The sequence below is a fragment of the Mycolicibacterium sp. XJ2546 genome (assembly GCF_053483195.1).
The window spans coordinates 1-57671 of the sequence record NZ_JBEFRW010000020.1 but is presented as its reverse complement, the minus strand read 5'-3'; the positions used below and the strand labels follow the sequence as shown (position 1 = coordinate 57671).

Annotated in this window: 50 protein-coding genes, 2 tRNA genes and 1 pseudogene (1 of these 53 running past the window's edge); 16 read left to right on the top strand and 37 right to left on the bottom strand. The window is 66.6% G+C overall.

The window, feature by feature from the left end:
• The 8 genes from ABQE44_RS23205 to ABQE44_RS23170 form a co-directional block, all read right to left on the bottom strand.
• A protein-coding gene (locus tag ABQE44_RS23205) for a dihydrolipoamide acetyltransferase family protein (RefSeq protein ID WP_448432102.1) crosses the window boundary here: on the bottom strand, positions 1-652 show its 5' portion. Its footprint begins 431 nt before the window's first position; only the first 652 of its 1083 coding nucleotides appear in the window; the start codon lies at positions 650-652; the stop codon falls past the left edge of the window.
• Positions 649-1707, bottom strand: coding sequence for an alpha-ketoacid dehydrogenase subunit beta (locus ABQE44_RS23200; RefSeq protein ID WP_448432100.1), 1059 nt, complete (start codon positions 1705-1707; stop codon positions 649-651). Before ABQE44_RS23200 ends, ABQE44_RS23205 begins: the two co-directional genes overlap by 4 nt.
• A 1-nt stretch (position 1708) precedes the next feature.
• Positions 1709-2776 (bottom strand): pyruvate dehydrogenase (acetyl-transferring) E1 component subunit alpha, encoded by a 1068-nt coding sequence (pdhA, locus tag ABQE44_RS23195; RefSeq protein ID WP_448432098.1) that lies wholly within the window; start codon positions 2774-2776, stop codon positions 1709-1711.
• A gap of 101 nt (positions 2777-2877) precedes the next feature.
• On the bottom strand, positions 2878-3696 hold the full coding sequence (locus ABQE44_RS23190; protein ID WP_448432096.1) for an HpcH/HpaI aldolase/citrate lyase family protein: 819 nt from the start codon (positions 3694-3696) through the stop codon (positions 2878-2880).
• Positions 3696-4184 (bottom strand): MaoC family dehydratase, encoded by a 489-nt coding sequence (locus tag ABQE44_RS23185; protein WP_448394530.1) that lies wholly within the window; start codon positions 4182-4184, stop codon positions 3696-3698. The genes ABQE44_RS23190 and ABQE44_RS23185 overlap by 1 nt, the downstream gene beginning before the upstream one ends.
• Positions 4181-5341 carry an acyl-CoA dehydrogenase family protein gene (locus ABQE44_RS23180; protein ID WP_448432094.1) on the bottom strand — a complete coding sequence of 387 codons (1161 nt, stop codon included), beginning with the start codon at positions 5339-5341 and terminating at the stop codon, positions 4181-4183. The genes ABQE44_RS23185 and ABQE44_RS23180 overlap by 4 nt, the downstream gene beginning before the upstream one ends.
• The gene (locus ABQE44_RS23175) at positions 5338-7332 is read right to left on the bottom strand and encodes an acetyl/propionyl/methylcrotonyl-CoA carboxylase subunit alpha (RefSeq protein WP_448432092.1); all 1995 of its coding nucleotides are present in this window, start codon (positions 7330-7332) and stop codon (positions 5338-5340) included. The genes ABQE44_RS23180 and ABQE44_RS23175 overlap by 4 nt, the downstream gene beginning before the upstream one ends.
• Positions 7333-7337: 5 nt before the next feature.
• Positions 7338-8888, bottom strand: coding sequence for a carboxyl transferase domain-containing protein (locus tag ABQE44_RS23170; RefSeq protein ID WP_448432090.1), 1551 nt, complete (start codon positions 8886-8888; stop codon positions 7338-7340).
• Positions 8889-8957: 69 nt separating this feature from the next.
• Between ABQE44_RS23170 and ABQE44_RS23165 the strand changes: the two genes are divergently transcribed.
• Positions 8958-9557, top strand: coding sequence for an SACE_7040 family transcriptional regulator (locus ABQE44_RS23165; protein WP_448394526.1), 600 nt, complete (start codon positions 8958-8960; stop codon positions 9555-9557).
• Positions 9558-9623: 66 nt separating this feature from the next.
• Here ABQE44_RS23165 and ABQE44_RS23160 read toward each other — a convergent pair whose 3' ends face one another.
• From ABQE44_RS23160 to ABQE44_RS23150, 3 genes are all read right to left on the bottom strand, one after another.
• Positions 9624-9776: a DUF6131 family protein gene (locus ABQE44_RS23160; RefSeq protein WP_448394525.1), complete on the bottom strand. Its 153-nt coding sequence runs from the start codon at positions 9774-9776 to the stop codon at positions 9624-9626.
• Between the two features lie 31 nt (positions 9777-9807).
• On the bottom strand, positions 9808-10035 hold the full coding sequence (locus tag ABQE44_RS23155) for a hypothetical protein (protein WP_163903270.1): 228 nt from the start codon (positions 10033-10035) through the stop codon (positions 9808-9810).
• A gap of 92 nt (positions 10036-10127) precedes the next feature.
• Positions 10128-11969, bottom strand: a complete 1842-nt coding sequence (locus ABQE44_RS23150) for an alpha/beta hydrolase family protein (protein WP_448394524.1) — start codon at positions 11967-11969, stop codon at positions 10128-10130.
• A gap of 189 nt (positions 11970-12158) precedes the next feature.
• Between ABQE44_RS23150 and ABQE44_RS23145 the strand changes: the two genes are divergently transcribed.
• A complete protein-coding gene (locus ABQE44_RS23145) occupies positions 12159-12920 on the top strand; it encodes an MmpS family transport accessory protein (protein WP_448432088.1) in 762 nt (253 codons plus the stop codon).
• On the opposite strand, the gene ABQE44_RS23140 is transcribed toward ABQE44_RS23145, so the two are convergent.
• Positions 12917-14242 carry an MFS transporter gene (locus tag ABQE44_RS23140; protein ID WP_448432086.1) on the bottom strand — a complete coding sequence of 442 codons (1326 nt, stop codon included), beginning with the start codon at positions 14240-14242 and terminating at the stop codon, positions 12917-12919. The two genes, ABQE44_RS23145 and ABQE44_RS23140, sit on opposite strands and share 4 nt — an antisense overlap.
• Before the next feature lie 25 nt (positions 14243-14267).
• Between ABQE44_RS23140 and cmrA the strand changes: the two genes are divergently transcribed.
• Complete coding sequence (gene cmrA, locus ABQE44_RS23135; RefSeq protein ID WP_448394521.1) at positions 14268-15074, top strand: mycolate reductase; 807 nt, start codon at positions 14268-14270, stop codon at positions 15072-15074.
• Here cmrA and ABQE44_RS23130 read toward each other — a convergent pair.
• A pseudogene (locus ABQE44_RS23130) lies at positions 15071-16644 on the bottom strand (helicase HerA-like domain-containing protein). The gene cmrA and the pseudogene ABQE44_RS23130 sit on opposite strands and share 4 nt — an antisense overlap.
• A 25-nt stretch (positions 16645-16669) precedes the next feature.
• On the opposite strand from ABQE44_RS23130, the gene orn reads away from it, so the two are divergent.
• Both orn and ABQE44_RS23120 read left to right on the top strand, forming a co-directional pair.
• Complete coding sequence (gene orn / locus ABQE44_RS23125) at positions 16670-17317, top strand: oligoribonuclease (RefSeq protein ID WP_448394519.1); 648 nt, start codon at positions 16670-16672, stop codon at positions 17315-17317.
• Between the two features lie 34 nt (positions 17318-17351).
• Positions 17352-17424: transfer RNA gene (locus tag ABQE44_RS23120), tRNA-His, on the top strand.
• 46 nt (positions 17425-17470) lie between these two features.
• Here ABQE44_RS23120 and ABQE44_RS23115 read toward each other — a convergent pair.
• Positions 17471-18691: a L,D-transpeptidase gene (locus tag ABQE44_RS23115; protein ID WP_448432084.1), complete on the bottom strand. Its 1221-nt coding sequence runs from the start codon at positions 18689-18691 to the stop codon at positions 17471-17473.
• Between the two features lie 158 nt (positions 18692-18849).
• On the opposite strand from ABQE44_RS23115, the gene ABQE44_RS23110 reads away from it, so the two are divergent.
• A tRNA-Lys gene (locus ABQE44_RS23110) sits at positions 18850-18922 on the top strand.
• A gap of 560 nt (positions 18923-19482) precedes the next feature.
• Here the strand turns inward: ABQE44_RS23110 and ABQE44_RS23105 are convergent.
• A complete protein-coding gene (locus tag ABQE44_RS23105; protein WP_448432082.1) occupies positions 19483-19710 on the bottom strand; it encodes a DUF3618 domain-containing protein in 228 nt (75 codons plus the stop codon).
• Positions 19711-19824: 114 nt separating this feature from the next.
• Between ABQE44_RS23105 and bcp the strand changes: the two genes are divergently transcribed.
• Entirely contained in the window at positions 19825-20298 is a 474-nt protein-coding gene (gene bcp, locus ABQE44_RS23100) for a thioredoxin-dependent thiol peroxidase (protein WP_448432080.1), read from the top strand.
• On the opposite strand, the gene ABQE44_RS23095 is transcribed toward bcp, so the two are convergent.
• The 4 genes from ABQE44_RS23095 to ABQE44_RS23080 all read right to left on the bottom strand — a co-directional run bounded on the left by ABQE44_RS23095 (position 20287) and on the right by ABQE44_RS23080 (position 32662).
• A complete protein-coding gene (locus ABQE44_RS23095; RefSeq protein WP_448432078.1) occupies positions 20287-21621 on the bottom strand; it encodes a dipeptidase in 1335 nt (444 codons plus the stop codon). The genes bcp and ABQE44_RS23095 overlap by 12 nt on opposite strands.
• 88 nt (positions 21622-21709) lie before the next feature.
• Positions 21710-22102, bottom strand: a complete 393-nt coding sequence (gene acpS, locus ABQE44_RS23090; RefSeq protein ID WP_448395499.1) for a holo-ACP synthase AcpS — start codon at positions 22100-22102, stop codon at positions 21710-21712.
• Positions 22103-22117: 15 nt separating this feature from the next.
• On the bottom strand, positions 22118-31357 hold the full coding sequence (locus tag ABQE44_RS23085; RefSeq protein WP_448432076.1) for a fatty acid synthase subunit beta domain-containing protein: 9240 nt from the start codon (positions 31355-31357) through the stop codon (positions 22118-22120).
• Positions 31358-31975: 618 nt separating this feature from the next.
• On the bottom strand, positions 31976-32662 hold the full coding sequence (locus ABQE44_RS23080) for a MerR family transcriptional regulator (protein ID WP_448432074.1): 687 nt from the start codon (positions 32660-32662) through the stop codon (positions 31976-31978).
• Positions 32663-32992: 330 nt separating this feature from the next.
• On the opposite strand from ABQE44_RS23080, the gene ABQE44_RS23075 reads away from it, so the two are divergent.
• Positions 32993-34288 (top strand): MFS transporter, encoded by a 1296-nt coding sequence (locus ABQE44_RS23075; RefSeq protein ID WP_448395502.1) that lies wholly within the window; start codon positions 32993-32995, stop codon positions 34286-34288.
• Here the strand turns inward: ABQE44_RS23075 and ABQE44_RS23070 are convergent.
• Positions 34285-34704, bottom strand: coding sequence for a ChaB family protein (locus tag ABQE44_RS23070; protein WP_448395503.1), 420 nt, complete (start codon positions 34702-34704; stop codon positions 34285-34287). The genes ABQE44_RS23075 and ABQE44_RS23070 overlap by 4 nt on opposite strands.
• A gap of 176 nt (positions 34705-34880) precedes the next feature.
• On the opposite strand from ABQE44_RS23070, the gene ABQE44_RS23065 reads away from it, so the two are divergent.
• A complete protein-coding gene (locus tag ABQE44_RS23065) occupies positions 34881-35225 on the top strand; it encodes an AfsR/SARP family transcriptional regulator (RefSeq protein ID WP_448395504.1) in 345 nt (114 codons plus the stop codon).
• A 138-nt stretch (positions 35226-35363) separates the two neighbouring features.
• On the top strand, positions 35364-36104 hold the full coding sequence (locus ABQE44_RS23060; RefSeq protein WP_448432072.1) for an IspD/TarI family cytidylyltransferase: 741 nt from the start codon (positions 35364-35366) through the stop codon (positions 36102-36104).
• On the opposite strand, the gene ABQE44_RS23055 is transcribed toward ABQE44_RS23060, so the two are convergent.
• The 6 genes from ABQE44_RS23055 to ABQE44_RS23030 all read right to left on the bottom strand — a co-directional run bounded on the left by ABQE44_RS23055 (position 36073) and on the right by ABQE44_RS23030 (position 42757).
• The gene (locus ABQE44_RS23055; RefSeq protein WP_448432070.1) at positions 36073-36765 is read right to left on the bottom strand and encodes an IspD/TarI family cytidylyltransferase; all 693 of its coding nucleotides are present in this window, start codon (positions 36763-36765) and stop codon (positions 36073-36075) included. The genes ABQE44_RS23060 and ABQE44_RS23055 overlap by 32 nt on opposite strands.
• 13 nt (positions 36766-36778) lie before the next feature.
• On the bottom strand, positions 36779-37396 hold the full coding sequence (locus tag ABQE44_RS23050; RefSeq protein ID WP_448432068.1) for an Rv1363c family protein: 618 nt from the start codon (positions 37394-37396) through the stop codon (positions 36779-36781).
• Entirely contained in the window at positions 37393-38247 is an 855-nt protein-coding gene (locus ABQE44_RS23045; RefSeq protein WP_448395508.1) for an Rv1363c family protein, read from the bottom strand. The genes ABQE44_RS23050 and ABQE44_RS23045 overlap by 4 nt, the downstream gene beginning before the upstream one ends.
• A gap of 142 nt (positions 38248-38389) precedes the next feature.
• Positions 38390-39865: a FadD3 family acyl-CoA ligase gene (locus ABQE44_RS23040; RefSeq protein ID WP_448432066.1), complete on the bottom strand. Its 1476-nt coding sequence runs from the start codon at positions 39863-39865 to the stop codon at positions 38390-38392.
• Positions 39862-41052 (bottom strand): amidohydrolase family protein, encoded by a 1191-nt coding sequence (locus ABQE44_RS23035; protein WP_448395510.1) that lies wholly within the window; start codon positions 41050-41052, stop codon positions 39862-39864. Before ABQE44_RS23035 ends, ABQE44_RS23040 begins: the two co-directional genes overlap by 4 nt.
• A gap of 127 nt (positions 41053-41179) precedes the next feature.
• Positions 41180-42757: an AMP-binding protein gene (locus ABQE44_RS23030; RefSeq protein ID WP_448395511.1), complete on the bottom strand. Its 1578-nt coding sequence runs from the start codon at positions 42755-42757 to the stop codon at positions 41180-41182.
• Positions 42758-42857: 100 nt separating this feature from the next.
• On the opposite strand from ABQE44_RS23030, the gene ABQE44_RS23025 reads away from it, so the two are divergent.
• Positions 42858-43568: an enoyl-CoA hydratase/isomerase family protein gene (locus ABQE44_RS23025; RefSeq protein ID WP_448432064.1), complete on the top strand. Its 711-nt coding sequence runs from the start codon at positions 42858-42860 to the stop codon at positions 43566-43568.
• Positions 43569-43608: 40 nt separating this feature from the next.
• Here the strand turns inward: ABQE44_RS23025 and ABQE44_RS23020 are convergent, their stop codons facing one another.
• The 3 genes from ABQE44_RS23020 to ABQE44_RS23010 are packed head-to-tail and all read right to left on the bottom strand — an operon-like array spanning position 43609 to position 44727.
• Entirely contained in the window at positions 43609-44130 is a 522-nt protein-coding gene (locus tag ABQE44_RS23020; protein WP_448432062.1) for a VOC family protein, read from the bottom strand.
• A 1-nt stretch (position 44131) separates the two neighbouring features.
• Complete coding sequence (locus ABQE44_RS23015; RefSeq protein WP_448400309.1) at positions 44132-44311, bottom strand: hypothetical protein; 180 nt, start codon at positions 44309-44311, stop codon at positions 44132-44134.
• Positions 44308-44727, bottom strand: a complete 420-nt coding sequence (locus ABQE44_RS23010) for a nuclear transport factor 2 family protein (protein WP_448395515.1) — start codon at positions 44725-44727, stop codon at positions 44308-44310. The genes ABQE44_RS23015 and ABQE44_RS23010 overlap by 4 nt, the downstream gene beginning before the upstream one ends.
• 50 nt (positions 44728-44777) lie before the next feature.
• Between ABQE44_RS23010 and ABQE44_RS23005 the strand changes: the two genes are divergently transcribed.
• The 3 genes from ABQE44_RS23005 to ABQE44_RS22995 are packed head-to-tail and all read left to right on the top strand — an operon-like array spanning position 44778 to position 46892.
• Positions 44778-45209, top strand: coding sequence for a Zn-ribbon domain-containing OB-fold protein (locus tag ABQE44_RS23005; RefSeq protein ID WP_448395516.1), 432 nt, complete (start codon positions 44778-44780; stop codon positions 45207-45209).
• Positions 45210-45223: 14 nt separating this feature from the next.
• Positions 45224-46378: a thiolase family protein gene (locus ABQE44_RS23000; protein ID WP_448432060.1), complete on the top strand. Its 1155-nt coding sequence runs from the start codon at positions 45224-45226 to the stop codon at positions 46376-46378.
• Positions 46379-46430: 52 nt separating this feature from the next.
• Positions 46431-46892, top strand: a complete 462-nt coding sequence (locus ABQE44_RS22995; protein WP_448432058.1) for an Rv2576c family protein — start codon at positions 46431-46433, stop codon at positions 46890-46892.
• Here ABQE44_RS22995 and ABQE44_RS22990 read toward each other — a convergent pair.
• Positions 46808-47494, bottom strand: a complete 687-nt coding sequence (locus tag ABQE44_RS22990) for a TetR/AcrR family transcriptional regulator (protein ID WP_448432120.1) — start codon at positions 47492-47494, stop codon at positions 46808-46810. The two genes, ABQE44_RS22995 and ABQE44_RS22990, sit on opposite strands and share 85 nt — an antisense overlap.
• A 170-nt stretch (positions 47495-47664) precedes the next feature.
• On the opposite strand from ABQE44_RS22990, the gene ABQE44_RS22985 reads away from it, so the two are divergent.
• Positions 47665-48945 (top strand): cytochrome P450, encoded by a 1281-nt coding sequence (locus ABQE44_RS22985; RefSeq protein WP_448395519.1) that lies wholly within the window; start codon positions 47665-47667, stop codon positions 48943-48945.
• A 95-nt stretch (positions 48946-49040) separates the two neighbouring features.
• Here ABQE44_RS22985 and ABQE44_RS22980 read toward each other — a convergent pair whose 3' ends face one another.
• Entirely contained in the window at positions 49041-49424 is a 384-nt protein-coding gene (locus ABQE44_RS22980; RefSeq protein WP_448395520.1) for a hypothetical protein, read from the bottom strand.
• 97 nt (positions 49425-49521) lie between these two features.
• Between ABQE44_RS22980 and ABQE44_RS22975 the strand changes: the two genes are divergently transcribed.
• The gene (locus ABQE44_RS22975; RefSeq protein WP_448432056.1) at positions 49522-50049 is read left to right on the top strand and encodes an Rv2253/PknI dimerization domain-containing protein; all 528 of its coding nucleotides are present in this window, start codon (positions 49522-49524) and stop codon (positions 50047-50049) included.
• On the opposite strand, the gene ABQE44_RS22970 is transcribed toward ABQE44_RS22975, so the two are convergent.
• The 6 genes from ABQE44_RS22970 to ABQE44_RS22945 all read right to left on the bottom strand — a co-directional run.
• Positions 50050-51696: an MCE family protein gene (locus tag ABQE44_RS22970; protein WP_448395522.1), complete on the bottom strand. Its 1647-nt coding sequence runs from the start codon at positions 51694-51696 to the stop codon at positions 50050-50052.
• Between the two features lie 2 nt (positions 51697-51698).
• On the bottom strand, positions 51699-53018 hold the full coding sequence (locus ABQE44_RS22965) for an MCE family protein (RefSeq protein WP_448432054.1): 1320 nt from the start codon (positions 53016-53018) through the stop codon (positions 51699-51701).
• Entirely contained in the window at positions 53015-54520 is a 1506-nt protein-coding gene (locus tag ABQE44_RS22960; protein ID WP_448432052.1) for an MCE family protein, read from the bottom strand. The genes ABQE44_RS22965 and ABQE44_RS22960 overlap by 4 nt, the downstream gene beginning before the upstream one ends.
• The gene (locus ABQE44_RS22955) at positions 54504-55613 is read right to left on the bottom strand and encodes an MCE family protein (protein WP_448395525.1); all 1110 of its coding nucleotides are present in this window, start codon (positions 55611-55613) and stop codon (positions 54504-54506) included. Before ABQE44_RS22955 ends, ABQE44_RS22960 begins: the two co-directional genes overlap by 17 nt.
• Positions 55614-56639: an MCE family protein gene (locus tag ABQE44_RS22950; RefSeq protein ID WP_448432050.1), complete on the bottom strand. Its 1026-nt coding sequence runs from the start codon at positions 56637-56639 to the stop codon at positions 55614-55616. It abuts the gene before it with no gap.
• A partial coding sequence (locus ABQE44_RS22945) for an MCE family protein (protein WP_448395527.1) occupies positions 56636-57671 on the bottom strand: 1036 nt, incomplete at its 5' end. The genes ABQE44_RS22945 and ABQE44_RS22950, both read right to left, overlap by 4 nt.

The window sequence follows — 57671 nt, the reverse complement described above, 5'->3', positions numbered from 1 at the left end:
GGTGCACCCGCGGGCCGTCGGCCGTGTCGAGCCAGGTGGCGTTGAGGTTGCGGTGGTGACGCAACGCGATCGTCAACAGTCGCAGCGTCAGCACGAACGGCGAAACGGGGAGCCCGGTCAGCCGGGTGCCGTCGACCTCCACACCGGCGTGCGCATCCGGTATCTCTCGGCGCGACACCGTCATTCGCTGTGCCATCGCAGCGTGTACGCCGTGCACCGCCACCGTGTCCGCAGCGGCCAGCACGTCGTCGCGGGTGATGATCCCGTCGGCGCCGCTGGGGGTCAAGGCGGTCAGGTCGACGCCTGATTGCGCGGCCAGCTTGCGCACCGACGGCTTGGCGCGGGGCCGGCGTCTGCTGCCGTCCAGGTCATCGTCGGCGCCGTAGCCGACCAGCACCGGTCTGCGCTTCGCCTCGGTTTCGATACGCACCAACACCGCGCCGACGTCGAGCGTATCGCCTTCGGCGCCACCGAGTTCGACGATGCGGCCCGCGTACGGGCTCGGGATCTCGACCTCGGCCTTGTTGGTCTCCACGCTGCACAGCGTTTGGTTCAGTTCGACGTCGTCGCCGACGGCGACGGCCCATCCGGTGATCGTCGCGTCTTCGAGGCCCTCGCCGAGGTCGGGAACCAGGAACTCCTGCACGGTCATGGCTGCTCCAGTGTGCGTTCGATGCAGTCGAGTAACCGGTCGACGCCGGGCAGCCACAGCTTCTCGAGCCGGGCAGGCGGATACGGTGTGTCAAAGCCGGTGGCGCGCAACACCGGTGCCTCCAAATCGTAGAACAACTCCTCTTGCAGGCGGGCGGAAAGCTCTGCGCCGAACCCCAGCGTGCGGGGACCTTCATGCATCACCACCGCGCGGCCGGTGCGCCGCACCGAATCCGCCACCGTGCCGAAATCCAGCGGGTTCAGCGACCGCAAATCGATCACCTCGATGCGCCAACCTCGTTGTTCGGCAGCGAGTTCGGCCGCGCTCATCGCGGTGGCGACCAGTGGGCCGTAGGTGATGACGGTGGCGTCGTCGCCGCTGCGCCGCACCGAAGCGCTGCCGATCGGCAGGCCGGGCACGGCGGTGTCGACGGGTTCGCGCGCCCAATACCGCCGTTTGGGTTCGAGGTATACGACCGGGTCGGAGCTCTCGATCGCCTGGCGCAGCAGCCAATATGCGTCAGACGGCGTCGACGGCACCACCACTTTGAGCCCGGCGGTGTGCAGCCAGTAGGTCTCGGTCGACTCGGAATGGTGTTCGACAGCGCCGATCCCGCCGAACGACGGGATGCGGATGGTCACCGGCATGGCGACGTCGCCGCGGGTACGCATTCGGTACTTCGCCAAGTGGCTGACGATCTGGTCGAACGCGGGGGCGGCGAACCCGTCGAACTGGATCTCCGGCACCGGCACCAGGCCGCGGATCGCCATGCCGATCGCGATGCCGACGATCGCCGATTCCGCCAGTGGGGTATCGAAACACCGCTGCGCCCCGAACGTTTCGGCCAGCCCTTCGGTGACACGGAACACCCCGCCGAGCGTCGCGACGTCCTCACCGAACACCGTTACCCGCTCATCGGCGGCCATCGCGTCGTGCAGCGCTCGGTTGATCGCCTGCACCATCGTCAGCGTCGGCGCCATCGGCGCCGGGGTCAGCATCGTTCGGCGGGGTTCGTCCTCGCCGTGCGCGGCGGGACGTTCGATGATCTGCGTCATGTCACGCCTCCCTGGCCAGTTCCGCCAATAGAGTTCGCCGCTGGTTGTGCAGGTCCGGGGTGATGTCGGAATAGACGGTGTCGAAGATGTCGCCGACGTCGAAATCGTCGGCGTCGACGACGGAATCGCGCAGTTCGGCTCGCAACCGGTTCGCCTTGGTCGCGACGCGCTCTTCGAGCCGGTCGGTCCACACTCCCGCGTCGCGCAAGTACGTGCGGTAGCGCTGGATCGGATCCTTTGTGGCCCAGCGCGCCACCTCGTCGGGATCTCGGTACCGGGCGGGGTCGTCGGAGGTGGTGTGCGGGCCCATCCGGTAGGTCACCGCCTCGATCAGCGTCGGACCCGCGCCGTCGCGGGCCCGTGCGGCGGCCTCGGCCACCACGGCGAAACATGCCAGCACGTCGTTGCCGTCGACGCGGATGCCCGGCATGCCATAGCCGATGGCGCGGTGCGCGATCGACGGCGCGGCGGTCTGGCGTTCGACCGGTACCGAGATCGCCCACTGGTTGTTCTGCACGACGAACACGCACGGCGCCTGATACACCGCAGCGAAGTTCAGCGCCTCGTGCGTATCGCCGGTGCTGGTCGCGCCGTCACCGAGAAACGTCAACGTGACCGAATCCTCGCCCAGCCGTTGCGCGGCCATCGCGGCGCCGACGGCGTGCAGTGGCTGCGTGCCGATCGGGATGGAGATGGGGGCGACGCACTTCTCGGTGAAACCGAGTCCGCCGTGCCACTTGCCGCGCCACACGGCGGCCATCTGGGCTGGCGTGATGCCGCGCAGGAGGAACGCGCCGATCTCGCGGTATTGCGGGAACAGCCAGTCGGTTTTACGCAGGCACGCGGTCGCACCGATCTGTGCGGCCTCCTGGCCGCGGCACGACGCGAACAGCGCCAGCTCCCCCTGGCGCTGCAGGTTGACGAACTCGACGTCGAGCTCACGGGTGACGACCATCGACTCATAAAGCCAAGACAGCGTCTCGGGCGGCAGATCTCGGCGGTATCGGGTTTCGGTGGTCGGCGTGCCGTCCGGCGCCACGAGTTGGACCAATTCCGACAAACCAGCCATACCGCCTCCTAAGGTCACTGACGGCGGATCGCGCCGTCAGGCGACTGAGGTGCTCAGCACGGCGGCGGTCAGAGCAAAACCCCTGATTAGAGGCCTGTCCGTCAGCTGCCGGGGTGTGGCGCCAACGCGACGATACGCTCTGCTCGCCGCAGCACTGGGGCATCTACCATTATGCCCTCGAACTGGAAGACGCCCCGTTGGTCGCGGGCCGTGTCGAGCACGCGGCGGGCCCAGTCGACCTGTTCGTCGGTCGGTGCGTAGGCGGACCGCACCACCGCCACCTGGGTGGGGTGGATGGCCACCTTGGCGTCGAACCCGACCGCGACCGCGTCGTCGGCTTCGGCGCGCAACCCGTCGAGGTCCTTGATGTCCAGATACACCGAGTCCAGCGCCAGCCGACCGTAGGCCTTGGCCGCCAGCAGGCTCTGCGCGCGCACGTGTTTGGCGACATCGCGGTAGCTGCCGTCAGGCCAGCGGTTGGCGGTGCCGCCGGTGACCGCGAACAGGTCCTCGGCACCCCACATCACCGCGAACGCATTGTCGACACGGGCCGATTCGGTAACGGTGAGGGCGCCCAGCGGGGTTTCGACGAGCACCACCACGTCCAGCGGTGCCAGCGAGGCCACCTGCTCGGCGGTCTCGGTCTTGGCCAGCATCACGGTCGTGTACTGCGTTGCTGCCAAAGCCTTTACGTCCAGCGCGTGATCGGCCGTGGTGACCGGATTGACCCGGACGACGGTGCGGCTGGGGTCCAGCGGTGTGTCGATCAGCGCCTGGCGGGCCGCCTCGCGATCTTTGGCCGAAACGCCGTCTTCGAGGTCGAGGATGACGACATCGGCTGCCGCGGCGGCCTTTTCGAATCGTTCGGGCCGGTCGGCCGGGCAGAACAGCCAGCCTGGTCCGGGCTGCTCGAGCGCCATCAGGCGCCGTCCTGCGGCCGCATCCGCACCATCGTCTTGCGCGAGGCCAGCGCGACGACATCACCGTGCTGGTTGCGTCCGGTGTGGGCGAAGGTGACGATGCCCTCGCCGGGGCGGCTCTTGGACTCGCGCTTCTCGGTGACCTCGGTTTCGGCGTACAGCGTGTCGCCGTGAAACAGCGGCTTGGGGAACGCGACCTCGCCGAAGCCGAGGTTGCCGACGATCGTGCCCTGGGTCAGTTGGGCCACCGATAGGCCGACCAGCGTCGACAGCGTGAACATCGAGTTGATCAGCCGCTGGTTGAACGGCGGCAGCGCATCGGAGAACGCCGCATCGAGGTGCAACGCCTGAGTGTTCATCGTCAGCGTGGTGAACAACACGTTGTCGGCTTCGGTGAGGGTGCGGCCGGGCCGGTGCTGATAGAGCACACCGGTCTCGAACTCCTCGTACCACAGCCCACGCTGGACCACTATGCGTTTCTCGCTCACAGCCCGAGTTCCCTTCCGATCAGCATCAGCTGCACTTCCGTTGTGCCCTCGCCGATTTCGAGGATCTTACTGTCGCGGTAGTGGCGGGCCACCGGGTACTCGTTCATAAAACCGTAGCCGCCGAAGATCTGGGTGGCGTCGCGGGCGTTGTCCATCGCGGCCTCGCTGGCCACCATCTTGGCGATGGCCGCGGCCTTCTTGAACGGCTTGCCCGACAGCATCATCGCCGCCGCGTCGTAGTAGGCCGTGCGTGCGGTGTGCGCCCTGGCTTCCATCCGCGCGATCTTGAACGCGATCGCCTGGTTGGCACCGATCGGGCGACCGAACGCTTCACGCTCCTTGGCGTACTTGACGCTCTCGTCCACACAGCCCTGCGCGGCGCCCACCGAGAGCGCCGCGATGGCGATGCGGCCCTCGTCGAGGATGCGCAAGAAGTTCGCATAACCGCGGCCCCGCTCGCCGAGCAGGTTCTCCTCGGGCACCCGCACATCGTCGAAGCTCAACGGATGGGTGTCCGAGGCGTTCCACCCCACTTTGTTATAGGCCGGTTCGACGGTGAAACCCGTTGTCGGAACGGGTACCAGGATCGAGCTGATCTCCTTCTTGCCGTCAGCTTCCCCGGTGACCGCGGTGACCGTCACCAGCTTGGTGATGTCGGTGCCCGAGTTGGTGATGAACTGCTTGCTGCCGTTGATCACCCAGTGCCCGTCGTCCAACTTGGCGGTGGTCTTGGTCGCGCCGGCGTCACTGCCGCCGCCGGGTTCGGTCAGACCGAACGCGCCGAGGGCTTTGCCGCTGGCCAGCAGTGGTAGCCACTCCTGCTTCTGGGCGTCGTTGCCGAACCGGTAGACGGGCATCGCGCCCAGCGACACCCCGGCTTCGAGCGTGATCGCCACGCTCTGGTCGACCTTGCCGAGTTCCTCGAGCGCCAGGCACAGCGCGAAGTAGTCGCCGCCCATGCCGCCGTACTCCTCGGGGAACGGAAGGCCGAACAATCCCATGTCGGCCATGCCCGCGACGACTTCGTAGGGAAACGAGTGCTCCTCATCGTGTTTCGCCGAGACCGGCGCCACCACCGACTGCGCGAAGTCGCGCACGGTCTTGGCCAGTTGGGCGTAGTGGTCGGGCAGGGTGCCCGTAGCCAGAAAGTCGGTCATGATTGCGGCTCCTTGCCTGCCGTTATTCGGGCCAGAACTTGGCCCACCTTCACCTGATCACCCGCGGCGACGATTAGTTCCACCACACCGTCGACCGGCGCGGCCAGCGCGTGTTCCATTTTCATCGCCTCGACGGTGACGACGACGGTGCCTGCTTCGACCGGGTGTCCGTCCGAGACACCCACGGCGACAACGGAGCCCGGCATCGGGCTGGTCAGCTCGGCGTCACCGGACAGTTGGTCGTCGGCGCGCACCGGTGCTTCGCGTAGCTCTTCGACCATCGCGGTGCGGCCGGCGCCGGACAGCCAGATCTGACCATCGGTGGCGGCGACGAGGTAGTCGGTGCGCAGCCCGTCGAGCGTGATCGCCAGCCGGTCACCGGCCAACGAGGCTGTCAGCGAATGGGATTCGCCGTGTTCGACGGCGGCGCGGGCGGCCGAGGGGGTGCCGGTGAGATACACGTGGTCGGTGCGCGCGCCGGAGCTCAGCCGAAACGTCGTCGGCGCCGGTTCTCCGATCCGCCAGCCCGACGGCATCGCCCACAGGTCGGGCGTCGCGCTGCGCCAGCCGCGCAGCCACTTGTAGGCCGCGGCCGCGATCAACGCGTCGTCGCCGGGCGCGGCGGGCTGGAAGTCCGGCGCGCGGCGGTCGAGCAACCCGGTGTCCAGACGCCCCGCGGCGACGTCGGCGTCGGCCAGCAGAAACCGCAAGAACTCGATGTTGGTGATCACCCCGAGCACCGCGGTATCGGCCAGCGCCGCGTCGAGCGCGCGGATGGCGTCGGACCGGTCGGTGCCGTGGGCGATCACCTTGGCCAGCATGGGGTCGTAGTCACTGCCGATGACCGTGCCGCGGGTCAGCCCGGAGTCCACCCGGATGCCGGGCCGGCGCGGTTCGGCGAGGTCGAGTACGTCGCCGCCGGTCGGCAGGAAGCCGCGGCCCGGGTCTTCTGCGTACACCCGTGCCTCGATGGCGTGGCCGGTGAGGGTGATGTCGTCCTGGGCGATCGGCAGCTTCTCGCCGGCGGCGATGCGCACCTGTTGTTCGACGAGGTCGATGCCGGTGACCAGCTCGGTCACCGGATGTTCGACCTGCAGGCGAGTGTTCATCTCCATGAAAAAGAATTCGTCGGGCCGGTCGGCGGACACGATGAACTCCACGGTGCCGGCACCGGTGTAGTCCACACTGCGTGCGGTGTCGCAGGCGGCCGCGCCGATGCGTGCCCGGGTCGCCTCGTCGAGCAGCGGGGACGGCGCCTCTTCGATGACCTTCTGGTGCCGCCGTTGCAGGCTGCATTCGCGTTCCCCGAGGTGCACCACGTTGCCGTAGCCGTCGGCGAGCACCTGCACCTCGATGTGGCGCGGGTTGAGCACATACCGTTCGAGGAACAGGGTGTCGTCGCCGAATGCGGCGCCGGCCTCACGCCGTGCGCTGGTCAGCGCGGCGGGTAGTTCGGACGCCTCCTGCACGACGCGCATGCCCTTGCCGCCGCCTCCGGCCGACGGTTTGACCAGAACCGGATATCCGACGTCGTCGGCGTCGGCGATCAGGTCGGCGTCGGTGAGACCGGCTCGCGATATTCCCGGCACGACGGGGACACCGAACGCCGATACCGCGGCCTTGGCCGCGATCTTGTCGCCCATGGTCTGGATCGCCGCGACGGGCGGCCCGATGAACACGATGCCGGCGTCGTGCAGTGCGGCCGCGAATTGTGCGTTCTCCGAGAGGAATCCGTAACCGGGGTGTACGGCCTGGGCGCCGGTGCGCGTGGCCGCGGCGACGACGGCGTCGATGTTGAGGTAGCTGTCGCGCGCGGCCGCGGGGCCGATGTGCACGGCGGTATCGGCTTCGGCGACGTGGCGTGCGCCGGCGTCGGCGTCGCTGAAGACCGCGACCGCCCTGATGCCCATCGCGTGAAGGGTGCGGATGACCCGCACCGCAATCTCGCCGCGGTTGGCGACCAGCACGGTGTGGAAGCTCGTGGCAGGCATCTGCATCACATCCGGAATACGCCGTAGGAGACCGGCTCGAGCGGCGCCTGCCCGACAATCGAAAGTGCCAGGCCCAGCACCGTTCTGGTGTCAGCAGGATCGATGACCCCATCGTCCCACAGCCGCGCCGTCGAATAGTACGGGTTGCCCTGGTCCTCGTACTGCTGGCGGATGGGGGCCTTGAAGTTCTCTTCTTCTTCGGGCGTCATCTCACCGCGTACTGTCGCCAGCACCGACGCCGCCTGCTCACCGCCCATCACCGAGATGCGGGCGTTGGGCCACATCCACAGAAACCGCGGCGAGTAGGCCCGACCGCACATCGAGTAGTTGCCTGCACCGTAGGAACCGCCGATGACGACCGTCAGCTTGGGCACGCGGGCGCACGCGACCGCAGTGACCATCTTGGCGCCGTGTTTGGCGATACCGCCTGCCTCGTAGTCGCGGCCCACCATGAAGCCGGAGATGTTCTGCAGAAACAACAGCGGGATCACGCGCTTATCGCACAGCTCGATGAAATGCGCGCCCTTCAATGCGGATTCGCTGAACAGCACACCGTTATTGGCGACGATCCCAACGGGATGTCCGTGGATGCGGGCGAAGCCGGTGACCAACGTGGCGCCGTACTCGGCCTTGAACTCGGAGAACTCTCCCCCGTCGACGATGCGGGTGATCACCTCGTGCACGTCGTAGGGAACGCGTGAGTCGACGGGAACGACGTCGTAGAGCTCGGTCTGATCGGCCGCCGGCTCGACCATCGGTGCGATGTCCCACGGCGGTTCGGCACGGGGACCCAACGTCGCCACGATGCGCCGCACGATGCGCAGCGCGTCGCGGTCGTCATGCGCCAAGTGATCGGTCACACCGGAGGTTTTGGAGTGCAGGTCACCGCCGCCGAGTTCTTCTGCGGTCACCACCTCGCCGGTTGCGGCCTTCACCAGCGGTGGGCCGCCCAGGAAAATCGTCCCCTGGTTGCGCACGATGACGGCCTCGTCGCTCATCGCGGGCACATAGGCGCCACCCGCGGTGCAGGAGCCGAGCACCGCGGCGATCTGCGCGATGCCTTGCGCGCTCAACGTGGCCTGGTTGTAGAAGATGCGGCCGAAGTGGTCGCGGTCGGGGAACACCTCGTCCTGGCGCGGCAGAAACGCGCCGCCGGAGTCGACGAGGTAGATGCACGGCAGCCGGTTCTGTGCGGCGATCTCCTGAGCGCGCAGGTGCTTCTTGACGGTAATCGGATAGTAGGTGCCGCCCTTCACGGTGGCGTCGTTGGCCACGATCATGCACTCGCGCCCGGAGATGCGCCCGACGCCGGCGATCATGCCCGCGCCCGGGCATTCGTCGTCGTACATGCCGTCGGCGGCCAGCGCCGCCACCTCGAGGAAGGGGCTGCCCGGGTCGAGCAGCCCGTCGACCCGGTCGCGCGGCAGCAGTTTGCCGCGGCTGACATGTCGTTCGCGGGCACGTTCGGAACCGCCGAGTGCCGCGGCGGCCAACTTGGCCCGCAGTTGCTCGACGAGCTCGACATGCTTCTCGCGATGTGAAACCCGCGTTGCCATCGAAAGAAAACCGTTTCAGTTGAGTTAATGACGACTAACCGAGGGGGATGTTAGTTATCATTAACCGAAATGTCTACCGTCGCGCGCGTTGAAACACCCCGCAGTCGACGCAAGTCCGACCGCCGCGGGAAGCTGCTGGCGGCCGCTGAGCGGCTGATCGCCGACCGCGGCTATCTCGCGGTGCGCCTCGAAGACATCGGGGCGGCCGCCGGCGTCAGCGGACCGGCGATCTACCGGCATTTCCCGAACAAGGAAGCGCTGCTGGTCGAACTGCTGGTGGGTATCAGCACGCGCCTGCTGGCGGGGGCGGAAGCGGTCGTCGAACAGGCGGGCGACCCAGAGGAGGCGCTGGACGGCCTGGTCGACTTCCACCTGGATTTTGCGCTCGGCGAACCGGACCTGATCCGCATCCAGGACCGCGATCTGGCGCATCTACCCGCGTCTGCGAAGCGTCAGGTGCGCAAGGCCCAGCGTCAGTACGTGGAGATCTGGGTGGATCAACTACTGCACCGCGGCGTCATGGAGAAGGAGGCCCGGCTGATGTCCCATGCGGCGTTCGGCTTGATGAACTCCACTCCGCATGCGTTGAAAGCTCACGGCGCCAACGGAATCGAGCCGTCACGCTCACGCGCTGTACTGCGAACGATGACCATGGCGGCGTTGTCTTGACCGGTCGTCGCGCAAACGACAACGGCGGCCACCCGAAACGGGTGACCGCCGCAGAAGTCGGTGGGGTCAATACCAGGCACGCCGGCCGCCCACCGGACGGCCCATGCTTCCCAGCAACCAGAACACCGCGCCGATGACGATCAACGCGATGCCGATGTACATCAACGGCGTCCACAGGAAATATCCCAACACCGCAAGGATGATTCCGAGCACAATCATCACGCCACTCCTTCGTTAGTAGCCGCTGCTGTCAGGCAACGGCTTTCGGGTAGAGCCCGGACGCGCTGGGCTCCGGGATATTGCAATCAACTTTGGGGTTCACGCCCGCATAGTTGAGCGGCCCGACGAGAACCGTCAACGCGACTCGAGCCGCTGTGGCGCAGTTCGCGTCGCCGGTCTGAAAATAACCGCGTTGATATGCGGCCAATACTCCGATCAGCAACCAAATGAGTACAACGACGCCGATAACTCCTCGCATACTGCGCCTCCGTCCTTGTGGACACCGCATTGACGTAGCAGTGAATTACCCTTGCGCCAATGGCGTTAAACCTATGAAGCGCAGCTAATGCATCAAAGTGGTGTGGCCGGTGAAAACGCGGCGAACAGCCACTCGCTTATGGCCTTGAGCAGAACGGCGCGGTTCTCCCGCCGGTCGATCTCGTGACCGTCGTCGTCGAACACCAGGTATTCCACGGTGCGGCCAAGCTTTCGCAATGCGTCGTACATCTGCTGAGATTCGCTGGGCGGCACATTGGTGTCGTTGGCGCCGTGTACCAGCAGCAGCGGAGCGGTCAGGTCCGTCACCCGCTGCAGGGGTGAAAGCTGGGCCAGCAGCTCCCGGTCGCCAACGGGGTGGCCGTACTTGGGATAAGCCGCCGCGGCAATCCACGGTTCGGTGCTGCGATACCACGTGTTCAGATCGCTCATCCCGCAGATGCTGATGCCGGCCGCGAACAGGTCCGGGTGGAACGTGAGCGCGGCCTGGGTGAGATAGCCGCCGTAGGACCATCCGCAGCAGGCGATGCGATCTGCCGGCGCGTAGTTGTTCTCGGCCAGAAAGTTCACGGAGTCGGCGACGTCGTCGATGGCCGCGAACCGGCGTTCCTTGTCGTCGGCATGCATGAAATTGCGCCCGAACCCGCCGGATCCGCGCACGTTGGGCAGGAACACCGCGATTCCGGCTTCCACCAACGCCGGAAAGAACTCGTTGTAGCCGGGCCGGCCTTGGCCCTCGGGCCCGCCGTGCAGGAAAAGCATCGCGCCGATCGTTTCGACATCCTCGGGCGGCCGGAACAACCAACCGCTGAACACCAGCCCGTCGCGGGCGGTGATGGTCTCCAACGTCGGGTCGGTGCTCACCGGCCCGAGGCTGGGCTCGCGGTCGACGAGTTCCCATTCGCCGGTGCGCGGGTCGACCAGCTCGACTGTGGGCGGCTGCGACGGTCCTTCGACCGTCAACGCCAGCATCGAACCGCCCGCGCTGATGCTGAGCTGACTGGCCACCATGCCGGGCAACGGAATCGGGTCGTACAGGGTGTTGTCGGTCAGCTCGAGAATCTGTAATTCGCTGGCGCCGTGGATGTTCCACAACATGGCTACGGTCGAGAGGTCGTCGCTGACGGTGAACTCGTCGAGTTCGAATCCGGGACGCTCGGCGACCACGTGATAGGACACCCCGTCCGGGGTCGCGGTGACACCGAGCAGCCGCGCGTACTCGGCGCCGTTCTCGCTGCGGATGAGGGCACGCACATAGCCCTCGGTGCTGTCGTCTTCCAAGTGTGTTGTGGGTTGGTACATCTCGGTGAACTCACCCTCCACGCCCGCGCGCAACCGGCGCGGGAGGTGGTCGTCGAGGATGAGACCGGTGTCGGTGGTGGATCCGGGATCGTATGGCAGCAGCACCATCTCGATGCCGCCGCGCAGCATGATCAGATCCCGGTAACCACGCGGGCCGACGCGCACCAGCGCCACGCCGGCCCAGGCGTCGACCAACCGGCCGCTCGAGCGGCGGTCCAGCACGGTGGTTTCGCCTGTGGCGGGGTCGATCAGGCAGGAACTTCCGACGCCGTCGTCACCGGTCAGGATGGCCGCCACCAGGGTGCCGTCCCAGTTGATCAGCTCGGCAGTGCCCTCCCCGCTGCCGTCAGGCCACGAGTCGATGCGCCGCGCGTCGCGGTCGTCGGGATCGGTTGTCACGACCCAGATCTGGGTGCGGGTACTGCCGTCCGGGGATACCTCACACGCCAGCCAGTGCCCGTCGGCCGAGTGCATCACCCGGGTGACGGGCCCCTCGACAGGCAGTTCGACGTCACGGGAGGATGTCGCCCGCCAACCGCGCAGGAAGCGCTGCACCGCGCGGGGAAAGCCGCCGTCGTCGACAAGGTGCGCGAACGCGGTCGCGTCCGGCGACATTGACGCGCCGTAGACCCGGCGTACCTGTTGCCCCACCCCTCGTATTCTCCATAGCCGCGGGCGCTCGGCGACCCAGCCCGGGGAAGTTCCAGGTCACGGCCGCGGCTTTGGGGCTGATCAGGGGCTTGTGCGGCGCGACGAGCGCGGTTTGGGCGGCCGCACAGGTACCCTCGCAGCCATGAGGTGGGCATGACCGACTCACGCCGCGACGGGCCGGACCCGTCCCAACCGCAGGCTAGCGGCTACCCGGGCTATGCCGATCCGGCGTACGCGAGCCAGGCGGGTTACGGCCCCACCTACCAGGCCCCCACCGGGCCTGCGCCCACGGAGCAGCTGACGGGGTATTCGCCCTACGGCTACGACCGCTATGCGGCCGGCCAGTACGGCCAGCAATATCCGCCCGGTCCGCCGCCCGACGAACCGCCGCCGGAGGAGCCGAGCACGCCGCGCTGGCTGTGGGTGTTGTCCGGGGTGGCGGTGGTGACCGTCGTCGGCCTGGTCGTCGCCCTGGTCATCGTGAACGTGAACCGGTCCCGGCAGGAGACCGTCGTCGCCCCGCCGTCGATGCAGGAGCCGAGGTTCACCGCGCCGTCGCCGACGACAACGCGGCGGCCCACGGTCCCGGTGGTTCCGCCGCCGACGGTGCCCAGCACGCCGCCGAGGACCACGACCACCAACCCGGGGGTGACCGAAACGGTGGTCTACGACGTCACCGGCACCGGCCGGGCGATCAACATCACCTACGTGGACTCCGGCGGGCTGTTGCAGACGGAGTTCAACGTGCTGCTGCCGTGGAGCAAACAGGTTGAGTTGTCGAGGCCCGCAGAGGGTTCGGCCAGTATCAGCATCATCAACGTCGGCCCCGAGGTGTCCTGCTCGATCAGCGTCAACGGTGCGATGGTGCAGCAGCGCACCGGCGCGGGGCTGACCATCTGCACCGCGCTCGGCTAGTCCCTCGTCACATGGCGGGGTACGCGTACGGCCAGCATCCCCAGCAGACCGGCGAGTAGCACCACGAGCAGCCCTGCCATCCCGGCGCGGTCGGCGCCGAACACGACAATGAAGGTGGAGAACAGAAACGGCGCCAGATACGACACCGCCCGTCCGGTCGTGGTGTAGAGGCCGAACGCGACGCCCTCTTTACCCTCGGCTGAGATCCGTAGCAGCAGCGTGCGCGCGGCCGACAGCGTCGGCCCGATGAACAGGCACAGCAACAACCCACAGATCCAGAACGCCAACGGCCCGGACAGTGCCATCAGCGTGGCGCCGACGGCGATCATCGCCGTCAGCGAGGTGACGATCACGGCCTTGGCGCCGAACTTGTCGTCGAGCAGGCCGCCTGCGACCGCGCCCACGGCCGCCACCACGCTGGCGCTCACCCCGAACAGCAGCACATCGGCGGCCGAGACACCGTAGACGTTGACGCCGAGCACCGCGCCGAACGCGAAGATCCCGGTGAGCCCGTCGCGAAAGACCGCGCTGGCCAGCAGGTAGTAGACCACGTTGCGGTCGCGGCGCCACTCGCTGACGATCTCCTTCCACAGGGTGCGATAGCCGCTGAAGAAACCCGCTCCGGCAATGGGCTCTTGAGGCCGCGGCACGGGGCTGCGCACCGCCATGACGACCGGCAAGGCGAACAGCCCGAACCAGATGGCGGTCAACAGCATTGCGGCGCGGATGTTTTGGCCGTCGTCGATGGGCAAGCTCAATAAGCCGCGGGTGTCGCCGTCGCCGGAGACGAAGCCGAAGTACACGATCAGCAGCAGCACCACACTGCCGAAGTAACCAAGACCCAGACCCAGCCCGGAGATCTGCCCGGACGTCGTCGGTGTGGAAAGCTGGCGCAGCATCGCGTTGTAGGGCACCGTCGCCAACTCGTTGCAGGCCGACGCGCCTGCCAACAGCAGCAGGCCGGGCAGCAGGTGGTGGTAGTCGTCGCCGATCAAACTCATCGCCGCGGTGAGTAGCAATGCGAAGCCGCTGAGCACCCCCAGCACGCGTCGGCGCCGCCACGGCGCGTCGACCCACACGCCGGTGACCGGCGCGAGCAGGGCGACCACCAGACCCGCGAAGCCCAGCGCCCAGCCCAGCAGGCCCGCGGGGCTGGCGCTGCCGGGCAGGTCGTCGCCCACGACATTGGTCAAATAGACCGAGAACACGAACGTCACGACGATCGCGTTGAGCCCGGTCGCGCCGAAGTCCCACAGGGCCCATGCGAACACCTGCCGTTTGGCCGCACTCGGCAGCGCCGCCGCCGGGCGGGTGTCGCTCATGGGTGCCCAGGATATAGTCCGCCCCATGCCAGTACCCGCTCCCACCGCGGACGCCCGGGCCGTCGTCACCGGCGCATCGCAGAACATCGGTGAAGCGTTGGCCGTCGAGCTCGCCGCCCGCGGACACCACCTCATCGTCACCGCCCGCCGCGAGGACGTGCTCACGGCGTTGGCGGACCGGCTCACCGAGCGCTACGGCGTGACAGTTGAGGTGCGCCCCGTGGACCTGGCCGACCCGACCGCGCGCACCGAGTTCTGCGACGAGCTGGCCACCCGCAACGTCTCGATCCTGTGTGCGAACGCGGGCACGGCGACGTTCGGTCCGGTCGCCGGGTTGGATCCGGCCGGCGAGAAGGCGCAGGTGCAGCTGAATGTGCTTGGCGTGCACGACCTTGTGCTCGCGGTGCTGCCGGGGATGGCGCAGCGCCGGGCCGGCGGCATCCTGATTTCTGGTTCGGCGGCGGGTAATTCACCGATCCCCAACAACGCGACCTACGCGGCGAGCAAGGCGTTCGTCAACACGTTCAGCGAGTCGCTGCGCGGTGAGCTCAAACGCGTCGGTGTGCATGTCACGCTGCTGGCGCCGGGACCGGTGCGCGAGACACTTCCCTCCGAGGATGAGCAGTCGCTGGTGGAGAAGTTGATCCCCGACTTCCTGTGGATCTCCACCGAGTACACCGCGAAGCTATCGCTGGATGGCTTGGCAGCCAACAAGATGCGGGTAGTGCCCGGCGTAACGTCGAAGGCGATGTCGGTCGCCAGCGGCTACAGCCCGCGCGCGATCGTGACGCCGATCGTCGGCGCAGTGTACAAAAAGCTCGCCGGCGGTTAGCGCTTCCGGCGGCGGCGGCCGGTGCCGAAGATGCTGCGGGTGATCTCGCGGCCGATGACGGTGCCCGCCGAGCGCATCGCGCTCTTGAACGCGGGGCTGTCCATCACCTTCTCCATCAAGCCGGGTTCGTCGGGCGGCTGGGCCGATGCGGGCATCGGTGGTGGCGGCAGCGGCACCTCCGGGGGCGCGACCTCGGTGACGTCGGGCGGGGGCGCGAGCTTGGCGGCCAGCCGCTCGTAGGCCGAGTCGCGGTCCACGGTCTGGCCGTATTCGGCCTGCAGTGGGCTGTCCTGGGCGGCCGCAGCGATCGCGTCGTCGCCGATGGTGTCCATCAGCGAGCGCGGTGCGCGCATCCGCGTCCACGCCACCGGCGTCGGCGCGCCCTTCTCCGAGAGCACCGTGACGATCGCCTCGCCGATACCCAGCGATGTCAACGCCGACTCCAGGTCGTACACATCGGTTTTCGGATAGGTACGCACCGTCTTGGACAGCGCCTTCTGGTCATCGGGTGTGAACGCGCGCAACGCATGCTGGATGCGTGCACCGAGTTGGGACAGCACGTCGTTGGGGACGTCGGTGGGCAGCTGGGTGCAGAAGAACACCCCGACACCCTTGGACCGGATCAGCTTGACGGTCTGCTCGACCTGTTCGAGGAACGCCTTGGAGGCATCGGTGAACAGCAGGTGTGCTTCGTCGAAGAAGAACACGAGCTTGGGCTTGTCGAGGTCACCGACCTCGGGCAACGACGTGAACAGGTCTGCCAGCACCCACATCAGGAACGTGGAGAACATCACCGGCCGGGTGGCCTGGCTGCCCAGTTCCAGCAGCGTGATGACACCGCGGCCCTGATCGTCGAAGCGCAGCAGGTCTTGGGGCTCCAGTTCGGGTTCGCCGAAGAACGTGTCACCGCCCTCTGCCTCGAGGTTCACCAGGGCACGCAGGATCACCCCGGCCGTCGTCGTCGACACCGCGCCCAGCGACTTCAGCAGCGGCTTACCCTCGTCGCTGGTGAGGTATTGAATCACCGACCTCAGATCTTTGAGGTCCAAAAGCGGCAGGCCCTGCTGATCGGCCCAGTGGAAGATCAGCCCAAGCGTGGACTCCTGGGTTTTGTTGAGGCCCAGCACTTTCGACAGCAGGATCGGACCGAAACTGGATATCGTGGCGCGTACCGGCACACCGATGCCGTCGGTGCCCAGTGTCAGGAACTCGACCGGGTACGCCGTGGCGTCCAGCTGTCGCCGGTGTCGGCGGCGCGCTGGTCGATTTTGTCGCCAGCCTCCCCCGGCCGCGACAGCCCCGACAGATCGCCCTTCACATCGGCCATCAGGCACGGCACCCCGGCGGCGGACAGCTGTTCGGCGATCAGCTGCAGCGATTTGGTCTTGCCGGTGCCGGTTGCGCCTGCGACCAGCCCGTGCCGGTTGACCGTCGCCAGCGGAATGCGGACCTGCGCCGACCGGTCACATACCCCGTCCACGACGACGGCGCCGAGCTCCAGAGCCTGGCCTTCGACGCCGTAACCGGAGGCAATCTGCTGCGCGGGTGTGCCTGTCGGCTCAGTCGTCATGGTCGAAAACAGTACTGTGATCGCTGTGCGCGACGAACTGGTGTGGATCGACTGTGAGATGACGGGGCTGGACCTGGCGACCGACCGGCTGATCGAGATCGCGGTGCTGGTCACCGACGCCGACCTCAATATCCTGGGCGAGGGCCTCGACGTCGTCATTCACACCGACGACGAGGCGTTGTCGTCGATGATTCCCGTGGTCACCGAGATGCACACCAAATCGGGGCTGATCGAGGAGGTCCGGGCCTCGTCCGTGGACGTCGCCGCGGCGGAGGAGATGGTCCTCGAATACATCCGCACGCACGTCAAACAGGCCAAGACCGCGCCGCTGGCCGGCAACTCGATCGCCACTGACCGGGGCTTCATCGCCCGCGACATGCCCAAGCTCGACGAGTTCCTGCATTACCGGATGATCGACGTCAGCTCGATCAAGGAACTGTGCCGTCGTTGGTATCCCAGGATCTACTTCGGCCAGCCCGAAAAGGGCCTGGCCCACCGCGCGCTGGCCGATATCCACGAGTCGATACGTGAGTTGCGCTACTACCGCCGCACCGCGTTCGTCGCCCCGCCCGGGCCTTCGACCAGCGATATCGCGGCGATCGCCGCGGAGTTGGGAACGAATGGCGCCGACTCGGGCGTTACCGATTCGGCCGGACAGCGTTCGAGCGGATAGTATCGACGGCGCTGCAGCTTCGGCTGCGGCGATGGTGGCTGTAGTTCAGTTGGTAGAGCACCAGGTTGTGATCCTGGCTGTCGCGGGTTCGAGTCCCGTCAGCCACCCCGACGGGTCAGGGAGCGGATTTCCGCTCCCTGACCTTTTTTCGGCTCAGATGTTGGCGTTGCCGGCCTTCCACGTCTCCCACGGGATGTTCCAGTCCCCGAGGCCGTCGGTGCCCGGCAGCGTCGACCCAACCGTGTTGACGACCTCGACGACGTCGCCGCGCTTGGAGTTGTTGTAGTACCACTGCCCGTTGCTGGTGCTGACGTTGACGCAGCCGTGGCTGACGTTGCTGTGGCCCTGGCTGCCCACCGACCACGGCGCCGCGTGCACGTAGATGCCGCTGTAGGAGATCTGGGTGGCCCAGTCCACCTCGGTGCGGTATCCGTTGGGCGAATTGACCGGCACGCCGTAGGTCGACGAGTCCATCACCATGTGGGCGCGCTTCTCGCCGACGATGTAGGTGCCGTTGTTGGTGGGTGTGCTGTTCTTGCCCATCGACACCGGCATCGTCTTGATGACCTCGCCGTTGCGCTTGACCGTCATCGTCTTGGTGTTGTCGTCGATCGTGGAGATGACCTCGTCGCCGATCGTGAAGTGCGTGGAGACGTTCTCCTGCCCGAACAACCCATCACCCAGGTCCACCCCGTAGGTGTTGACCGAAACATCCACCGTCGTACCGGGCTTCCAGTAATGGGCTGGGCGCCAACGGACCTCGCGGTTGTTCAACCAGTAGAAGGCGCCGTCGACGTGCGGCGTGGTCTTGATCTCGATCGCCCGCTGGGCGGCCAGCCGGTTCGGGATGTTCTCGTCGAACCGGATCGCGACCGGCTGACCGACGCCCACGACCTCACCGTCGCTGGGCACCACGTAGGGCATCGTCAGGTTCTCCGGCGAGTGCGTTTCGAACGTCATCTGCCTGCTGGTCGCGCCGCCGAGGCCCATCGACTCCGCGGTCAGCGTGTAGCGCTTGTTGTAGCCCAGCGGCTCGGTGGTCGACCAGGTCAGTCCGTCGGGGCTCAGCTTGCCGTCCACGACGCGGCCGTTTTCGTTCACCATCGTGACCGAGCCGAGCACACCGGACTCCGCGCTGACCGTCACCGGGGCGTCGACGCTGACCCCCACTGCGCCGTCCTTGACCGAGGAAACCAACTTGGGGATGAGCAAATCCCCGAACGGGGTGCCCTTGTCGTCGATCACCTGGGGCTCCGGCGGCGCGGAGTTGCCGCTGCACGCAGACAGCCCCAACGCGACCACGGGGACAAGGGCAATGGCTGTCAGCCATGCACGACGTCGACGCGGACGGGTCACCGTCGGGACCTGCCACATTCTCTTTCCACCTCGCAAACAGGAACAACCGAGCAACGCTTCTTTTGCAACAGTGTATGGGCAAATTCGACTACGGGTCGCCTCGACGGGCTCGCCTGTGACCGTCTGCGCCCGGGATTTCACCCTGCGCCAGAGCGCCTGTTATTGTCGCACACGCAGCGCCGTTAGCTCAGTTGGTAGAGCAGCTGACTCTTAATCAGCGGGTCCGGGGTTCGAAACCCTGACGGCGCACCCATCACGGTCGATCTGTCGACTTTCATGGCGCGCCCCGCTGGGCGGGGCGACGCCTTCACTCCGGCCCTGCGCCAAACCCCCCTGGGCCCCTTCGGTCGCGTGACCTGGGCTGGCCAAGTCGTTGCGGATGACGCAGACGTAAATTACTTCACCCGATCGGCAGGTCAACCCAAGGCTGTGTGCTGGCGATGGCATAAGCAAAGTTATGGCAGGAATCACACGCCGCGCATATGAGTTGCGGAGCGAACGTGGTCGCCGCCCAAATTCCAGGTTTTAAGCTGCTAGAAGGTGGATGTGTCTGCTACAGTTTCGGTTAGCTGACCACAGGTTCGCGGACCGCAGGTGAGCAAGTTGCACAAAGGGACGGGGAATTAGCTGATGTCGCAGATGAGCGGATCGCTTACGGCTGGAGCCGGGGGTTCGCATGCTGGCGATGAGGTAGCTGCGGACGGCCCCATCGCGGTGTACAACTGCAGTCGCATTGGCCGGGTCGCCAATCCGCCGACCTTTTCCTTCGCCGACTGGTTCCGCTCCGCGCGTCGCCGGGGCTGACGGCGTCAGCCGTGCTTGATCCGCCGCACGGTCAGCACGAGCACCAGCGCCCCCACACCGGCAAGCGACATCGCGACGGCAGGCTTCTTGACGAACCGCACGGCACCGGCCTTGAGGTCCTCGGCCAGCCTGCTGGGGTTGGCTCGTTCGGCCAGAATGTCCACGGTCGACGCCAGCTGATCACGTGCCTGATCGATGTCCCGCTTGATGGTGTCGGGATCGCGGTCTGCCACTTGCGCCTCCAAGCCGCCTGAGAAGTCGCCACTCCGCTTCGGAGCCTGTCGATCTACCCTAGAGCAGCCCGCGCTCACCGCAGCGCACCGGTCAACAAGAAGGGATGCTCAGGCGTGGCACAGACACCGCGACTCGAGGTCGGCGACAAAGCCCCCGCGTTCAGCCTGCCCGATGCCGACGGCAACACCGTCAAGCTCAGCGACTACCAGGGCCGCAAGGTCATCGTCTACTTTTATCCGGCCGCCTCGACGCCCGGTTGCACCAAACAAGCCTGCGATTTCCGCGAGAATCTCAGCGAGCTCAACGACGCCGGCATCGAGGTCATCGGCATCTCACCGGATAAGCCGGAGAAGCTGGCGATGTTTCGCGACGCGCAAAAGCTGACCTTCCCGCTGCTGTCGGATCCCGACCGCAGGGTCCTCACGGCATGGGGTGCCTTCGGCGAGAAAACCATGTACGGCAAGACCGTTCAGGGCGTGATCCGCTCAACTTTCCTCGTCGACGAGAAGGGCAACATCGGCGCGGCGCAGTACAACGTGCGCGCTACCGGTCACGTCGCGAAGCTACGACGCGACCTATCGGTCTGAGCCCAGTTTCGCCAACAGCAGCGCCTCGGCGGTGGCCGCGCGTTCCAGCACCCCCAGGTGCAGGCTCTCGTTGACGCTGTGCGCTTGTGTCGCAGGGTCTTCCACGCCGGTGACGAGAATCCTCGCGTCCGGGAACGCCTCGGCGAACTCTGCGATGAACGGTATCGAGCCGCCCACTCCGGTGTCGACGGCTTCAGCGCCCCACGCCTCCCTAAACGCGGCGCGTGCGGCATCGTAGACTGGGCCGCTGGCGTCGATCGCGTACGGCTGGCCGAGGTCGCCGGGCGTGACGGTTACCTGCGCGCCCCACGGCGCGTTCTCTTCGAGGTGCCGCATCAAGGCCGCCAGATGTGCGCCGGCGTCGCCGCCGGGGGCGACCCGCATGCTGATCTTCGCGCTGGCCCGCGGGATCAAACTGTTCGACGATTTGTCGATCGACGTCGTATCGACCCCGATCACCGTGATCGCCGGCTTGGCCCAGAGCCGTTGCGGCACAGAGCCCGAACCGATCTCGGAGACGCCATCGAGTAAACCGGTCTCCTCGCGCACCCTCTTGGGTGGATAGTCGACGTCGGACGCGGTGGCCTCGTGCAGTCCGGCGACCGCGACGTTGCCGTCGTCGTCGTGCAGGCTCGCCAACAACCGCACCAACACGCTCAGCGCATCGGGCACCACACCGCCCCACAGTCCCGAGTGCAGGCCGTGATCGAGGGTCGCCACCTCGACAACGCAGTCGGCGAGTCCGCGCAGCGAGACCGTCAGCGACGGCACATCGGTGCTCCAGTTGTCGGAGTCGGCGATGACGATGACATCGGCGGCCAGCGTCTCGCGGTGTGCGGCCAGCAGCCGCGACAGCGACGGCGACCCGGATTCCTCCTCACCTTCGACGAACACGGTCACCCCGACCGGCGGGTTACCGCCGTGGGCGCGAAACGCCGCCAAATGCGTTGCGATACCGGCCTTGTCGTCGGCAGTCCCCCGGCCGTACAGCCGGCCGTCGCGTTCGGTCGGCTCGAACGGTGGCGAGTTCCACTGCGTGTGGTCGCCCTCGGGCTGTACGTCGTGGTGGGCATACAGCAGCACGGTCGGCGCACCAGGCGGTGCGGGATGACGCCCGATGACTGCCGGTGCGCCGCCCTCGCTGACGATCTGGACGTCGCCGAATCCCGCGTCCGACAGCAGCTTTGCCACCGCGTCCGCGCTGCGGTGCACCTGCGGACGGCGGGCCGGGTCGGCCCATACCGACTCGATGCGCACCAGGTCGTCGAGATCGCGCCGTACCGATGGCAGCACTTCACGCACGCGTTGCACCAGATCGCTCATGGCGACGACGCTAGCCGCGAAACTGTATTCCGGCAGGCGCGCTCTCGCACATTCTCTGCAAAAATGCAATCTCGCGCTACAGCGGGGCTCAGCGCTCCTCGAGGATCGCAACCGCCGCGGCGGTATCGGCCTCGTGGGTCAGCGACAGATGGATCGTCACTTCCTTGAGATGCTCGGCGATCGCCCCGGTGAGCCGGACTTTGGGCCGGCCCCACATGTCGGTGATCACCTCGATGTCGCGGTGAATACCCTCGGGCAGCACCGGGCGCTTGGCGAACCGCGACCCCGACCACGCCTTGATGACAGCCTCCTTGGCCGCCCAGCGTGCGGCCAGATGTCGCGCGGCCGACGAACTCTTGTCGGCGGCGTCGCGGCGCTCACCGGGCGTGAACGTCTCGGCGAACACCGTGCCCGGCTGGTCGACCTGCTCGGCGAACTCGGGGATGGACACCAGGTCGATCCCCACCCCGACTATTGCCATGGGCGCGACGTTATCTCACGGTTTCGGTGCCACATACACGTCGCCATCGCCGAGCCGCGACGCCGGGTTGAGCAGCATCTCGGCTTCCTGCCGCTTCTCGGGCGCGTCGGCGGCGAACCGGCGGTCGGCCGGTTTCTCGTACAGCGCCGGACCGCCCGCGATCGCCGACGCCAACCGCAGTTGGCCCGCCAGCACCCGAGCGTTGGCACGCTCGCGGTAGTCCGCACGCTGAGCCGGGCTCAGCGCGGCGAGGAACGCCTGCGGATGCACCAGCGCCACCAGACCCGACACGTGTCCGAAGCCGAGGCTGGTCACCAAACCGGCCTTCAGCGGGAAATTTCCACCAAACCGCAGGGTGTCGCGGAGCCAGACCAGGTGCGCGGCGCCGGCGAGTTCGTCGTCGACGCAGTCCAGGCTGCGGTTGGGCGGGATGACCCCGTCGCGCAGGATCTGGCACAGGCCCATGATCTGGAACGCCGCGGCGCCGCCCTTGGAGTGGCCGGTCAGGCTCTTCTGCGACACCACGAACAGCGGTGCGCCGTCTGAGCGGCCCAACGAGTCGGCGAGCCGTTCGTGCAACTCGGTCTCGTTGGGGTCGTTGGCCAGCGTCGAGGTGTCGTGCTTACTCACCACGGCGATGTCGTCGGCGCCGACGCCCAATTTGGCGAGCGAACGCGCCAGTTCGGACTGGCGCCCGCCGCGGCCCGCGCTGAGCGCGCCCATACCCGGGGCCGGGATCGATGTGTGCACGCCGTCGGCGAAGGACGACACATAGCCCACCACCGCCAGCACCGGCAGGCCCATCTTCAGCGCCAGGTCGCCGCGGGCCAGCAGCACGGTGCCACCGCCCTGCCCCTCGACGAACCCGAGCCGGCGCCGATCGTTGGCCCGCGAGAACTTCGAGTCGCTGATGCCCTTGGCGCGCATCATCTCGGTGTCGGCGGTGGCCGACATATCCCCGAAGCCGATGATGGCTTCCAGCGTCAGGTCGTCGTATCCGCCGGCGACGACGAACTCGGCCTTACCCAACCGGATCTTGTCGACGCCCTCCTCGACCGACACGGCCGCGGTGGCGCACGCACCGACCGGGTGGATCATCGCGCCGTAGCTGCCGATGTAGGACTGCACGACGTGGCCCGCGTACACGTTGGGCAGCACTTCCTGCAGGATGTCGTTCGGCTTGTTCCTGCCCAGCAGGTTGCCGTGGTACATCGTCTGCATCGACGTCATACCGCCCATACCGGTGCCCTGCGTGCTGGCCACCAGGCTGGGATGCACCCACCGCATCAGTTCCGCCGGAGTGAACCCCGCCGAGAGGAACGCGTCGACGGTGGTGACGAGGTTCCAGATCGCCAGCCGGTCAATGGAGTTCATCATCTCCTGGCTGACGCCGTAGACCATCGGGTTGAACCCGGTCGGGATCTGCGCGCCGACGGTGCGCGACAGCTTGGTCTTACGCGGAACCCGGATCTCGGTGCCCGCCTTGCGGGTGACCTGCCAGTCGCCGCTGTCGGGCACCGGTGCGATGACGGTGTGCTCGGGGTCGAACTGTACGAACGCCCTGGCCTCTTCCTCGCTGGACACCACGAACGTGAAGTCCTTGTCCAGAAAGACCGAAACCAGCAGCGGTGCAGCGTGATCGGGGTCGATCGCGCCGTCGTCGACGAACTCGCGGATCCCCACCCGTTCGACGACCGCGTCGTGGTATCGCTCCACCAGCTCGCCCTCGTCGACGAGGTCACCGGTCTCGGTGTCGTACCAGCCGGGGGTCGGATCGTCCTCCCACTTGACCAAACCCGTGGTCCACGCGAGCTCCAGCACACCGGCCGCCGACAGTTCGTTGTCGACCTCCATCTCGTAGCGGGTCCGAGACGAGCCGTACGGGCCCAACTCGGCGCCGCCGACGATGACCACCAGATCGGCCGGGTCGACGTCGAGGTCGTCCCAGGCGGGCGGCGGCGCCGGACGGTGACCGCGCGGCGGCGACGGCAGCGCCCGGATCATTCCGCGCTCTTCGGGCTCCTCCTCCACCGACTCCGACACCATCTCGTCGCGGGCCTTGGCCGACAGCTCGGCGAGATCGAGCTCGACGTCGGCCAACCCGCCGGTGAGGTCGGCCTGCAGCGGTTCACGGGCGGCGGCCACCTTCGCCTCCATGCCACACAGCTCGAGCAGCATGGCCGCCATCTGTTCGGTGGTGTAGGTGGTCACCCCGGCTTCTTCGACGGCGTCGACGATCGCGTCGTTGTGCCCCATCAGCCCGGTGCCCTTGGTCCAGCCGATCAGCGCGTGCGCCAACGAGACCCGTTGTGCCCACGATGTTTCGGCCTTCCAGCGGGAAACCAGAGCGTCGAGCGAGGCCTTGGACTCGCCGTACGCGCCGTCGCCGCCGAACATGCCGCGGTTCGGCGAGCCGGGCAGCACCACGTGCAACCGCGCGGCCACGTCGCGTTCGGCGCCGACGTGCGATAGCCCGCCGATCAGCCGCTGCACCGCCCACAGCAACACCTTCATCTCCATCTCGGCGCGCGATCCGGCGTCGGAGAGGTCGCCGGCCACCCGCGGCGCCGCGAACGGGAACAACAACGTCGGTGTCAACGCATCCTTGAGGTGAATCGACTGCGGCCCAAGGCTTTCAGTCTGTTCAGTGCCGACCCAGGAGACCAGCGCGTCGATGTCGGTGTAGGACGCCATGTTGGCGGGAACCACCCACAGCTTGGCGTCGAACCGGGCGTGGTCGCGGTACAGCGTGCGGTAGAACGCCAACCGGTCGTCATCGAGCCTCGAGGTCGTGGCGATCACCGTCGCCCCGCCGTCGAGGAGTTTGGCGACCACGGACGCGGCGATCGACCCCTTCGACGCACCGGTCACCACCGCGACCTCGTCGTTGTAGCGGCCCTTACCGGGGTTCTCGGCGCCTGCGGCGGCGCGGCCGTACAGCGAGGCGTGGATGTTGCGGCCCGCCGCCAGTGCCTTGCCCTGCCACCAGGTGGCCTGCTTGCCGACGATATGACCGGTGCCCTCGAACCGCTCGGAGAGCCGCGTCCAGTCCGCGTCGACCTCATCGTCGTCCATCAGCCACAGCTGGGCCAGATCCTCGCGCGCGCTGGCCCAGCGGTCGTCGAACAGCACCGCCTTGCGGCCGTCGAACACCGGGGCCACCAACCGCGGCCAGTCCGAGCCCAACTCGGCGGTGACCAGATCGATCAGCTCGGCATCGGTGGTCTCCGGCACGCTGACCGGGGTGTCCAGCCCGAGTTGGCTCAGGATCAGCCGAGCGGTCGAGGCGAGCACCCCGTCGGGGCCCGTCACCTGTGCGGCGAACTCGCCCAGCGCGGCCGAGTCGACCACGCCGCCTCCCGGGCCTGCGGCCGCCGCGGGCAGCGTTACCGCAACACCTTGGCGTGCGCCCACCGCGGCGACGGCGGCGTCGATCACCTTGTCGACGGTCGCCGCGTCGGCGAGCGCGCCGTCGTGCAGGCCGCCGAGGTCACCGCCGCGCACGCTGGAACCCTCGCGGGTGCCCAACGCGACCTCGACCGTGACGTGCTTGACCCAGCCGTCGCCGAGTTCCCAGGTCTTCTTGACCCGCTCGGCGATGTAGGCCGGACGCTTCCCGGACGGGCCGAGCACGGTGCGCAGCTGGTCGTTGATCGCATCGGAAAGCACTGGGCCGAACGGCTTGTAGGTGCGGGCCAGTTTGGTGACCTGGCCCTTGAGCCCGGCCAGGTCGGCTTCGCCCGCGCCGTCGATGGCGCCGAGGTTCAGCTCTGAACCCAGGTCCACCAGCAGCTGGTTGCGTCGCGACGACGCGCCGTCGGTGATGGACTCGATGGAGTCCAGTGGCTCGATCTGGTCGACGCGCATCTTCGCCGACAGCGCGATCAGCGCCATGGTGGCGTCGGCGGCGTCGTAACCGAGGTCGTCGGGGCGCGGACCGCCCGACGGTGCGGCAGGGCTTGCGGGTGCCGCGGGTGCCGGTGCGGCCGGAGCCGCCTCGACCGCTTCGACCTCCGGGGCCGGTGCGTCGTCGAATTCGACCTCCGGCTCGGGGTCGGTGTCGGTGGCGAACAGCACCGCGGCGTCGCGCTCGGCGTTGAGCACCTCGGTGGTGTTGTGCGAGTACTCGGGCAGCTTCAGCGTGTTCTGCGCCAGGCCAGCCACAGTCGGCGCGGACTTCACGCCGATCTCGACGAACCGCTCGACACCGAGGCCGCCCGCTGCCTCCTCGATGAACAGCAGGTCCTGGGTCTCGATCCAGCGCACCGGGCTGGCGAACTGCCAGGCCAGCAGTTCGATGACGAGCTTGCGGCACAACTCGGCGGGCCGCTCGCTGCGCCAGGTGTCGTAGTCGGCCAAAATCTCGTCGAGCGGTTCGGCCGGAACCAGTTCCCGGATCTCTTCGATGAAGTCGCGGTCGAGCGTGAACGGCCGCGGCACCAGGTTCGGGATGTAGCGCCCGACAACAAGTTCCGGATCCGTCTCGTCGGGCATCACCCGTTCCAGCGCGCGCCGGAAGTCGTTGACGCCGATGCGCAGCACCGAGGAGTGGAACGGCACGTCGATACCGGGCACAAGGATGAAGGAGCGCTTCCCGCCGGTGATCTGGCGGCGCTTCTCGACTTCCTCCTCCAGCGCCTCCAGGCCGGCGACGGTGCCGGCGATCGCATACTGCGAACCGCGCAGGTTATAGTTCACGATCTGCAGGAATTCGCCTGTGCGCTGCGAGATTTCGTCGATGAAGGTGCCGACGTCGGCGTCGTCGAGGTCGATCTGGGACGGCCGGATGGCCGCCATCCGGTAGTCCGACCGGCCCTGCGCATCCCGCGGGACGATGTCGTGCATCTTGGAGCCGCGGTGAAAGACCGCTTCCAGCAGGCCTTCGAGCTTGTACACGCCGATGACGCACGCCAGCGCGGTGTACTCACCGACCGAGTGACCACAGGCGATCGCGCCTTCGACGAACGCGCCCTGCTCGCGCATCTCGGCGACCTGGGCCGCGGCCACGGTCGCCATCGCGACCTGGGTGAACTGGGTCAGGTAGAGCACACCCTCGGGATGGTGGTAGTGCACACCGGAGGCGATCAGGCTGGTCGGGTTGTCGCGCACCACATGAAGCACCGAGAAGCCGAGGACATCGCGGGTGAATTTGTCGGCACTGTCCCAGATCTTGCGGGCGGCCTTCGAACGTGCCCGCACCTCCATGCCCATACCCTTGGACTGGATGCCCTGGCCGGGGAAGGCGTAGACGGTCTTGGGCGCCGCCAGCTGAGCGGTCGCCGACATCACCAGCTCGTTGCCGACACGTGCGGCGACCTCGATCACCTCGGCGCCACGGTCGATGCCGACGCGGTCGACACGGAACTCGATCTCGTCGCCGGGCAGCACCATCCCCAAGAAGCGTGAGGTCCAGCCCACCAGGCGGGCCGGCGGGGTGGCCCTGCCGTCGGTGGCGGTGACCACGTGCTGGGCTGCCGCCGAGAGCCACATCCCGTGCACGATCGGCGTTTTCAGCCCGGCCAGCAACGCCGCCGCCCGGTCGGTGTGGATCGGGTTGTGGTCACCGGAGACCACCGCGAACGCGCTCATGTCGGTCGGGGCGGCGACGGTGACGTCTCGACGACGGCGCCGTGGCGTGTCAGTCGCGTTGTCGGTCATCGCGCCGCCGGCGCGCGGTGGATCGGCGAGTTCGGCCGCGCCGGTGCGACCGCGGATCGCGAACCGCTCCTCCAGTCGGGCCAGCACGGTGCCGTCGCCGTCGGCGATGCTGACACTGACGGGGATGACGCGCCCGTACTCGGTGTCTGAGGCCTCGGAAACCGTTGCGGTGACGGCTAATTCGGCCGTGTTCTTGGGCATCGGCGCGAGCAGGTGCGCGGCGTGGTCGAGGTGCACGAGGTTCAGCAGGCCTTCGACGACGGGGAAGCCGTCCTCGCTGGTGGCCGAGCCGATGACCGCGAACACGGCAGGCCAGCAGTGGCCCACGAGCGCATCAGGCACCAGCGTGAGCCCCGGGGCCAACGGCGCACCGAACGTCGCGGTGACGCCGGTGTGGTCGGCGACCTGTTCGGGGTCCCAGTCCACAGTCACCGTCGCGGTGTTGCCGTCGACCGGCGGCAGCGCATCGGGGGTGCGCGCGCCCGCGGCGATCGCGAGAACCGAACGCATCGCCGCCGATGCGTCCTCGACGGTCACGACCGGCATACCACCGTTGACCGTGCAGGACGGCAGCGTGAACCCGATGTTGATCCAGATGTCGGAGAGCGGAACGCTCAGCGTGACGCCGTCGGCGCCGAGTTCGAGCCGCGCACCCGTGGAAGCGTGTGTGGCGCTGGGCTTTCCGGGTACATCGTTGACCTGCCACTCCTCGGGCGGGCCGATGCGGTGCACCGGGTTGATCGCCGTGCGCCCAGCCCACAACACGTCCGGCGAATCGAGCACGACCGCGAGCGGACCGCTGATGTCGGCGCGCGCGAAGCGGCGCGACACCACCGGTACGGGGTGACCGTCGGTGGCGAGCGCCTGATCGATCGCGGCCTGCTCGAAGCGGTCCAGCAGTTCGCCCACCGGTTCGTCGACGCGGGTGATGCCAGCCACCGCCTGGGTGCCCGGGATGATGCACACCTGCTCGGCCGCATACCGTGCGTCGTGCGCCTGCCACAGCGAATCGCTGCGCCACCAACGCCGCACGTCCTTGTCGATGACGGGGACGAAGTTCACCGGCTTACCCGGGGTCTTGCACAGCGTGATGAAGAACGGCACGTCGGCGGGATGCAGCTTGAGCGTCTCAGCCTCCGGGTAGTGCGCCAGCAGCGCGGCGATCGCCTGCTGCGGATCCTCCAGCAGCGCAGCATCATCGAAGAGCGTTTCGATCGTTCCGGAGTCGTGCGGATGCAACCGGGCCTCGGCGCGGTGCAGCATGTCTGCGAAGCGGTCGCGCCAGGTGTCGGCCAGCCACGGGCTGCCCGGTGCCGCAGTGTCGGCGGTGCTGTCGCCGTCACCGACCGTGAGCTCGACGTAGCGCTGAAGCCACTGCAGATAGGTCATCTCGCCAACGTCGCCGAAGTAGGGCTTGCAGGTGGCGGCCATCGCCGCGATCAGCTCGTCGCGTCGGGCCGCCACTGCGTCGGCGTCACCGGCGACCTCGTCGAGCAGTCGGCCGCAGCGCGATGCCGCGTTATCGATCTCGTGAATGTCGGCGCCGAGCTGGCTGCGCGAGGATGCCATGCCGCCCTGGGCTTTTCCGGCGCTGATCCAGTGATCGGTGCCGGTCGTCTCAACGAGCATCTGCTTGACCGCCGGAGAGGTGGTGGCCTCCAGCGTCGCCATCGCCGCGGTGCCGACCAGGATGCCGTCGACGGGCATGGGCGGGAAGTTGTAGGCCTTGGCCCAGTCCCCGGACAAGTATTCGGCGGCCCGCTCGGGGGTGCCGATACCACCACCGACACAGACTGTGATGTTGGGTCGCTTGCGCAGGTCGGCGTAGGTGTCCAGCAGCAGGTCGTCGAGGTCTTCCCACGAGTGGTGCCCGCCTGCGCGGCCGCCCTCGATGTGCACGATGACGTCCTTGCCGGGCACCTCGGCGGCGATGTTGATCACCGACTTGATCTGGTCGACGGTGCCGGGTTTGAACACCACGTGGCTGATGCCCACGCTGTTGAGTTCGTCGATCAGCTCGACGGCTTCGGCGAGTTCGGGGATACCTGCGCTGACGACGACACCGTCGATCGGTGCACCGGACTGACGAGCCCTCTGCACCAACCGCTTTCCGCCGAGTTGCAGCTTCCACAGGTACGGGTCGAGAAACAGGGAGTTGAACTGCACGGCACGGCCGGGCTCGAGCATGGCGGTCAGCTCGGCGATGCGGTCCTCGAAGATCTCCTCGGTGACCTGACCGCCGCCGGCCAGCTCCGCCCAGTGCCCGGCGTTGGCGGCCGCGGCGACGATTCTGGCGTCGACGGTCGTCGGCGTCATGCCAGCGAGCAGGATGGGCGAGCGCCCGGTCAACCGGGTGAACTTCGTCGACAGCTTCACCGAGCCGTCGGGGAGCGAAACGGTGCTCGGCGCGAAGCTCGACCAGGCCGGCGGCACTTCGGGTTCGGCGCCGACGGTGAACAGGTTGCGCTGACCGACCCGGGTGGCCGCAGGCACCAGACCGATGCCGAGCCCCCGCACGATCGGCGCGGTCACCCGTGTCGCGGTGTCGCTCGGGCCGAGGTCGACGATCCACTTCGCCCCCGCGTCGTGCAGGCGCTCGACTTCGGCCACCCAGTCGATGGGCCGCACGAAGATCGACTCGGTCATCTCGTGGGCCAACTCGGTGTCAATTCCGCACTTGGCGGCCCAGCGGTCGACGAGCTCGACACCGTCGGCCAGCCGCGGCGTGTGGAAGCCCACCTCGACCTGCACGCCGTGGAACACCGGTGAGAACACGGCGCCGCCGCGGACCTTGCTCTTGCGTTCGGCTTCTTCCTTCTCGGTGATCTTCGCGCAGTACAGCTCGAAGCGGCCGAGTTGTTCTGGCGTGCCGGTGATGACGACCGAGCGTCTGCCGTTGCGGATGGAGAGCACCGGCGGCAGCACCGTGCGAACGTCTTGGGAGAACTCCTCGAGCAGTTCGGCGATTCGGTCGGGATCGACGTTGGTCACCGACACCATCGGCGACTTGTCCCCGCGGCCGACCATGCCGCGGCGCCGCGAGATCAGCGAGCCCGCAGCGCCGATCAGCTGCAGCAGCGCCAACAGTTCGGCGTCCCTGGCGCCGTTGGCACGTAGCGACTCACAGGCCATCAGGCCCTGGGAGTGCCCGGCCATCGCCACCGGAGGGCTGCCGTGCAGATCCAAACCCTGACGGGTCAGCGCGCGAATGGCGGCCATCTGGGTCAGCAGGATGCCGGGGCCCGAGATCGCGGCGGTGATCAGCTGCTTGTTGGTGGGCAGCGGCTCTTCGGCGGCCAACGCCCGCACCCACTTCATGGGTTCGAAACCGATGGGACGCACCACGACCAGCTCCCGGGCCACCGGTTCGAGCAGCAGCTCGGCCTCCCCGACCACCTCGCTCAGCTCGGACTCGATACCGGCCGAGCTGACGAGCTCTTCGAGATTCTCCAGCCAGGAGCCGCCCTGACCGCCGAACGCCACGGCATAGGGTTCGCCGGCGTTGAGCCGATCAACGAGGGCGTGCGTACCGGCAAGGACGGCTGCGCCCTGCGTCTTGCTGTCGGTGGGCGCCCCGCGTTGCTCGTTGATCGTCACGTCTTGTCGTCTCCTCGGTCCCGCGTTAGTGCTCGTCGTGTGTGGCCGTCGGCCGGGGTGTTTCGGCGGCTGTCGCGCGTCGGCGCAGCTCTGCGATTCGGCGTTGAATCCCGACTGGTCTGGGTCTGTTGGCCAGACGAATCCGCGACCGTACGCGCGGACCTGTCCAGCCGTACTAAGAGTGTCATAAGAACGTGGCAATTTTGGCCGCTGAAATGGTTACTGGCGAGTTCTACGCTTTAGTAACCGTGACTTCGGTAACGCGCGGTTCTGCGCGGGCCGAAGGCTTCTGGGACAAACGTCCTGCATGTAGGTGGTTACGGTGGAGTAAGGACAATTCCCCTGATCAAGGCAGTATTGTTATCGAATCGTTATCTAAGAATTTCCACCCCGCTCGACCAGTGGGATCGGAGCCGCCGAAGCCGACAGCATGACCGGAATTGCCCACTTCGTCACGCCAGCCACCGAAGATCGTTTGCTGGAGTTACTTACTCTTCGGTAAGGTTTTGTTCCCCTTGCCCCTCGGGTGGTTCGAGCACGAGGTTGATGTCCGCGCCGGCACCTCCCCCTGCAACGCCCGGCGCCCTGTTTGCCGTGCTCGTAGGAGTTCGCGACCTGCTACGCGGGAGGCTTCTGCTGTTGTCGCAGCGCCTTGTCCAGCTCACTGGCCACCACCCGGCGCCACATATCGCGGTAATCCCGCACCACCCTGCTCATCTCCTGAGGCTCCGGTGTCTCGGTGCCGAACCGGTCGGCCACGCATTCCTCGAGCACCGCGGCAAGTTCGTCTGCCATACCGGCGATCGCGGGCCGTGCCGTTTCGTAAATCCGCAGCAGCGCACGAACGTAGGGAAGGTGATCGGAGCTGCCGGCGATCACGTCGCCGATGGTGAGATCGGTGAGCACGACGGCGCCGTCGATGAGCTGGGCCAGTCCGTATTCGACCAGCCGCCGCGCCTCGTCGCCGTCGGGATCGATGTCGATGCCGGCCGGCGTGTCGGACCGGCCTTCATCGGCAGCGGCGGCGGCGGGCGGGCCGAGCACGGCACGTTGAATGCCCAGGATGTCGGCCAGATCCGCACCTTGGCGCATGCTCGTGAAGAATTCGGCGATGTGCGCTGAGTTGTAACCGCGACGATGCAGCTGGTTGATCGTGCGCAACTGCGACAGGTGGTAGTCGTCGTAGAACGCCGATCGTCCCACTCGGCGCGGCGGATCGAGCAAGCCGCGTTCGCGGTAGGCGCGGATGTTGCGGGCGCTGACGCCTGAAATCCGTGCAAGCTCTTCGAGTCGGTACTCAGCCAACCCGTACGCTCCCCGCCGCGCGCGGGGTGCACACCGATTCGACACCACCACGAATCATGCGACCACTGTAACCGCGATTAGGTAGCTGCGAGCGAAGTCAGCCATACCTCAGACTTCTTTGCTAGCTGTTGTTTGCAGAGCAGATAGCAGTATTAATTAGCCGTCACCATGGGTTGCGCACTGTGCAGGTGCTCAACTTTCAGCCAACTTCGAAATACCTCGCGGCGGGCCGGGAAACTGAGCTCCGCACCGCGCGATTGGCGCGGACAGGCGGCGTTACGCAACGATGGTCCGGGCAGACATCACACCGATGGGTCAGCGAGGTTCGTTGTGCGTCCCTGGATCGTCTGGGCCACCGGACTGTTCGCATACATCATCGCCGTGCTGGACCGCACGACGTTGGGTGTTTCCGGCCTGGAAGCCGTTAACCGTTTTCAGGCCAGCCCGAGCGTACTGTCCACGTTCGTCGTCTTGCAGGTGGTCGTCTACGCCTGTGCCCAGGTCCCTGCCGGCGTGCTGCTGGACCGCTTCGGCTCCAAGACCCTGATCATCGCGGGCGCCACGCTGATGGCCTCAGGCCAGTTCGCGCTGGCGTTCACCGAGTCGCTGCCTGCCGCCATCGCGGCGCGGGCGGTGCTCGGTCTCGGTGATGCCGTCACGTTCATCTCGGTGCTGCGGCTGGTACCTCACTGGTTCAAACCGCGCCAGGTCCCGTTGGTGACCCAGCTGACCGGCATCTGCGGGCAACTGGGCCAAGTGCTCTCCGCCGTGCCGTTCTTCGCGCTGCTCAAGGCACAGGGGTGGACCACGGCCTACGCCTCGGTGGCGGCGCTGGGCGTGGTGTCGATCATCTTGACGCTGCTGCTCGTGAAGAACACCCCGCACGGCAACGTCGTCAAGGTCGAGACGGCCTCAGTGGTCGAAACCCTGGCGAGCGTGAAAACCGTGTGGTTACGGCCGGGCACCCGGTTGGGTTTCTTCACCCATATGGGCACGCAGTTCTCGGTGACGGTTTTCGCGCTGATGTGGGGCGTCCCCTACCTCACGGTCGGCCAGGGTGTCTCTGCCGGCACCGCGGGGGCTTTGTTGACGATCTCGGTTGCCGCCGCCATCTGGTCGGGGATCGCGATCGGGATCTTCACCGGCCGGCACCCCCACCGGCGCTCCCGGCTGGTGCTGGTGATCATCGCCAGCAACGCGCTGATCTGGTCGATTGTGCTGGCCCTGCCCGACCGGGCACCCCTATGGTTGCTGATCACGTTGGTGGTCGTGATCTCGGTCGGCGGACCGGGTTCGATGGTCGGCTTCGACTTCGCGCGAACGTTCAACCCGAGCGCCACCTTGGGCACCGCGCAGGGGATGGTCAACATGGGCGGGTTCGCCGCCTCGCTGTTGGTGATGCAGACGATGGGCCTCATCCTCGATGCTGCCGGGGGCTTCTCGTTCGAATCGTTCCGGCTCGCATGGACCGTCCAATACGCGATCTGGGTGATGGCCGTCGTCGGCATCCTGATCACCCGGCGTAAGGCCCGCCGCCTGATGGGACTCCAAGGCGCCGCACCCGAACTGATGCGGCAACGACTGCTTCTCGAGACGCTGGACGTGAACCCGCCCGACCGCGACTAGCGGTTGCGCGACGTCGAGCGCCGATTGGCCTTCTTGATGGCCGAGACCAATTCGTCCTTGTTCATGTTGGAGCGGCCCGAAATGTCCAGGCGCCGCGCGACATCCACGAGGTGCTTCTTAGATGCATTGGCATCCACACCCTCAGCGGTCTTCCCCTTGGCGTTGGGTCCGCCACTGCGCGCCCGCTGGTCCGACGGCCCCTTCTTGGACTTCGGTTCCCAGTGGTCGCCGACCTTTTCGTAGCTGTGCTTGAGCGCGCTGTAGGCGACCCGGTGGGCGCGTTGACCTTCGCCGTACTCCTTTACCGCCGCGTCGTGCGCCTTGGCGAAGGTGCGCTGCGCTTTGGCGTCCGACTTCTTCAGCGTGCTCGGCAACTCGCTCTTGCGAGCGCTTCCGCTCTTCGTCGTCTTCGGCATGATGGACCTCCTCGCTGCACTACTCATCTTGGTGTTACGTCCAATGACCGCCTATCGGGTTCCCGGGCGTTCGCCCACTAAAACGTGCTAACCAAGTGACCGAGCGAGGGCTCATGCCGAAAGACGCGTAGCGGACTACGCGTGTGCGCGCCAGCCACCGGTTTCACGATCAGAACGTGGACCAGTACGCACTGCACCTGCTCGGTGGGTTCGCCGTGCAAACCGCCGACCGCACTGTGGACCTGCCGCCGGCTTGTCAACGGCTCGTCGCGCTGCTGGCGTTGAAACGCCGGCCGATGCACCGGCTGTGGGTCCGCGCCACGCTGTGGCCGCACACGCAGACCCGCAAGGCTGTCGCGAGCCTGCGGTCGGCCGTGTGGCGGATGAGCGTCGTCGAGACGCTGGGTCACGGCGCCGAAAAGCCGACGTCACACCATCTGCGCAACACCATCCGCTCGGTGCACACCGGCCGCCCGGTGATTCGACGCCAAATCCACTCCGGCGATCCGAGGGAACGGTGAGCGCCGCGCTGATGGTCAGCGTCGCGCTCGGCGTGCCGCTGGTCGCGATCGGCCTGTACGACCTGCAGGTCCGGCTCGAACAGTGGGATCACGACCGCCACGCAGAAGACTGAGGCACCGCGGTGCCAAGATACGAGGATGTGTGCGTCATCGGAGCCCTATGCCGTTGCGGTGGTGCTGGCCGCTGGCCTGGGTTCGCGGGTCGGCGCCGACGGCAACAAGGCCTACCTGCAGGTGGCCGATCGCGCCATGGTGGCCTGGTCGTTGGACACCCTGACACGCGTAGCCGACATTGCACGGATTGTGCTGGTGTACCGGCAGGGTGAACGCGACCTCGCCGAGCACACGGTGACGGATGAACTACCCAATGCCGCAGTGGAGTTCGTCGAGGGTGGGGCAAGCCGACACGCGTCGGAGTTCAACGTGTTGCGTTACCTGGCCGCCGACATCGAATCCGGAGCGATCGACGTGGTGCTGATCCATGACGCCGCCCGTCCGGTCGCAGGCCTCGACATGTTCGTCACCGCGGTGTCGGTCGCCCGCGAGTTCGGCGGCGCGGTCCCGGCGCTGCCCCTGCCGGACGCGGTGAGCGCCGCCGGCCGTCTCGAGGTGTCACGCCGCACCCAGACGCTGGTCCGGGTCCAGACGCCGCAGGCGTTTCGGGCCGCTGCCCTGCTGCACGCTTATCGTGCTGCCGACGGCCAGCGGTTCGAAGGCACCGACACGTCGTCGTGCATCGAGGCGTTCACCGACCTGGAAGTGCGCACCTTCACCGGCGAACAACGCAACATCAAGGTGACCTACGCCCGCGATATCGCTGTCGCCGGACGCCTTCTCGCAGGCCCGGTCAGCCCGAATCCTGTCGCCGGCCCGCGATGATGGCCTCGAAGAACGCCGCGTCGGCGGGCAGGGCAGCGCGGAAGCCGTCGGGGTCACCGGCGACGACGGTGATTGGCACGCCGGCGCGGCCGGCCTCCTCGATCTCATCGAAGTGCTCGGCTGTGCGGCCGATGAGTAGCTGAGCCAGTTGCTCGACGGCGAAGCCGCGCGGGTATTGCGCGGCCGCCAGCGTTGACCGATCCACCGTGGTGATCACTGAACCGCTTGCGTCGACGGCCTTGACGCTGTCGGTGACCGGCAGGGTCGGCACCACGACACCGTCTGCCAAGCCAGCGATCACCCGGTCGCGCACCTCCGGCGACACCAGCGGTTGCCGGATATCGCCGACCAGCACATGCGTCGTCGAAAGCTTATGCTCCTGAAGGTATTCCAACCCTGCGCTCAGACACTGCGCCCGGGTGCCGGACGCGCCGGCCGCGGCGACTGCCACCGCAGAAAGCCCGCTGTCGGCAAGCGCGGCGTGCACGTCAGTGACCAGTGGTTCGGCCGCCGCCACCACAACCCGGGCCGGTTCGGCGACCGCGCCGAGCATGGCAGCCACGATCCGCACCAGGGGCGGCTGCCCGGCCAGCGGCAGGAAGGCGGACGCGGCGTTCTGTGCGACCGAATCCGGCAGCGGCACAATCGCCGAAAGCTTCACCGCCGCCGTGCCCCTAGACCGGGTCGAACTGCGCGATCAGCCAGCGCCCGTCGATCTTTTCCATGCCGACCTTGACGCTGCTGGCGGCGAACGCGCCGTCGGGGTTCTCCTTGCTGGTCGTCACCTGGTTGACGAACACCAGCACTTCAGCGGAATCCGGCTGCATTTCGGCGACCGCCGCTCGAACCACCGCCGCCGACGTCTTGACGTTCTTCTCCATGGCGGCCGGCCTGACGATTTGGTCGGTGAACTGCGTGTAGTACGAAAGGAACTCACCGGTCAGATTCGACTTCGCCGCCGCGAAATCCTCGTCAAGGCTATCCGGCGAGTACGACAGCATCGCGACAGTGCCGTTCTTGGCGGCCTCCAACACGACGTTGGCGGCCGCATCGTCGGTCTGCTGCATGGGCCGGTACAAGGTGAAGTAGATCCCCGCGGCCGCGCCCGCTGACGCGACGAGCGCGATGGCGACGAGGATGACGCCGAGATGGCGTCGCACGGCGCGCATCGAGCGCCGGAACGGGCCGGGCTCGGCGACCTTCGCGTCCGCGCTGGTCTCATCGGCGTCCTCGGCGGTCTCGTTTGTCGGCGCGGTGAGCTCGACGGCCTCGCTGGTCTCATCCACGGTCACGGTACGAACTCGACTTTCGACATCTTGATTTGGTCGCCGTCCCGCTGCAGGTCGACCGACAACCGCCACGCGCGTGGCTCCTGTTCGGCGCCTGCGGCGTTGGTCACCCGCGACGTGGCGGCAACCAGCACCACAGCCGAGTCCTGGCTCATCGTCTCAACCGCGGTCGAGTTCACCGTGACATCGGTGACCACCTTCGAGTCCTGGGCCACCTGAACGAAATCCTTCGCCTGGGCCTCGAAGTCCGTCCGGAATTGGCCGGTCGAGTTGTCGATGATGCGCTGCACGTCGGCTTCGGCGTTGTTAAAGTCCAGCGACATCAACGTCACAACGCTCTGCCGGCCCGCTGCGGCGTATTCCGCCTCCAACTTCTGGACGTCGCTGGCCTCGCGGTGCTGCCACACCATGTAGCCGCTGGCGGCCAGCAGCGCACCCGTGCAGAGAATGGCCAACGACATCGCGACCGCTTTGAGGATGCGGCCCCAGCGGCGAGGCGATCGGGCGGGCTGCGCTCGCGCTTCCCCGGGTTCGTCGGGTGCGGCGTCGACGGTGGCCTCAGCGGGCTCCTCGTCGGAGTCGGTTTTTTCGGCTTCGGCCTCTTCGGCGGCCTTCGCCTCTTCGGCGGCCTTTGCCTCTTCGGCGGCTTTGGCCTCCTCGGCTTCCTGGCGCATCCGGATCGCCCGTGCCCTGGCGCGCGCCGCCTCGGCGGCGGCCTCCGCCTCAGCCGCCTGCGCCTCTGCCTCCTCGGCCAGCGTCAGCGCCTCGGCCGTCTCCGATCCGCCCTCGGGGGTCGTCGGCTCCTCGACACCATCAGTGTCGCCCGCCGGCTTTCGGCGTCTCAATGACGGCACGGCGACCTCCTCGTTCTTTGGCGCACCACTGCTGAGAATGCGGTTATCCGGTTCTGAGTATCGCCGCGACGATACCCCCTCCACAGAGCCCGACCAAGACGGGTCTTCCTGCGGAAATGCTATTTACGGGCTGTGCTTGCGCTCAGCCGCTGTTGTCCTGAAGGCGGTCCTTCATCACCTTGCCGGTGGCGTTCATCGGCAGTTCGTCGAGGAACTCTACATATCGCGGCACCTTGAAGCCCGCCATTCTTTCGCGGCTCCACGCGATCAGGTCCTCGGCACTCACCGCGCCGGTGCCATCCTTGCGCACGACGAACGCCTTGCCCACCTGGCCCAACCGCTCATCGGGAACCCCGATCACCGCGGCCTGCACGACACCGGGATGCTCCAGCAGAAAGCCCTCGATCTCGGCGGGATAGGCGTTGAAGCCGCCGACGATGAACATGTCCTTCTTGCGACCGACGATGCGCAGACGTCCGGAATCGGTGAACTCGCCGAGGTCGCCGGTGTGCAGGTAGCCGTCGGTGTCGATCGTTTCCGCGGTCGCGACGGGGTCGTCGAGGTAGCCCTGCATGACGCCGTAGCCGCGCACGAGCACCTCGCCGTCGTCGGCGACGCGCACCTCGATGCCCTCGCACGGTAACCCGGCGGTGGTGGCGACGTCCTCGAACGAGTCGCCAGGGCGCGACAGCGTGACGTTTCCGGTCTCAGTCAGGCCATACCCCGTCATCAGCGTCTGGAACGGAAGCTCGTCGTGGATCCGGCGAACCAATTCCACCGGAATATCGGCGGCCCCCGTGACGGCCGCCCGTAACGTCGCGAGCCGGTCCTTGTCGTCGACGGCGAGCAGCGAGTGATACAGCGTCGGCGGACCGGGCAGCATGGTGATCCGTTCGCGCTCGACGAGGTCGACGACCCGGTCGATGTCGAACGCCGCGACCGGCACCATCGTCGCGCCACGCAGGAACGACGCCACCAGGCCGGCCTTGAGCCCGAACGTGTGGAAGTACGGGTTGATCATCAGGTAGCGGTCGCCCTCGCGCAGGTCGGCGAGCGTCGCCCACTCCTCGTACATTCGCAGAGTCTGGCGGTGGTTCATCCTTGCGCCCTTGGGCCTGCCCGTCGTCCCGGAGGTGAAGATGATGTCGGAGATGTCGGTGCCGTCGATGCCATCGCACACGAAAGGTTTACCGCTGGACAGAAAATCGGATTTCAGGTCGATCACGGGCGGTCGCCCGCCGGGCGTCGAAATAGGCACAGAGTAGTCCAGGCCGAGAAAGTCTTCTTGCACCAGAACGACTTTGGCGCCGCTGCGGCCGATGATGTCGGCGGCTTCCTCCGACTTGAACCGGGTGTTGACCGGAACCAGCACTCCGCCCGCGGTCAGCAGGCCGAAGGCCGCGATGATCCACTCCGCGGAGTTAGGCGCCCAGATCGCCGCCGGCTCACCTTTACCGATGCCTGCTTCGGCGAATGCCCCTGCCGCACAAAGGATCCGTTGCACCAGATCGACGTAGGACAAGCGCAGCGGACCGTCGACAACCGCTTCCGCGTCGCCGAAGCGGTCCGCTGCGCTCAAGACCATCTCACTGATGGTCTCCCAGCGTTCGTATGTCACACGGTGACGAGGCGGCCGAGGTTACCGCCCATGATCTTGGCCTGATCCTCCACCGACAGATGCTCGAGCGCGGTCACGTAGTGAGTGGGTTCGGCCAGACCTTCCGGATGCGGCCAGTCCGAGCCGTACAGCACCTGCTCGACGCCGATCAGGTTGATCAGGTCGTCGATGCCCTCCTCGTAGAAGGGGCTGACGTGGATGCGGTTCTTGATCTCCTCGATCGGGTTGCCGGGGAACGCCTCTGGCGCCTTCTTGTACACCTCGGCCATCGAATCCAGCAGCGGGAACATCCACTTCGACCCCGCCTCGACGATCCCCACCTTCAGCTTGGGGTGCCGGAACAGCGCGCCGTGAATCACCCACGACGCCACCGCATCCTGGATGGGGCGCCACTCGTTGAGGATGGACATGGCGTTGGTCTGGAACGGCAGCATCTCCTGGGCCTCGCCATCCCACTCGGAGGTGTAGCGCGAGTAGCCGCTGTCCGAGGAGTGCATGCCGATGAACACGTCGTACTCGACGCAGCGCTCCCAGAACGGGTCGAACTCGGGCAGCGCGAACGAACGCGGTCCGCGGAAACCGGGCACCGGAGCGGGGCGGATCAGGATGGCGCGGGCACCGCGCTTGACGCACCACTCCAGCTCCTCGATCGCCTTCTCGACGATCGGCAGGGTGATCACCGGGGTGGTGAAGATGCGGTTCTGGTAGTTAAAGCCCCACACCTCGTCGAGCCATTGGTTCAGCGAGTGGATGATGACGTGGATGGCGACGGGGTCGTCGCGCAGCCGCTCCTCGATCAGGCTGGCCAGCGTCGGAAACATCAGCGAGCGGTCGATGCCGAGCTCATTCATCAGCTCCAGGCGCGGGCCAGGTTCGAAGAACGCCGGGATGGACCGCATCGGCTCGCCGAACAGTTCACGCTTGCTCTTACCGTCCGGATTGCCGAACTTGAAGTACTCCTCCCACGCGCCCGGCTTGGCGACGTGAGAGAACGTCGGGTTGGGGATGTAGTTGCTGATCTGACCCTTGATCGCGATCTTGGTGCGGCCGTTGACCTCGACGTACTGGACGACGTCCTTGTACTCCTTCGGCAAGTACTTGGTCATCGCCTCCGGCGGTTCGTAGAGATGGTTGTCCGCATCGAACAGCGGAAACGGGATGTCGACCCGGTGCGAAAGTTGTCCCACGGAACACTCCTTTTCTTCTTACGAGAATCCTATTCTCATAAGCGTTCGGTTTGCAACGTCCATGTGTGCGTCGGGCGCGCCCGTTCAGTTCGCGAGAGTTACCCCAGGGCCGTGGGTCAACCTCACATCACGACCCTGGTGTACGCCTCGCGAGCGCAGGAGTGTCGGCCTCGTGCACGCGCTGACGGACCAAGAACTTCTGCACCTTGCCGCTCGCGGTGCGCGGAAAATCCTCCCCCTCGGGGATGCGGTGCAGTTCCTCGGGCCACTTCTGGATCGTGACGCCCGCCTGCCTGAAGTGCGTGCGGACTTCGTCGAGCGTCGGCATCCGGTGACCGTCGCGGATGCGCAACACGGCGGCGGTGCGCTCCCCCAACCGCGCATCGGGTGCGGCAACCACCACGGCCTCGGCAACGCTGGGCATGGCCAGCAGCACCTCCTCGACCTCGAGGGCCGAGATGTTCTCGCCGCCGCGGATGATGACGTCGGCCTTGCGGTCGGTGATGGTCAGGTAGCCGTCCTCGTCGAGCACGCCGATGTCACCGGTGTGGTACCAGCCGTCGTCGTCGAACGCACGCTTGGTGAGTTCGTCGTCGGTGTAGCCCAGGCACAGATCCGGTCCGCGGGAAAGGATTTCGCCTTCGTCGGTGAGCCGGATCTCCACACCGGGACGCGCGTTGCCGTCGGTGTAGAGCCGCTTGTCCTTGGGTGCCGACGGCCGCGATCCGGTGATCGACGGATGCTCGGTGCTGCCATAGGACCGGAACACGAACATGCCCATGTCGGCGAGTCGGCGCGTCACCGCCGCAGGCACCGTAGACCCGCCGAGACCGACGGTGGTGAACCGCGCGCGGTGCGCGTCGGTGCAGTCCGGGTGGTCGAGCAGGCTGGTGACGAAATATGGTGGGCCGCCGCCGATCGACACCCCCTCGGTTTCCATGAGTTTGAGTACCTTGCCCGGATCCCATACGTCGCACAGATCGATCGGCGCGCCCTCGAGGACCGGGATGAGAAACGCGCCGACCATGCCGATGAAGTGGCCGACCGGTGTGGCCGTCAGCTGCCTGCCGCGGTCTTTCGGGTAGTTCTCCAGCAGCTGGCGCGTCTCGAAGCCCAGGGTCTGGTGGCTGTGGATGACGCCTTTGGGCTTGCTGGTGGTGCCCGAGGTAAAGGCGATCAGCGCCGGGCCGGCCGGGTCGGCCGGCACTGTGCCGGGCATCGGCTCGTCGGCCAGCAGATCGTCGAAGTTCTCGCCCACCAGACCGATGACCGGGATGTCAGTGCACAGGTCGGGCGCGAACCGCATCCGGCCGAACTCCTCGGCGGTGACGAACACCTTGGGCCGCGAGGCGGACAGGATGTGGCTCAACTCGTTGCGGCCGTAGAAGTGCACGATCGGCACCACGACCGCGCCGAGGAACGTCGACGCCCAGAACGTGACGGCGGCTTCCATCCAATTCGGCAGTTGCATGGCGACCACGTCGCCGGGTCTGACGCCTCTGGCGCGCAAACCGGCGGCCAACCGACGGGCAGCGAGCTCCACATCGGCGAATGTGCCTGCGAACGGCCGGATATCGGAGTGCACGCAGAAGCCGGTGCCGGGATGAGCCGCCAGGTTGCGTGCCAGCAGATCGCCGAGCGTGTCCGGGGTCCACCACCCCTGTTGCTCATAGCGCGTCGTCAGCTCGACGGGGATGTTTCGCATCGACCTCTGCTCTTCGGGTGTTCTTCGCGCCACCGGGCCATCGGAGGCGATGCTATTCTCCAATTCTGAGAATGCCAATACCGCACATGGAGAATGGTTGATGGTCGAGCTCGAGTGGGACGGCGCGTTGGCGGTCATCACGATCGACCGTCCGGAGGCGCGCAACGCAATCGCGCCGCAAACCATGGAGCAGTTGGACAAGGCGCTCGACGGAGCCGAGGGTGCCGGCGCCTTGGTCCTCAAGGGTGCAGGCGATCGGGCGTTCGTATCCGGCGGTGACCTCAAACAACTGGCGGCCATCCGCACCGAGGAGGACGCCGCCGCGATGGCCTGGCGGATGCGCTCGGTGTGCGATCGGATCGCGGCCTTCCCCGCGCCCACCGTCGCCGTGCTGAACGGGCATGCGCTCGGCGGCGGCGCCGAGTTCGCGGTGGCTGCCGATATCCGGCTTGCCGCCGCCGACATCAAGATCGGCTTCAACCAGGTCGCGTTGGCGATCATGCCCGCGTGGGGCGGCGCCGAGCGGCTGACCGCGCTGGTCGGCTACAGCAAGGCGCTGCTATTGGCGGGTACCGGCACCATCCTCGAGGCCGCCGACGCCGAACGCGTCGGGCTCATCGACCGCGTACTGCCCCGCGAGTCGTTCGAGGAGGCGTGGCGAACGATCGCCCGGCAGTTGGCCACCCGTCCCGCCGGCCAGGTCAAGCGCGTGATGCGCGGCGTCTCGACCACCGAGGCGGTCACCGCGTTCGCGCGGTTGTGGGTCGCCGACGAGCACTGGGCGGCTGTCGACGACATGCGCGCGAAGTAGCGCGACAAGTAGCCGCTGCTGCTATCTCGGCGACATGACCTCAGCCGCCGAGGGTGCGGATCGGGTCGCCGCCGTCCCAGGCCGCGGCGGCGTCGCTGACGAACTGCGCCATGCCGGTGGTGATCTCGGTCAGCTCCATGATCTCGATGACGGCCGCCGGGCGGTTCGGCGGTTCGACGTAAGCGAACCGGGTGCCGACGTCCTCGCCGCCCGACCACACCACCGGCCAGCCCGCCGCCGACACCGCCTCCATGGTGGCGTCGAAATCGACTGCCCAGTAAGCGAGCTGGTGAAACCCTTCACCGCGCGCTGCCAAGAACTCAGTGAACACACTCGGCGTCTGGTCTTCTTGCTGGATGAGCTCGACCTGCAACTCGCCGCTGTTGGACAACGCCAACGACTGCGTGATCTGACACGGTTCGCCGCGATAGCTCGCAGTGAGCGTCAGCCCGCGCATCACGAACCACGGGCCGACACCAAGCTCTAGCCAGCCTGTCAACGCCCTGTCGAGATCGCTGACGACATAACCAATCTGGCGGACGGGGCCGGGCACGATCGTCACGTCAGCGTGCCCTCTTGACAACGAAGTCAGTGCACGCCGCGCTGATCATCTCGGCGAGCGTGCGGCGATCGACCGTCCACACCTGCGATGCCGTCGCTCGGTTGTTCTCGCCGATACCCTCGGATGCACCGGCGATCAGTGCCCATGGCCCGTACTTGTTGCAAAAGGGTGCGTCGGTCACGGCGCGGTGCCGGCCGCGCTCATCACCCGCGCGATGTTGGTGGTTCGCTTGTTGATGCGCCAGCCGTCGGCGGTGCGGGTGAGCTCGTCGTCGTAGTGGCCGAGGGCGTCGATCCAGCTGTTGGCGTCACCGGGCACCGCCATGAGCACCGCGCGCACATAGGACCGCGCGGTGGCCCGGTCGCCGTCGAGGTCGACGACGATGTTGGAGATCCGGTGATACGTCTGGCCCATGCCGTCGTGCACCTGCTTCATCAACTCGGTGAACCGGTCGGCATCGGTGAACGTGCCGAGGTCGCCGTAGTCGATGTCGACCTCGTCGGTCCAGCAGGTACGGAACAGCGCCCAGTCTTTGAAGTCGATACCGGTCGCGTAGCGAATCAGCACCTCGGCGATCTCAGCTTTGTCGGCGTACACGGCCGAAGGCTAGCACCTGTTCTCTCTAGACGAGAACGTCATTTCCAATTATGGTCAACCACGTGTCGACCCAAATTGCGCTCGCGCCCGAAATCTCCACCTGGCCCGACGAGAACCCCCAACTGATCGGAAGCAGTTGCGGCGCCTGCGGGGCCACCGCCTTCCCGGTGCAGCAGCGCTGCCCCAGATGCAGTGCGGCCGACATGTCGCAGGTCAAGCTGCCGCGTCGCGGCACGCTGGTGGCGTGGACGACGCAGGGCTTCCCGCCCGGCCCGCCCTACAAGGGCGCAGGCGGTAAGGACTTCGTGCCGTTCGGCGTGGGCCTGGTCCAACTCGACGACCTGATCCGCGTCGAGGGTCGGCTCACTGAGAACGACCCCGCCAAACTCCAGTTCGGCATGGACGTCGAGCTGACCATGGTGCCGTTCACCACCGACGACGACGGCAACGAGGTCGTCACGTTCGCGTTCAAGCCGGTCTAGAAAGGACCAACCGCATGGGCAACGCCACAAACACAGTCGCGATCATCGGCGTGGGCCTGCACCCCTTCGGCCGATTCGACAAGACGGCGATGGAGATGGGCGCCGACGCCATCCACGCCGCGCTCGCCGACGCGGGCGTGGAGTGGAAGGACATCCAATTCGGCTTCGGCGGCAGCTACGAGGTGTCCAACCCCGACGCCGTCACCCGCCTGGTCGGGCTGACCGGCATCACGTTCACAAATGTGTTCAACGCGTGCGCGACAGCGGCCAGCGCGATCCAGCAGACCGCCGACACGATCCGGTTGGGCAAGTACGACATCGGTATCGCGATCGGCCTGGACAAGCACCCGCGCGGCGCGTTCACCGACGATCCGGCCAAGCTGGCGCTGCCGCAGTGGTACGCCGAGAACGGACAGTTCGTCACCACCAAGTTCTTCGGCATGAAGGCCAACAAGTACATCCACGACCACAACATCAGCCAGGCCACGCTGGCCAAGGTGGCCGCCAAGAACTTCCGCAACGGGGAGCGCAACCCGAATGCGTTCCGCCGCAAGCCGATCTCCGAAGAGGAGATCCTGAACTCGGCGGTGCTGAACTATCCCCTGACCCAGTACATGTTCTGTGCGCCCGACGAAGGGGCCGCAGCCGTGATCATGTGCCGCGGCGATATCGCGCACCACTTCACCGATAAGCCGGTTTACGTGCGCGCCAGCGAGATTCGGACGCGCACGTTCGGTGCCTATGAAGTGCACGCGACGTCGGCGCCGCTCGACGAGGATCCCTCGCCCACGGTGTATGCGGCCAGGGCCGCCTACGAGGCCGCGGGCATCGGCCCCGAAGACGTCGACATCGCGCAGTTGCAGGACACTGACGCCGGCGCCGAGGTGATCCACATGGCCGAGACGGGCCTGTGCGCCGACGGTGAACAGGAGAAGTTGTTGGCCGACGGCGCCACCGAAATCGGCGGGTCGATGCCCGTCAACACCGACGGCGGGCTGATCGCCAACGGTGAGCCGATCGGCGCCTCGGGGCTTCGACAGGTCCATGAACTGGTGCGTCAGCTGCGCGGAGAAGCCGGCGAACGTCAGGTGCCGGGTACTCCGCGGGTGGGGCTGGCACAGGTCTACGGCGCACCGGGCACCGCATCGGCGACGATTCTGACCCTCTGATGCACAAGGCGATTCGGGCCTTTTCCCGAAACTATAGATTTAGGATTCGGAAATGATGTTCGCGCCGGTAGATCTCGTCAGTGCCCGACGTCGGCTGGTGTCGCTCCTGTCGGCGGTGCTCGTGGCGGGCGCCGGGGTGCTGGCCGCCGCCGCCACCTCACATGCGCAGCCGGCGCCACCGCCGCCTGCGCTGCACAACGTCAAGTACACGGTGTTCGCCGAGCAACCGTTCAACGTCGCGATCTACTACCGCGACACCGATCCGCCGAATTGGGCGGACTACAGTCACAATCCGTACGTGTTCAGCCCCAAGGTCGAAGCCCATGTCGGCCCCGACCAACAGTGGGTGCTCGACGTCATGCTGGCCAACCCCAACGAGTGGGCGATGGTCACCGCGACCAGCGGCCCGTCATCTGATAAGCCGAACATTCACTGCGTGCTCGCCGTGGACGGCGTCGTCGTGTCCACCGATGCCGGACCCAAGGGCGCGCTCTGCTCGATCCGTAACTGGTGACCGTCGCCGTCGACCTCGGGAGGTTCGCCCTCGAGGCGACGAAGCCACTGCTCGCAGAACTCCAGAATCTCCATGTGCCCGGTCGACATGCCGAGCGCTTGCTCCACCACCAGGGCCTGCGACACGCTGGTCGCGAACATGGTCCAGACCACCGGGGGCACGTCGGCGGTCTCGACGCCGTAGCGCGCGAGAGCGGCGGCGATCGCCTTGTTCTGCTCTTCGCGGAAACGTTCGGCGTAGTAGACGATCTCGGCGCGCAACGCCTTGCGGTGGTTGGCCAACCCCATGAATTCCATCGTCAGCCGGGTGGCCTCCGGCCGGGTGCTGAACCGCCACAGCGCCCACAGTGGCTTCGGCGACGCCAGGGCGTTCGACAACACGGTGAACCCCGCCTCGGCCATGCGGCGGAAGACCGCAAGAAACAGGTCTTCCATCGTGCGGAAGTAGTAGTGCACGAGTTGCGGTTTGAGGCCCGCTTTCTCGGCGACCCGGCGAGAGGTCACCGCGGCGTATCCCTCTTCGAGCAGCAGTTGTTCGGCCGCGTCGATCAGCACGCCGCGGTTCTTCGCTTCCGGCGCCCCGATTCTTCGCGCCGATGCCATCGCACTCCCCCACTTCGTCATTTCGGCTCCGACACGCAGATGTTAGACGCCGCCGGGCCGTGTTCTCTTGACCATGACTCTACCGCCATGCTAAGCAGGTGCTCAGCATATTTCGTTTCTCGCATGCGTGCGTCGGCATAAACCCTGGGTTCCTGGAGGAAGCGCTTCACATGACCACTGATTTCGACTCCGTCGACTACTTCACCGATCCTTCGCTGGTGCCGGACCCTCACCCGTACTACGACCACGTTCGTGCGAAGGATCCGGTGTGTTGTCCGATCAACAACGGCGTATTGGCCGTCACCGGCTGGGAAGCGGCCAACACCGTCTACCGGGACAGTGAGAACTACTCGTCGTGCGTCGCGGTGATGGGCCCGTTCACGCCGTTGCCGTTTCAGGCCGAGGGCGACGACATCTCCTCGTTGATCGAGCAGCACCGCACCGAGATTCCGATGTACGAGCACATGGTCACGATGGATGCGCCGCAGCACACCGATGCGCGCTCCATCCTCGCCCGACTGCTGACCCCCAAGCGGCTCAAGGAGAACGAGGACTTCATGTGGCGGCTCGCCGACCGCCACATCGATGAGTTCATCACCGACGGCAAGTGTGAGTTCCTGGCCGCCTACGCCAAACCGTTCTCGCTTCTGGTGGTCGCCGACCTGCTCGGCGTTCCCGAGTCCGACCACAACGAGTTCCGCGAGGCGTTTGGTGCCGAGCGGCCCGGAACGAACATCGGCAGCCTCGACCACGAAGTGATCGCCGAGAACCCGCTGGCGTGGGCCGACGAGAAGTTCGCCCGCTACATCGAGGAGCGTCGCGAATCACCCCGCGACGACGTGCTCACCTCCATCGCGACCGCGAAATACCCGGACGGCTCCACCCCGGAGGTCATCGACGTCGTCCGCACCGCCACGTTCCTGTTCGCCGCCGGCCAGGAGACCACCGCGAAACTGCTGGGCGCCGCACTGCGGATCCTCGGCGACCGCCCCGACATCCAGCAGCAGTTGCGCCAGGACCGCAGCCTGATCCCCGTGTTCATCGAGGAATGTCTGCGGATGGACAGCCCGGTCAAGAGCGTGTTCCGATTGGCCCGCAAGACAACGACTCTCGGTGAGACGCCGGTGCCGGCCGGCACGACGGTGATGGTCAGCCCGGGTGCGGCCAACCGTGACCCCAAACGGTTCGACGACCCGCACGAGTTCAAGTTGGATCGGCGCAACGTCCGTGAGCACATCGCGTTCAGCCGCGGCATCCACTCGTGCCCGGGCGCGCCGCTGGCCCGGGTGGAGGGCCGGGTGTCGATCGAGCGGATCCTGGATCGGATGATCGACATCCGCATCAGCGAGGAGAAGCACGGCCCGATCGACGCACGAGAGTACGTCTACGAGCCGACGTTCATCCTGCGCGGCCTCACCGAACTCAACATCGAGTTCACGCCGGCGGACTGAACCTGGGTGCTCACCCCCAGCGCGAGCAGACGCAAAGGGTCCCAATCTCGTCGAGAAATGGGCCATTCTGTGTCTGCTCGGCGAGAAAAGCGGGACTAGGCGTTGCCGCCGTACTCCCAGGCGGTTCTGCCGTCTCGGGTATTGCAGCTGAGGAACAGTCCGTCCGGCGCCTGGGCGACGTCACCTTCCATTCCCACGCACAGCGCGCCCTCGTTTTTGACCCCGTGCATCTCGGGTGAGCGGAACCAGCGCGGTTCGTAGCGACGCGGTGAACCGCAGAACACCAGTCGACCCCACGACGTCACCCCGAACACGTAGTGGGTGGTGTTGCTGCAGTAGGACCCCAGCACGATGCCTGGCGCGATGCCGGGGGTGCAGGCCGGGTTGTTGCAGTCGGCCGCGGGCGGCGGTGGTGGCGGCTGAGCGGGCGCTGACGGTGCAGCGATGACGGTGCCAACCGTCGCCAAGGCAGCAGACATTGCGCCGATAAATCGCACCAAGCTATCTTCACATGTCGCGGAACGAAATTCTCGCTTTCGGAGAAGACAAGTACCGGCACCGCGATAGGCTGACCGTATGCGGAAAGTCGGTGCAGCGGGCCTGGTGTCAGCGGCTGTCGTCGCGAGCGGTGTCGTGCTCGGAAGTGTAATCGCGGTGGCGCCGGCGCACGCGTCGGATTACGGAGTCGAACTCAACGGCACCTATCGGGTGATGTCAGATGGCGAGTGGGCCAGGACCAACGAGGTGTTGATCGACCAGGAGACCGTGATCGAGACCTGGACCGTCGCCACCGATTGCGTGAGCCCGATCGAATGCGAAGGCACCGTCGTAAGCGACCGGGGCTGGACCGGCACGGCGCGCCTCGAAGACTTCTGGTACGTCGACCACGACATCCCCAACTGGATACCGTGCCCCGACGGCACCTTCGCCCCCGGACATCAGAAGTTCATCCTGTTCGGCATCGACCCCACCACCAGCGAACGGCAGACGAAGAACATGACCTACTTCGGGGGCCGCAATCAGACGAAAGGGCCAAGCGGCGCCTGCGGGGTCAACAAACCCGTGGTCATCGAGATGCCCGTGCGGATGGAAAAGATTTCCTGATCAGTTCGGCAGCAGGTCTTTCCACGACCTGGGCTGCGCTCCCGCTGTCACATTCTTCAGCTGCTCCACCCGGCCGTCGGGTGTCAGGTATTCACCCGTCTCCGGGTTGTAGGTGGTAACGGCCACCGACGGCCCCGCCGCGGAACCGTTGCCGCCGTGCGCGCTTGGCGTCGCGGGCACCGCACCGTCCGGGGCCGGCGGTGCCGGGATCGGCGTCCCGTTCACCGAGTTGCCCGGCGGAGGCGGTGGCGGAGCGACCGGCGGCGGCGCGACCACAGGTGTCCCCTGCGTACCGGGCGGGGAAACGGGTGGCTTACCGCGCGGAACCGCACCCGGCGGCAGCGGGGTGCCCCCGATCGGGGCGTGGATCCGCTCCTGGAAATCCACCCGATCATCGACCGGGATGCCCTGCGAGATCAGGTTCGGGTCAATCGGATACGCACCCGTGTAGTGCTGGCGGATGGCCAGCGGCTGATAGCCCTTGGGGTCATCGCAGAGTTGGACGGTGGGGGCCCGCTTACCCGGATGCTCGATACACGGGTAGTTACGGGCACCGCGGACGCTGATCGGAGAGTCCTGCGGCAGTTTGCAGTACAGCCCGTCCGGGGTGTCGATCGTGGTTACGTCCTCGGGATTTCGCCACTGCGACGGCGGTAGGAAGCCGACCGTGCACGCTGGCGGGTCGCCGATGGTCAACGCGAAATCGCCCGACGGAAGCCCGGTGGGGTTGTTGGTCGGAAGCCCGAACGACTGCTGGGCCGCGATGATTCCGGGGAAGATGACGATCAACTGTTCCAGCGACGGGTTGTACGTCGCGAGGACCTGGCCCACGGTGGTGAGGTTCGCCAGCAGGATCGGCAGCGTCGGCTTCACATCGGTGAGCAGCTGCGATACCTCTTGGGCAAAGCCGGGTCCACGCTGCAGCAGCGCGCGGATCTCCGGATCGTTCTGCTCGAGCTGTTGTGTCACACCCGACAGGCTGCGCGCCCACGTCCGGATTGCATCGGCGGTCTCCACCTGTGAATCCAGAAGGGGCCCAGTGTCGTCGATCAGTGACCGCGTCTGGTCGGAGACGGCGTTGGCGTCGCCGGTGATCGTGGCCGCGGAATCGAGCAGCGACTGAAGATCGGGCCCTGCGCCGTTGAACGCCTTGAACGACTCGTCGAGCAGGTCGTCGATGCGGTCACCGGGGATGCTGTCGACCAGCTTGCTCACCTGATCGAGCATCGGTCCCACTTCCTGCGGGATCGTGGTGTTCTCCACCGGGATCACCGAGCCGTCCTGCAGGTACGGACCATCGTCGGTGCGGGGACGCAGGTCCACATACTGCTCACCGACCGCCGAAACGCTACGGACCTCGGCCTGCAGATCCGCGGGGATCTTCGGCGAAGTGTCAAGCGACAGCGTTGCTTCCGCGCCGTCCTCGGTCAGCGCCACCGAGGTGACTTTGCCGATCTGCACACCGCGGTACGTCACGTTGCCGAAGCGGTACAGCCCGCCGGCGGCCGGCAGTTCCACCTTCACGGTCAACCGGCCGACACCGAGCAGGGTCGGCACCTGCATGTAGACGAACAGCATCACCGTGACGCCGACGATTGACGCGATGGTGAAGATGATCAGCTGGTTTCGAACGAAACGGGTCAACATCGTCAGCGACCGCCTTCCACCGGCGGTGCCGGCAATCCAGCTTGCGCTTCGGCTCCGTATGGTCCGGCGAAGATCTGTGACGTGGTGGTCACCGGCGCCGACGGCAACCAGGGCGCGGCCGGCGGTGGCGGGGACACCGGCAGCAACGGTCCGTTCACCCGCGGCGTCACCTCGCCCGGCGGCGCATCGGGCGGCGGCGGAATCCCTTCGGCGGGCGGGGGCGCAACACCCAGCGTCATCGGGCTGTACGAGTAGTTCGCCCAGTACGGATCCCCAGGTGCCGGAATGAGTTTGGCGTTCTCGTCGCCCCACCGGGTGCCAAGCAACAACGTCTTCTTCAGCCGCGGATAGGTCAGGTCGAACGTGGCGAACAGGTTGATGTAGTCACCCCTGGTGATCCGGTCGGCGAACGTCGGACCATAGGGAAACGCGGTGGCCCACAACAACGCAAGGTTCAGATCTGGCCCGATGTCGGCGATGGCACCGAGGGCTGGGCCGAGGTTCTCCAGATCCTTGACGAGGTCATCGCCCGCGTCGTTGACCAACGTGGTGGCGGTGTCGCCGAACTGGCCGAGCTTCTCCAGCGCGGTGGTGAGGTTGGGGCGTTCCTTGATCAGCACATCGATCGCCGGCGGAATCTCCTTGAGCGCACGGTCGATCACGTCGCGTTGCCCGGCGAACGTACCTGCGACCCGGTTCAGCTGCGTAATGGTGGCGATGATGTCATCACGTTGGGTGTCGAGTACGCCGATGAAGTTGTCGAGCCGCGTGAGCAGTTCGCGGATTTCGGGTTCACGCCCCGAGATCGTGGTGCTGAAGTTGTGGATGACGTCACCGATCTGGCCCAACCCGCCGCCGTTGACGACCATCGACAACGACGACAGCGTGCGTTCAGTGGACGGGTAGGTCGATGATTCACTGAGTGGAATGGTGGCGCCGGGTTGCAGCCGGCCGCTGGGCTCTTCGCCCAGCGGCGGGTTGAGCGCCAGATGCATAGAGCCCAACAGGCTCGTCTGCCCGACAGAGGCCACCGCGTTGGCCGGTATGACGACGTCGGGTTTCACCGAAACCTCGACGTTGGCATGCCAGTTGTCCACGGTCATCTTGCCGACGCTGCCGACGACGACGTCGTTCATCATCACCGGCGAGTTGGATTCCAGCGTCGCGACGTTCGCAACCTCGACGTGGTAGGTGACCGCGTCCGCGCCACGGCCCACCGCTCCGGGCAACGGCAGTGAGTTGATGCCTTGGAACGAACACCCGGTCAGACCGATGGCAGCGCACGACACTGCGACGGTCAACCGCTTGATCCCGATGATCATGACGGCGGCGTCCCTTCAGCCGGCAGGAGTGGGGTGTTGGGTGGCACGGGCCCAGGTGGCGCACCTGGCGCCGGGGTGGGCGGGAGCAGCATTCCCTCGACGGTCTGCGGCTGCGCCGGGATGTTCGAGACGATGTGGGGCGGGCCCGGAATCGGTGCACCGGGATACAGCGCCGGCGAGGGGGTCGCGGGAGCGTCACTGTCGGGCATATAGATTCCGGGCGGCCCCGGTGGCGCTCCCCAGCCCGGTGGCGGTGGCACATCGCCCATGCCGGTGTAGGCCGACACGGTCGGCGGTGGCTCGGGCGGATCGTTCGGACCCGCACCGCCGGGCGCTAGCTTGGGGTCGGTGTAGATGATCCGCTCGGGGTTGACCGCAGGTCGCAGGTAGGCGTTGATCGGCAACGGGATCTGATTGGCGCTGAGCAGTCGCATGGCCGGACCGAGATAGTTCGCGCAGAGTTTGGCCGTCTCGGGTGCGGTGGTGTTCGCCACCGCACCGATCATGCTGCAGAAGAACAGAACCGGGCTCGAGAAGTTGTTGAGGGAGAACGCTCCGGTCACCGCGCCGCCGTTGGGATAGTAGATGTTCTGGAAGTTGGCGATCGCGTTCGGCGTGATGTGCAGGACGTTCTCCAGATCGGTCTGGTGGTCGACGAGAACCTGGGTGACGTTGGCCAGCCGCTGGACCTGTTCAGTGGTCTCGGCGCGGCTGCCCGCGACGAAGCGCTGCACCTCACCCATCGCTACCGACAGCTCGGAGACCGCCGCGTCCAGATCGGAACGGCTCTGGTCGAGCACACTGCTCAACGTGGCCAGTCGGTTCTCGAACAGCACGATCTGCTGCTTGCTGTCGCGCAGCGCGCTGACGAAAACCTGCAGGTTCTTGATGATATCGACGATGTTGCCGCTGCCTTCGGCGAAAACCCGTGCAGCGCCCGACAGTTGGGCCAGCGTCTCACGCAGCTTTTCGCCGTTGCCCTCTCCGAGCGCGTTCGCCGCGCTGTCGATGAATCTCGACACCGAGGTGTCCGACACCCCGGTTTGGGGTCCCAGTTCAGTTGCCAGCCGCATCAGCTGGTCCTTCACCTCGTCCCACTCGACGGGGACAGCGGTGCGGTCAGCGCCGATCACGGCACCGTCGCGCATTTTCGGCCCGTCCCCGTTGCGATAGGCCGGTGTGAGCTGGACATAGCGGGCTGCGACGAGGTTCTGCGCGACGATGACGGCCTTGGCGTCGGCCGGAACGGGCACGTCGTGGTCGATCTCGAGGGTCATCTTGGTCTGGGTGCCCTCGGGCTTGATGGCTGTGATGGTGCCGACGGCCACACCTGCAACCCGTACCTCGTCGCCGGGGTAGATGGCGGTCGCGGTCGGGAAGTAGGCCGTGACGGTGTACGGACCGAAGAACGCCTGTCGGGCGAGGTAGACCGCGCCGGCGACCAGTCCGACGGCCAGCAGGAGCGCCGTGCCGGTCGCCAGCCGCTTACGGGTTGCCATCATGCGGAAGATCTCCTGGCTGCGGAATGCTGTTGACGGGGAACGGGAGCTCCGCGCGTGGCCCGGCGTTGTCGGGCGGCTGGCCGGCGTCCACGCCGCGGCGGAAGCCGAAGGCGTAGTCCATGAACGGCTGGAGCAGGTCCGGCGGTAGCGGAATCATGTTGGGGATCAACGCGTTGTAGTACGCCCCGTTGGACACGATTTCGCCTTGGGTCAAATAGTATTTCGACGCACCGGGCAGCATTTTGGCGAGGTTGTCGCGGTTCTTCTCCAACATCGCGGTCACCTCGTTGAGGTGCTCCAGGATCGGCGTCAACTGTTCCTCGTTGTCGGCAACCAGAGCCGTCAGTTCCTGCGACACCGTCGCCGTGTTGGCGAGCAGCCGGGTGATCGCATGACGACGCTCGTTGACCACCGCCAGCAGATCGTTGGCGTTGAGGATCAACGCGTTGACCTGCTGGCTGCGTTCGGAGAAGATACCGGTCACTTCACCCGCGGTCTTCAACAGCTCAGCCAGGCTTTCGTTGCGGTTGTTGAGCGACCGCGACAGCCGCGACAGCCCGTCGAACGTCGGTCCCAGCTGCGGGGCGATCTGGTCGAGGGTCTCGGCCAGAGTGTCCAGCGACTGGTTGAGGGATTCGGTGTCGGTGGCCGCGGTGTTCGCGGTCAATTCGCTAACCGCATCGGTCAGCGAATACGGTGACGATGTACGCGTGGTCGGAATGACCTGACTGCGGTCTAGCGTGCCGCTTCCGCCGGACTCCAGAGCCAGCACCCGCTCGCCCAGCAGCGTTCCGGTGCGGATGTGTGCGGTGGTGTCCGAGCCGAGCGCGTAGCGGCCGTCGATGGTGAAACCGACCAGCGCGTCGCCGTTTTCGAGTTCGATCGACGAAACCGACCCGACTTTGATGCCGGACACGGTCACGTCGTTGCCGACGCTGAGCCCGCCGGCCTCGGTGAACAGCGCTTCGTATCGCAGCGACGTCGCCCACTGGTACAGCCGTTCGGGCTGTAGCCCCACGGCGATGACGAGGATGATCAGGACGACGCCGATGAAGCCTGCCCTGATGAGTTGGGACCCGCGGTATTTTTGCATTTACTCGTCCACGCACCTTCCCGTTTCTTGCTTGATCCATGGGAAGACCACGGTTTCGCCCTCGAGCGAACTCGCGCGGAAGGTGACCCCGCAGATGTAGTACGGGAAGAACGCGCCGTACGAGCCGACCCGCGCGAGCTTGCGGTAGATCTCGGGTAGGCGCTGGATGGTGGCGTCCAGGCGCTCCAGGTCGTTGTTGACCAGCGGAGCGAGCCGATCCAGCGAATCCACGGTGTCTGCAAGCGGTTCACGCGCCCGTCCCAGCAGATCGGCTAGTGATGCGGTGCCGCTGTCCAGTGCGGTGATCGCCTCGCCGATGGGATCGCGGTCCGAGGACAGCCCGCTGACCAATTGCTCGAGCCGGTCGATCGCACCTGAGAACTCGTCACCATCTGTTGCCAGCGTGTCCAGCACTATCCGGAGTTCGTCGATCAACTGCTCGATGACCGCGTTGTTGTCGGCCAGCGAGTTGGTAAACGTCGATGTCTTCGAAAACAATGATTCCAGCGTGCCACCCTGACCCTGCAGAATCTGCACCAGCGAGCCGGTGAGGGCGTTGACGTCTTGTGGGTTCAAGCCCTGGATAACGGGTTTGAGGCCGCCGAGCAGCAGGTCGAGGTCCAGTGCCGGCGCCGTGCGGGCCTCCGGTATCTGGCCGCCGGCCGGCAGGATTTTCGCCGCACCTGGGGCGTCGACGAGCTCGAGATAGCGGTCCCCGACCAGGTTCAGGTAGCGGATCGTTGCCTTGGTGTTCGTCGTCAGTCTGGTGTCGCGGTCGGTGTCGAACGAGACCAGAACCTTCTTGTCGTCCAGCAGCGACACGCTGCGCACGGTGCCGACGCGGACGCCGGCGATACGCACGGTGTCGCCGGACTCCAGCCGGGAGGCATCGGTGAAGACCGCCGAATATTCTTCTGTCGCTCCGGTTCTCGATTCGCTGAACACGACGAACAGGAACGCGGTCAGCACCGCCATGACGACGCCGAACACCAGGAATTTGATCAGCGTGGGAGTTGAGCGCGTCATCCCGGCATTCCAATCTGGGCGGTGTTTCGCGGCGGCCCGTCGAGCGGCCCGAACAACCAGTTCTTGAGCCCCTCGGAGTTCAGCAGGATGCCCGAGTTTCCGTACTGGGCGGGGTTGGAGCCGACGTCGCCGACGACCAATGGCGGGACGAAGTTCGGCGGCAGTTCCGGCAGGCCGAGCTCCGCACAGTAGTCGGCGCCGCCGCTGCTGGCCGCGACCTTCGGCAGGTCCCCGGGATAGCGGTAACGCTCGACGCCGAGCGTCAGACCGGCGTTCACGAGGACGCCGGAATACTGCGGCGGGGATTTGGCGAACGGGACGAGGCCGCCGATGCCGCACCGCACCGACTCGCGGTAGTCGTTGAGCAGCGTGGTGGTAGGCACGAGCACCTGGGCCACGTCGGTGAGGGCTGCGGCGTTGGAGCCGATGACGTCGTTGCCGATATCGGCCAGACCGATTGTGCTGATGAGAAATTCGTCGAGGTTCTGCTGTTCGTCGACGATGGAGTTGCTCACCGCAATGGTGTTCTGGATGGTCGAGAGCAGGTCCGGCGCCGCATCACCGTAGGCGTCCAGAGTCGGGACGGCGGCCTCGATGTCGTGGGCCAGGTTCGGCAGGCTCGGTTCGATCTTGGCCAGCAGCGCGTTGAAGTCGACCAGCGTCTTGCCGATCTGCTGTCCGCGGCCGTTGAAGGCTGTCGCGATCGCCCCGAGGGTTTCGTTGAGCTTGGCCGGTTCGATCTTGTCCAGCACGGTAACCAGCTGTTGGAACACGGTATTGACTTCGACCATGACGTGCTCGCCTTGGAGCACCTGGCCGGCGTGCAGCGTCTGCTGTGACGGCTGCCGCGGGGCGTCGAGTTGGACGAACTTCGCGCCGAACAGGGTGGAGGACGCAATCTCGACGTTGACGTTTTCGGGGATGAGGTGCAGCTGCGAGGGGTCCATCTCGAGCGTCAGCTCGGCGGTGCCGTCTGGGCGTGAGGCGATCGACTTGACGCTGCCGACTTGCACACCGCGCATCTTCACTTTG

What these genes read in the sequence shown, in the direction of transcription:
- ABQE44_RS23200 (WP_448432100.1), bottom strand. Translation starts at nt 1,707, where the DNA reads ATGACGCAGATCATCGAACGTCCCGCCGCGCACGGCGAGGACGAACCC.
- pdhA (WP_448432098.1), bottom strand. Translation starts at nt 2,776, where the DNA reads ATGGCTGGTTTGTCGGAATTGGTCCAACTCGTGGCGCCGGACGGCACG.
- ABQE44_RS23190 (WP_448432096.1), bottom strand. Translation starts at nt 3,696, where the DNA reads ATGGCGCTCGAGCAGCCCGGACCAGGCTGGCTGTTCTGCCCGGCCGAC.
- ABQE44_RS23180 (WP_448432094.1), bottom strand. Translation starts at nt 5,341, where the DNA reads ATGACCGACTTTCTGGCTACGGGCACCCTGCCCGACCACTACGCCCAA.
- ABQE44_RS23175 (WP_448432092.1), bottom strand. Translation starts at nt 7,332, where the DNA reads ATGCCTGCCACGAGCTTCCACACCGTGCTGGTCGCCAACCGCGGCGAG.
- ABQE44_RS23170 (WP_448432090.1), bottom strand. Translation starts at nt 8,888, where the DNA reads ATGGCAACGCGGGTTTCACATCGCGAGAAGCATGTCGAGCTCGTCGAG.
- ABQE44_RS23165 (WP_448394526.1), top strand. Translation starts at nt 8,958, where the DNA reads ATGTCTACCGTCGCGCGCGTTGAAACACCCCGCAGTCGACGCAAGTCC.
- ABQE44_RS23160 (WP_448394525.1), bottom strand. Translation starts at nt 9,776, where the DNA reads ATGATTGTGCTCGGAATCATCCTTGCGGTGTTGGGATATTTCCTGTGG.
- ABQE44_RS23155 (WP_163903270.1), bottom strand. Translation starts at nt 10,035, where the DNA reads ATGCGAGGAGTTATCGGCGTCGTTGTACTCATTTGGTTGCTGATCGGA.
- ABQE44_RS23150 (WP_448394524.1), bottom strand. Translation starts at nt 11,969, where the DNA reads ATGTCGCCGGACGCGACCGCGTTCGCGCACCTTGTCGACGACGGCGGC.
- ABQE44_RS23145 (WP_448432088.1), top strand. Translation starts at nt 12,159, where the DNA reads ATGACCGACTCACGCCGCGACGGGCCGGACCCGTCCCAACCGCAGGCT.
- ABQE44_RS23140 (WP_448432086.1), bottom strand. Translation starts at nt 14,242, where the DNA reads ATGAGCGACACCCGCCCGGCGGCGGCGCTGCCGAGTGCGGCCAAACGG.
- cmrA (WP_448394521.1), top strand. Translation starts at nt 14,268, where the DNA reads ATGCCAGTACCCGCTCCCACCGCGGACGCCCGGGCCGTCGTCACCGGC.
- ABQE44_RS23115 (WP_448432084.1), bottom strand. Translation starts at nt 18,691, where the DNA reads ATGTGGCAGGTCCCGACGGTGACCCGTCCGCGTCGACGTCGTGCATGG.
- ABQE44_RS23095 (WP_448432078.1), bottom strand. Translation starts at nt 21,621, where the DNA reads ATGAGCGATCTGGTGCAACGCGTGCGTGAAGTGCTGCCATCGGTACGG.
- acpS (WP_448395499.1), bottom strand. Translation starts at nt 22,102, where the DNA reads ATGGCAATAGTCGGGGTGGGGATCGACCTGGTGTCCATCCCCGAGTTC.
- ABQE44_RS23070 (WP_448395503.1), bottom strand. Translation starts at nt 34,704, where the DNA reads ATGCCGAAGACGACGAAGAGCGGAAGCGCTCGCAAGAGCGAGTTGCCG.
- ABQE44_RS23060 (WP_448432072.1), top strand. Translation starts at nt 35,364, where the DNA reads ATGTGTGCGTCATCGGAGCCCTATGCCGTTGCGGTGGTGCTGGCCGCT.
- ABQE44_RS23030 (WP_448395511.1), bottom strand. Translation starts at nt 42,757, where the DNA reads ATGCGAAACATCCCCGTCGAGCTGACGACGCGCTATGAGCAACAGGGG.
- ABQE44_RS23025 (WP_448432064.1), top strand. Translation starts at nt 42,858, where the DNA reads ATGGTCGAGCTCGAGTGGGACGGCGCGTTGGCGGTCATCACGATCGAC.
- ABQE44_RS23005 (WP_448395516.1), top strand. Translation starts at nt 44,778, where the DNA reads ATGGTCAACCACGTGTCGACCCAAATTGCGCTCGCGCCCGAAATCTCC.
- ABQE44_RS23000 (WP_448432060.1), top strand. Translation starts at nt 45,224, where the DNA reads ATGGGCAACGCCACAAACACAGTCGCGATCATCGGCGTGGGCCTGCAC.
- ABQE44_RS22995 (WP_448432058.1), top strand. Translation starts at nt 46,431, where the DNA reads ATGATGTTCGCGCCGGTAGATCTCGTCAGTGCCCGACGTCGGCTGGTG.
- ABQE44_RS22990 (WP_448432120.1), bottom strand. Translation starts at nt 47,494, where the DNA reads ATGGCATCGGCGCGAAGAATCGGGGCGCCGGAAGCGAAGAACCGCGGC.
- ABQE44_RS22985 (WP_448395519.1), top strand. Translation starts at nt 47,665, where the DNA reads ATGACCACTGATTTCGACTCCGTCGACTACTTCACCGATCCTTCGCTG.
- ABQE44_RS22980 (WP_448395520.1), bottom strand. Translation starts at nt 49,424, where the DNA reads ATGTCTGCTGCCTTGGCGACGGTTGGCACCGTCATCGCTGCACCGTCA.
- ABQE44_RS22975 (WP_448432056.1), top strand. Translation starts at nt 49,522, where the DNA reads ATGCGGAAAGTCGGTGCAGCGGGCCTGGTGTCAGCGGCTGTCGTCGCG.
- ABQE44_RS22970 (WP_448395522.1), bottom strand. Translation starts at nt 51,696, where the DNA reads ATGTTGACCCGTTTCGTTCGAAACCAGCTGATCATCTTCACCATCGCG.
- ABQE44_RS22965 (WP_448432054.1), bottom strand. Translation starts at nt 53,018, where the DNA reads ATGATCATCGGGATCAAGCGGTTGACCGTCGCAGTGTCGTGCGCTGCC.
- ABQE44_RS22960 (WP_448432052.1), bottom strand. Translation starts at nt 54,520, where the DNA reads ATGATGGCAACCCGTAAGCGGCTGGCGACCGGCACGGCGCTCCTGCTG.
- ABQE44_RS22955 (WP_448395525.1), bottom strand. Translation starts at nt 55,613, where the DNA reads ATGCAAAAATACCGCGGGTCCCAACTCATCAGGGCAGGCTTCATCGGC.
- ABQE44_RS22950 (WP_448432050.1), bottom strand. Translation starts at nt 56,639, where the DNA reads ATGACGCGCTCAACTCCCACGCTGATCAAATTCCTGGTGTTCGGCGTC.